Annotated in this window: 60 protein-coding genes and 1 pseudogene (2 of these 61 cut by a window edge); 21 read left to right on the forward strand and 40 right to left on the reverse strand. The window is 60.1% G+C overall.

Annotated features, from left to right (window positions below; translation table 11 throughout):
- Positions 1-292: the final stretch of a thiol:disulfide interchange protein TlpA gene (gene tlpA, locus SIAM614_RS18160; RefSeq protein ID WP_006936808.1), read on the forward strand. 371 nt of this gene lie to the left of the window's left edge; the window shows 292 of its 663 coding nt (coding positions 372-663); the start codon falls outside the window, past its left edge; the stop codon is at positions 290-292.
- Positions 293-365: 73 nt separating this feature from the next.
- On the opposite strand, the gene SIAM614_RS18165 is transcribed toward tlpA, so the two are convergent.
- The 10 genes from SIAM614_RS18165 to SIAM614_RS32495 form a co-directional block, all read right to left on the reverse strand.
- Positions 366-578: a hypothetical protein gene (locus tag SIAM614_RS18165; protein WP_006936809.1), complete on the reverse strand. Its 213-nt coding sequence runs from the start codon at positions 576-578 to the stop codon at positions 366-368.
- Positions 579-714: 136 nt separating this feature from the next.
- The gene (locus SIAM614_RS32065; protein WP_006936810.1) at positions 715-975 is read right to left on the reverse strand and encodes a hypothetical protein; all 261 of its coding nucleotides are present in this window, start codon (positions 973-975) and stop codon (positions 715-717) included.
- A gap of 300 nt (positions 976-1,275) precedes the next feature.
- On the reverse strand, positions 1,276-1,479 hold the full coding sequence (locus SIAM614_RS18175; RefSeq protein ID WP_040440582.1) for a hypothetical protein: 204 nt from the start codon (positions 1,477-1,479) through the stop codon (positions 1,276-1,278).
- Between the two features lie 62 nt (positions 1,480-1,541).
- The gene (locus SIAM614_RS18180; protein WP_006936812.1) at positions 1,542-3,032 is read right to left on the reverse strand and encodes a class I adenylate-forming enzyme family protein; all 1,491 of its coding nucleotides are present in this window, start codon (positions 3,030-3,032) and stop codon (positions 1,542-1,544) included.
- Positions 3,033-3,068: 36 nt separating this feature from the next.
- Complete coding sequence (locus SIAM614_RS18185; protein ID WP_006936813.1) at positions 3,069-3,950, reverse strand: 3-hydroxybutyryl-CoA dehydrogenase; 882 nt, start codon at positions 3,948-3,950, stop codon at positions 3,069-3,071.
- A gap of 138 nt (positions 3,951-4,088) precedes the next feature.
- A complete protein-coding gene (locus SIAM614_RS18190; protein ID WP_006936814.1) occupies positions 4,089-5,021 on the reverse strand; it encodes an electron transfer flavoprotein subunit alpha/FixB family protein in 933 nt (310 codons plus the stop codon).
- 23 nt (positions 5,022-5,044) lie between these two features.
- Entirely contained in the window at positions 5,045-5,794 is a 750-nt protein-coding gene (locus SIAM614_RS18195; protein WP_006936816.1) for an electron transfer flavoprotein subunit beta/FixA family protein, read from the reverse strand.
- Between the two features lie 320 nt (positions 5,795-6,114).
- Positions 6,115-6,813 carry a hypothetical protein gene (locus SIAM614_RS18200; RefSeq protein WP_006936818.1) on the reverse strand — a complete coding sequence of 233 codons (699 nt, stop codon included), beginning with the start codon at positions 6,811-6,813 and terminating at the stop codon, positions 6,115-6,117.
- Positions 6,813-7,352, reverse strand: a complete 540-nt coding sequence (locus SIAM614_RS18205; protein ID WP_040440555.1) for an RNA polymerase sigma factor — start codon at positions 7,350-7,352, stop codon at positions 6,813-6,815. Before SIAM614_RS18205 ends, SIAM614_RS18200 begins: the two co-directional genes overlap by 1 nt.
- A gap of 277 nt (positions 7,353-7,629) precedes the next feature.
- On the reverse strand, positions 7,630-8,457 hold the full coding sequence (locus SIAM614_RS32495) for a hypothetical protein (protein WP_198137348.1): 828 nt from the start codon (positions 8,455-8,457) through the stop codon (positions 7,630-7,632).
- A gap of 16 nt (positions 8,458-8,473) precedes the next feature.
- Between SIAM614_RS32495 and SIAM614_RS18215 the strand changes: the two genes are divergently transcribed.
- Positions 8,474-8,728 (forward strand): RT0821/Lpp0805 family surface protein, encoded by a 255-nt coding sequence (locus tag SIAM614_RS18215; RefSeq protein ID WP_157139934.1) that lies wholly within the window; start codon positions 8,474-8,476, stop codon positions 8,726-8,728.
- A 156-nt stretch (positions 8,729-8,884) separates the two neighbouring features.
- Here the strand turns inward: SIAM614_RS18215 and SIAM614_RS18220 are convergent, their stop codons facing one another.
- From SIAM614_RS18220 to SIAM614_RS18240, 5 genes are read right to left on the reverse strand one after another with little or no spacing between them, the layout of a single operon-like run.
- A complete protein-coding gene (locus tag SIAM614_RS18220; RefSeq protein WP_006936825.1) occupies positions 8,885-9,577 on the reverse strand; it encodes a rhomboid family intramembrane serine protease in 693 nt (230 codons plus the stop codon).
- Between the two features lie 35 nt (positions 9,578-9,612).
- Entirely contained in the window at positions 9,613-10,188 is a 576-nt protein-coding gene (locus SIAM614_RS18225; protein WP_006936826.1) for a cob(I)yrinic acid a,c-diamide adenosyltransferase, read from the reverse strand.
- Between the two features lie 53 nt (positions 10,189-10,241).
- Entirely contained in the window at positions 10,242-10,439 is a 198-nt protein-coding gene (locus SIAM614_RS18230) for a twin transmembrane helix small protein (protein WP_040440556.1), read from the reverse strand.
- Positions 10,440-10,491: 52 nt separating this feature from the next.
- Complete coding sequence (locus tag SIAM614_RS18235; protein ID WP_040440557.1) at positions 10,492-11,364, reverse strand: SDR family NAD(P)-dependent oxidoreductase; 873 nt, start codon at positions 11,362-11,364, stop codon at positions 10,492-10,494.
- Positions 11,365-11,410: 46 nt separating this feature from the next.
- Complete coding sequence (locus SIAM614_RS18240; protein WP_006936829.1) at positions 11,411-12,649, reverse strand: ubiquinone biosynthesis hydroxylase; 1,239 nt, start codon at positions 12,647-12,649, stop codon at positions 11,411-11,413.
- Positions 12,650-12,783: 134 nt separating this feature from the next.
- Here SIAM614_RS18240 and tesB point away from each other — a divergent pair, with 134 nt between their 5' ends.
- A complete protein-coding gene (gene tesB, locus SIAM614_RS18245; RefSeq protein ID WP_040440558.1) occupies positions 12,784-13,650 on the forward strand; it encodes an acyl-CoA thioesterase II in 867 nt (288 codons plus the stop codon).
- A gap of 108 nt (positions 13,651-13,758) precedes the next feature.
- Here tesB and SIAM614_RS18250 read toward each other — a convergent pair whose 3' ends face one another.
- The 3 genes from SIAM614_RS18250 to SIAM614_RS18260 all read right to left on the reverse strand — a co-directional run bounded on the left by SIAM614_RS18250 (position 13,759) and on the right by SIAM614_RS18260 (position 17,095).
- Entirely contained in the window at positions 13,759-14,976 is a 1,218-nt protein-coding gene (locus tag SIAM614_RS18250) for a CobW family GTP-binding protein (RefSeq protein ID WP_006936835.1), read from the reverse strand.
- Positions 14,977-15,120: 144 nt separating this feature from the next.
- On the reverse strand, positions 15,121-15,480 hold the full coding sequence (locus SIAM614_RS18255; RefSeq protein WP_006936836.1) for a hypothetical protein: 360 nt from the start codon (positions 15,478-15,480) through the stop codon (positions 15,121-15,123).
- 181 nt (positions 15,481-15,661) lie between these two features.
- Entirely contained in the window at positions 15,662-17,095 is a 1,434-nt protein-coding gene (locus SIAM614_RS18260; protein WP_208984031.1) for a D-alanyl-D-alanine carboxypeptidase family protein, read from the reverse strand.
- A gap of 375 nt (positions 17,096-17,470) precedes the next feature.
- Between SIAM614_RS18260 and SIAM614_RS18265 the strand changes: the two genes are divergently transcribed.
- The 11 genes from SIAM614_RS18265 to SIAM614_RS18315 are packed head-to-tail and all read left to right on the forward strand — an operon-like array spanning position 17,471 to position 24,816.
- Entirely contained in the window at positions 17,471-18,325 is an 855-nt protein-coding gene (locus tag SIAM614_RS18265) for an urease accessory protein UreD (protein WP_006936840.1), read from the forward strand.
- 18 nt (positions 18,326-18,343) lie between these two features.
- Complete coding sequence (locus SIAM614_RS18270; RefSeq protein ID WP_006936842.1) at positions 18,344-18,646, forward strand: urease subunit gamma; 303 nt, start codon at positions 18,344-18,346, stop codon at positions 18,644-18,646.
- Between the two features lie 23 nt (positions 18,647-18,669).
- The gene (locus SIAM614_RS18275) at positions 18,670-18,975 is read left to right on the forward strand and encodes an urease subunit beta (protein WP_006936844.1); all 306 of its coding nucleotides are present in this window, start codon (positions 18,670-18,672) and stop codon (positions 18,973-18,975) included.
- The gene (locus tag SIAM614_RS18280; protein WP_006936845.1) at positions 18,972-19,394 is read left to right on the forward strand and encodes a lysozyme inhibitor LprI family protein; all 423 of its coding nucleotides are present in this window, start codon (positions 18,972-18,974) and stop codon (positions 19,392-19,394) included. The genes SIAM614_RS18275 and SIAM614_RS18280 overlap by 4 nt, the downstream gene beginning before the upstream one ends.
- Positions 19,394-19,825 carry a lysozyme inhibitor LprI family protein gene (locus SIAM614_RS18285; protein WP_006936846.1) on the forward strand — a complete coding sequence of 144 codons (432 nt, stop codon included), beginning with the start codon at positions 19,394-19,396 and terminating at the stop codon, positions 19,823-19,825. Before SIAM614_RS18280 ends, SIAM614_RS18285 begins: the two co-directional genes overlap by 1 nt.
- A gap of 36 nt (positions 19,826-19,861) precedes the next feature.
- Entirely contained in the window at positions 19,862-21,574 is a 1,713-nt protein-coding gene (gene ureC, locus SIAM614_RS18290) for an urease subunit alpha (protein WP_006936847.1), read from the forward strand.
- Positions 21,575-21,607: 33 nt separating this feature from the next.
- Entirely contained in the window at positions 21,608-22,213 is a 606-nt protein-coding gene (locus SIAM614_RS18295; RefSeq protein ID WP_006936848.1) for a glutathione S-transferase family protein, read from the forward strand.
- A complete protein-coding gene (locus SIAM614_RS18300) occupies positions 22,210-22,752 on the forward strand; it encodes an urease accessory protein UreE (RefSeq protein ID WP_006936849.1) in 543 nt (180 codons plus the stop codon). Before SIAM614_RS18295 ends, SIAM614_RS18300 begins: the two co-directional genes overlap by 4 nt.
- Positions 22,745-23,476, forward strand: coding sequence for an urease accessory protein UreF (locus SIAM614_RS18305; protein ID WP_006936850.1), 732 nt, complete (start codon positions 22,745-22,747; stop codon positions 23,474-23,476). Before SIAM614_RS18300 ends, SIAM614_RS18305 begins: the two co-directional genes overlap by 8 nt.
- Positions 23,473-24,090: an urease accessory protein UreG gene (ureG, locus tag SIAM614_RS18310; protein ID WP_006936851.1), complete on the forward strand. Its 618-nt coding sequence runs from the start codon at positions 23,473-23,475 to the stop codon at positions 24,088-24,090. The genes SIAM614_RS18305 and ureG overlap by 4 nt, the downstream gene beginning before the upstream one ends.
- 21 nt (positions 24,091-24,111) lie before the next feature.
- A complete protein-coding gene (locus SIAM614_RS18315; RefSeq protein WP_050789424.1) occupies positions 24,112-24,816 on the forward strand; it encodes a hypothetical protein in 705 nt (234 codons plus the stop codon).
- A 67-nt stretch (positions 24,817-24,883) separates the two neighbouring features.
- Here SIAM614_RS18315 and SIAM614_RS18320 read toward each other — a convergent pair whose 3' ends face one another.
- Complete coding sequence (locus tag SIAM614_RS18320) at positions 24,884-26,887, reverse strand: vWA domain-containing protein (RefSeq protein WP_157139935.1); 2,004 nt, start codon at positions 26,885-26,887, stop codon at positions 24,884-24,886.
- Between the two features lie 158 nt (positions 26,888-27,045).
- Between SIAM614_RS18320 and SIAM614_RS18325 the strand changes: the two genes are divergently transcribed.
- Entirely contained in the window at positions 27,046-27,444 is a 399-nt protein-coding gene (locus SIAM614_RS18325) for a DUF1761 domain-containing protein (RefSeq protein ID WP_006936854.1), read from the forward strand.
- Positions 27,445-27,651: 207 nt separating this feature from the next.
- Complete coding sequence (gene acs / locus SIAM614_RS18330; protein ID WP_006936855.1) at positions 27,652-29,589, forward strand: acetate--CoA ligase; 1,938 nt, start codon at positions 27,652-27,654, stop codon at positions 29,587-29,589.
- Between the two features lie 88 nt (positions 29,590-29,677).
- Here acs and SIAM614_RS18335 read toward each other — a convergent pair whose 3' ends face one another.
- The 5 genes from SIAM614_RS18335 to trmD all read right to left on the reverse strand — a co-directional run bounded on the left by SIAM614_RS18335 (position 29,678) and on the right by trmD (position 35,549).
- Positions 29,678-31,102: a TadE/TadG family type IV pilus assembly protein gene (locus tag SIAM614_RS18335; RefSeq protein WP_006936859.1), complete on the reverse strand. Its 1,425-nt coding sequence runs from the start codon at positions 31,100-31,102 to the stop codon at positions 29,678-29,680.
- Between the two features lie 382 nt (positions 31,103-31,484).
- Positions 31,485-32,042: an HNH endonuclease gene (locus SIAM614_RS18340; RefSeq protein ID WP_006936861.1), complete on the reverse strand. Its 558-nt coding sequence runs from the start codon at positions 32,040-32,042 to the stop codon at positions 31,485-31,487.
- Positions 32,043-32,426: 384 nt separating this feature from the next.
- Complete coding sequence (gene leuC / locus SIAM614_RS18345; RefSeq protein ID WP_006936863.1) at positions 32,427-33,839, reverse strand: 3-isopropylmalate dehydratase large subunit; 1,413 nt, start codon at positions 33,837-33,839, stop codon at positions 32,427-32,429.
- Between the two features lie 304 nt (positions 33,840-34,143).
- Positions 34,144-34,614: a 50S ribosomal protein L19 gene (gene rplS, locus SIAM614_RS18350; RefSeq protein ID WP_006936865.1), complete on the reverse strand. Its 471-nt coding sequence runs from the start codon at positions 34,612-34,614 to the stop codon at positions 34,144-34,146.
- Between the two features lie 224 nt (positions 34,615-34,838).
- Positions 34,839-35,549, reverse strand: coding sequence for a tRNA (guanosine(37)-N1)-methyltransferase TrmD (trmD, locus tag SIAM614_RS18355; protein ID WP_040440585.1), 711 nt, complete (start codon positions 35,547-35,549; stop codon positions 34,839-34,841).
- 177 nt (positions 35,550-35,726) lie between these two features.
- Between trmD and SIAM614_RS18360 the strand changes: the two genes are divergently transcribed.
- A complete protein-coding gene (locus SIAM614_RS18360) occupies positions 35,727-36,260 on the forward strand; it encodes a VanZ family protein (RefSeq protein WP_006936869.1) in 534 nt (177 codons plus the stop codon).
- Positions 36,261-36,271: 11 nt separating this feature from the next.
- On the opposite strand, the pseudogene rimM reads toward SIAM614_RS18360, so the two are convergent.
- From rimM to SIAM614_RS18410, 10 genes and pseudogenes are all read right to left on the reverse strand, one after another.
- Positions 36,272-36,763, reverse strand: a pseudogene (rimM, locus tag SIAM614_RS18365) (ribosome maturation factor RimM); the annotation flags it as partial.
- A gap of 50 nt (positions 36,764-36,813) precedes the next feature.
- Entirely contained in the window at positions 36,814-37,212 is a 399-nt protein-coding gene (rpsP, locus tag SIAM614_RS18370) for a 30S ribosomal protein S16 (RefSeq protein WP_006936873.1), read from the reverse strand.
- 19 nt (positions 37,213-37,231) lie between these two features.
- Entirely contained in the window at positions 37,232-37,555 is a 324-nt protein-coding gene (locus SIAM614_RS18375; RefSeq protein ID WP_006936875.1) for a chorismate mutase, read from the reverse strand.
- Entirely contained in the window at positions 37,552-39,093 is a 1,542-nt protein-coding gene (gene ffh, locus SIAM614_RS18380) for a signal recognition particle protein (RefSeq protein WP_006936876.1), read from the reverse strand. The genes SIAM614_RS18375 and ffh overlap by 4 nt, the downstream gene beginning before the upstream one ends.
- A 302-nt stretch (positions 39,094-39,395) precedes the next feature.
- Positions 39,396-39,728: a DHCW motif cupin fold protein gene (locus tag SIAM614_RS18385; protein ID WP_040440559.1), complete on the reverse strand. Its 333-nt coding sequence runs from the start codon at positions 39,726-39,728 to the stop codon at positions 39,396-39,398.
- 108 nt (positions 39,729-39,836) lie between these two features.
- Positions 39,837-40,451, reverse strand: coding sequence for an exopolysaccharide biosynthesis protein (locus tag SIAM614_RS18390; protein WP_006936878.1), 615 nt, complete (start codon positions 40,449-40,451; stop codon positions 39,837-39,839).
- A 133-nt stretch (positions 40,452-40,584) separates the two neighbouring features.
- Positions 40,585-41,457 carry an isocitrate lyase/PEP mutase family protein gene (locus SIAM614_RS18395; protein ID WP_006936880.1) on the reverse strand — a complete coding sequence of 291 codons (873 nt, stop codon included), beginning with the start codon at positions 41,455-41,457 and terminating at the stop codon, positions 40,585-40,587.
- A 10-nt stretch (positions 41,458-41,467) separates the two neighbouring features.
- Positions 41,468-42,742 (reverse strand): TRAP transporter large permease, encoded by a 1,275-nt coding sequence (locus tag SIAM614_RS18400; protein ID WP_006936882.1) that lies wholly within the window; start codon positions 42,740-42,742, stop codon positions 41,468-41,470.
- Positions 42,739-43,233 carry a TRAP transporter small permease gene (locus SIAM614_RS18405; protein ID WP_006936884.1) on the reverse strand — a complete coding sequence of 165 codons (495 nt, stop codon included), beginning with the start codon at positions 43,231-43,233 and terminating at the stop codon, positions 42,739-42,741. Before SIAM614_RS18405 ends, SIAM614_RS18400 begins: the two co-directional genes overlap by 4 nt.
- Before the next feature lie 150 nt (positions 43,234-43,383).
- Positions 43,384-44,376, reverse strand: a complete 993-nt coding sequence (locus SIAM614_RS18410) for a TRAP transporter substrate-binding protein (protein ID WP_006936886.1) — start codon at positions 44,374-44,376, stop codon at positions 43,384-43,386.
- Positions 44,377-44,628: 252 nt separating this feature from the next.
- Between SIAM614_RS18410 and SIAM614_RS18415 the strand changes: the two genes are divergently transcribed.
- Positions 44,629-46,068 carry a TrkH family potassium uptake protein gene (locus SIAM614_RS18415; RefSeq protein WP_040440560.1) on the forward strand — a complete coding sequence of 480 codons (1,440 nt, stop codon included), beginning with the start codon at positions 44,629-44,631 and terminating at the stop codon, positions 46,066-46,068.
- A 139-nt stretch (positions 46,069-46,207) separates the two neighbouring features.
- Here SIAM614_RS18415 and SIAM614_RS32070 read toward each other — a convergent pair whose 3' ends face one another.
- Together SIAM614_RS32070 and SIAM614_RS18425 are read right to left on the reverse strand one after the other, a co-directional pair.
- On the reverse strand, positions 46,208-46,438 hold the full coding sequence (locus tag SIAM614_RS32070; RefSeq protein WP_157139943.1) for an EF-hand domain-containing protein: 231 nt from the start codon (positions 46,436-46,438) through the stop codon (positions 46,208-46,210).
- Between the two features lie 388 nt (positions 46,439-46,826).
- Complete coding sequence (locus tag SIAM614_RS18425; RefSeq protein WP_006936891.1) at positions 46,827-47,498, reverse strand: YggS family pyridoxal phosphate-dependent enzyme; 672 nt, start codon at positions 47,496-47,498, stop codon at positions 46,827-46,829.
- A gap of 304 nt (positions 47,499-47,802) precedes the next feature.
- Here SIAM614_RS18425 and leuS point away from each other — a divergent pair, with 304 nt between their 5' ends.
- The 3 genes from leuS to holA are packed head-to-tail and all read left to right on the forward strand — an operon-like array spanning position 47,803 to position 52,051.
- The gene (leuS, locus tag SIAM614_RS18430) at positions 47,803-50,424 is read left to right on the forward strand and encodes a leucine--tRNA ligase (RefSeq protein ID WP_006936892.1); all 2,622 of its coding nucleotides are present in this window, start codon (positions 47,803-47,805) and stop codon (positions 50,422-50,424) included.
- Positions 50,411-50,986: an LPS assembly lipoprotein LptE gene (lptE, locus tag SIAM614_RS18435; protein ID WP_040440561.1), complete on the forward strand. Its 576-nt coding sequence runs from the start codon at positions 50,411-50,413 to the stop codon at positions 50,984-50,986. The genes leuS and lptE overlap by 14 nt, the downstream gene beginning before the upstream one ends.
- A 24-nt stretch (positions 50,987-51,010) precedes the next feature.
- The gene (holA, locus tag SIAM614_RS18440) at positions 51,011-52,051 is read left to right on the forward strand and encodes a DNA polymerase III subunit delta (RefSeq protein WP_006936894.1); all 1,041 of its coding nucleotides are present in this window, start codon (positions 51,011-51,013) and stop codon (positions 52,049-52,051) included.
- 164 nt (positions 52,052-52,215) lie between these two features.
- On the opposite strand, the gene SIAM614_RS18445 is transcribed toward holA, so the two are convergent.
- The 4 genes from SIAM614_RS18445 to mnmG form a co-directional block, all read right to left on the reverse strand.
- The gene (locus SIAM614_RS18445; RefSeq protein ID WP_006936895.1) at positions 52,216-53,121 is read right to left on the reverse strand and encodes a ParB/RepB/Spo0J family partition protein; all 906 of its coding nucleotides are present in this window, start codon (positions 53,119-53,121) and stop codon (positions 52,216-52,218) included.
- A gap of 107 nt (positions 53,122-53,228) precedes the next feature.
- Positions 53,229-54,053, reverse strand: coding sequence for a ParA family protein (locus SIAM614_RS18450; protein WP_006936896.1), 825 nt, complete (start codon positions 54,051-54,053; stop codon positions 53,229-53,231).
- A gap of 19 nt (positions 54,054-54,072) precedes the next feature.
- Positions 54,073-54,714, reverse strand: a complete 642-nt coding sequence (gene rsmG, locus SIAM614_RS18455) for a 16S rRNA (guanine(527)-N(7))-methyltransferase RsmG (protein ID WP_040440586.1) — start codon at positions 54,712-54,714, stop codon at positions 54,073-54,075.
- A 14-nt stretch (positions 54,715-54,728) separates the two neighbouring features.
- Positions 54,729-55,061: the 3' portion of a tRNA uridine-5-carboxymethylaminomethyl(34) synthesis enzyme MnmG gene (mnmG, locus tag SIAM614_RS18460; protein WP_006936898.1), read on the reverse strand. It continues 1,554 nt past the right edge of the window; the window shows 333 of its 1,887 coding nt (coding positions 1,555-1,887); the start codon falls outside the window, past its right edge — the gene reads right to left on this strand; the stop codon is at positions 54,729-54,731.

A 55,061-nucleotide genomic window follows, 5' to 3' on the forward strand; every position in this document is an offset into this window, starting at 1 on the left:
AATGGGGAACGAGACCTTCGAGGTGGTCGCGGTCAATCTCGACCGGGGCGGGCCGGAAAAACCGAAAGACTTTTTGAACGAGGTCGGCGTCGGCAACCTCGCCTTCTATCAGGACAGTTCGAACGATCTTCTGAAGGACCTGCGCAAGGTTGCCCGGGCAACCGGCCTGCCGACAACCATTCTGGTAAGCCCGAAGGGCTGCGAGATCGGCACCATGTACGGCCCTGCCGAGTGGGCCTCCGGCGAGGCCAAGGCGCTTATTAAAAACGCAATGGCGGCCCCGGACGCCTGACGTCCGGCTGCCGCCAGAGATGAGAATATCTAAGACCTTCGGGGAACCGGTGGAAGTGTGATCTTCCGCCGGATCAGACGCTGATATCGACTGCGTTGCCCAGACCCGGAATACGGCGGGATTCGCGCCGGTCTTCTTCCTGCGTCGCCTGCGCCTTCTCCAGCCGCTCGGCAACCTGGCGCTCCTGCTGGTTCTGGTCTTTGACCGCATTGGCAGCAAGTTCGCTACGAACACTTGCAGCGCTGTAGGCAGCCGAGGAAGAGGAACTGTCGATAGCACTCGGCATGATGGGTTACTCCTTCGCCGTGGTGATGAGGCTTGTCCGTGGCCGAGGTTCACCCGTCATCCTGACACTCGGGTGCATCGGCTTTTTGTTCGTTCGTCTTGCGCTTGCAGATAGCCCGTCCGGGTCCTGCGCCGCATCAGGCCAGGATGTTGACCTGAACGCCCACGCCATTTTCCAGCTGGCGCGTTTCGGCACGATCTTCCAGTTGCTCAGCCTGCCGGCTCAGAAATTCTGCCCGGTTGGTGCTGAAGCTTGCCTGGCGCTGAGCGATCTCGGCGGCCGCTTCGGAGCGCTTTGTCTTGAACGCTTCAGCTTGCTCTGCAACCTGGTTCGCACGCGCGTTGGTCGTGTTCGGCTGAAACGCCTGGGATGATCCATATCCTATTGCATCTGGCATCGTCGCTCCAATCCTTGGATACGATTTCGAAGATTACCATGCATGAAATAGCTGAATTCAAAGGTAAATTTCCAAAAGAACTCGCGCAGTTGCTGACTCTTTTGCTGATTTTATCGAAACAATTTACTTAAAACTTTACGGAATAAAGAATAACCATAGGAAGGATCTGAACTTTCCGAAGCACCCTTCAAAGGACAAGTTGTGAGCGCAACCCGAAAAAAGATCCTCCGAAGTCCAACGAAAACGGCCCGCGTGGAGCATTTCCGCGCGGGCCGTTAAGAAAATCGGAAAGGAAAAGGATCAGGCGCTAACGTCCACCTGTCCGCCAAGACCGGGGGGCGGTGCGGCTTGCTGAGCCTGAAGATTGTCGGCGCCCTGCTGCAGCAGCGCCACCAGATTGGCATCTTGCTGCGCGGCCATCTTCATCATCTTTGTCTGAAGCGTCTGGGCTGTCTGTGCCTGTTGCTGGGCCACGAAAGTGGTGGCTATGCCAACGCTGTCCATCATTAACTCCTGAGGTTGTGGCCACACTACCCCCCTACCCTTAATCAGGTGTTAACGATGTGTCAGTCTCCCGCCCGCAGGACGCTGCGCCGAACCTTGCCGGACGGTGTGCGGGGCAACTGGTCCAGCACCTTGTACACTTTGGGGCGCTTGTATTCCGCCAGGTTTTCGGCCGCGAACGCGGCCAGGCGGTCGATATCCAGTTGACCGGGCAGGGCCGGCACCACAAAGGCCGTTATCAGGCTGACCCCCTCGCGTGCAAGCACCGCCGTCACGGCCACTTCCTGCACCTGCGGATCGGCGGCAAGAACCCGCTCCACTTCTTCCGGCGCCACCCGGTAACCGAAAGCGTTCATCAGATCGTCGGCGCGGCCTTCATACCAGAAATAGCCGTCCTCATCCTGCCGCGCCCTGTCTCCGGTCAGGAACCAGTCGCCCCGGAACGCCGCCGCGGTTTCCTCGGCACGGTTCCAGTACCCCAGCATCAGGCCCGGTTCGTCCCTGTGAACAGCCAGCAGACCTGTTTCAGGTCCGGACACCGGCACCGGTGTGTCCTCCGCCTCGCTGAGGATGGCAACCTTCCGGCCCGCCTGTGGCTTGCCCGGCGAGCCCGGCTTGACCGGAACACTGGGGCCGCTGGAGAGATAGGTCGAGATCTCGCTCATGCCGAGCGCTTCATAGAGTTCGCGCCCGGAGTGCTCCGTCCACTCCCGGTAAAGGCTTGCCGGAAGTGCTTCACCGGCGGTCAGTCCGTGGCGCAGCTCGGGAAAGGACGCTGGAGAAACCGCGCCATACTTCAGGATACGCCGGTAGAGACTGGGCACGGCCGCAAAAAGCGTTGCGCGTGTATCGGTGATCAGGTCCGGCCAGAGGTCCGGGTCCCGCGGCCCGTCATAAACCACACTGGTGGCACCATTCGCCCAGGGGTCCATCAATCCGGCACCCAGCGTATAGGTCCAGTTGAACGCGCCGGCGTGCAGCAGCCGGTCGGACGCGCTGATGCCATACCAGCCTGCATACATGGGCCTGCGCGCACTGGCCGCGCGCTGCGCATGCAACACGCCTTTCGGCGTACCGCTCGTGCCGGAGGTGTAGACAAGAAACGCCGGATCGTCTGCGTGGGTCTCCGCGAAGTCTCCAGGCTCTGCCTGCTTCAGTTCGACCAATGCCTCCGGATCCAGCAAGGTGGCGCTGCCCGCGTTCGGCAGCACGGTATGTCCGTCGTGCAGCACCATCCGGGCCCCGCTATCGGCAAGGATCGCGTCAGCTTCGGATGCTGTGAGCTGGGAAGAGGTCGGGATCGGCACAAAGCCGCCTGCGATGGCTCCGAAGAAGACCAGAGGAAAATCGCTGGAATGGCCGATCCTGAGAAGAATGCGGTCACCGGGCGAAAGACCCGTGGCGCGCAGACCCGTCGCAACCGAAAGAACGGTGCGCGTCAGCGTGCCATAGCTCCAGGTTTCCAGAAGGGCGCCGCCCGCGCCCACCAGTTCCAGCGCCGTCTTGCCCGGATCGGGGGCGGCGCTGGTCAGGCAATAGCGGGCAAGGTTCATGTGGTTCTGGCGCTTCTGCGGTGTCTGGCGACCCGGTTACCGGGTCGGGACCGGATGTTCGCCGCGGTAGTCATAGAAACCGCGTTGGGTCTTGCGGCCAAGCCACCCTGCTTCGACATATTTCACGAGAAGCGGGCATGGACGGTACTTGGTGTCGGCCAGACCTTCGTAGAGCACCTGCATGATCGAAAGGCAGGTGTCGAGGCCGATGAAATCGGCAAGCTGCAGCGGGCCCATCGGATGGTTGGCGCCAAGACGCATGGCCTTGTCGATGGAATCCACCGAACCGACGCCTTCATAGAGCGTATAGATCGCTTCGTTGATCATCGGCAGCAAGATACGGTTGACCATGAAGGCCGGGAAATCCTCTGCCACGGCAATCTGCTTGCCGAGACGGACGCAGAAACCTTTCGATGCTTCGAAGGTCTCGTCTTCCGTGGCAATGCCGCGCACCAGTTCGACCAGCTCCATGACCGGAACAGGGTTCATGAAATGGATGCCGATAAAGCGCTCCGGACGGTCGGTCGACGCGGCGAGGCGCGTGATCGAGATGGACGAGGTGTTGGTCGCCAGGATCGCTTCCGGCTTCAGGATCGGGCAAAGCTGCGAAAAGATCTTGCGTTTGACCTGCTCGTTCTCGACGGCAGATTCGATCACCAGGTCGGCATCGCGCAAAAGATCGAGGTCTTCGGCAGGCTTGATACGGTCCAGCGCTGCATTGCGCTCTTCCTCGGTGATCATCGACTTGGACACCTGGCGCGCCAGATTGCCGTTGATCGAAGCTAGGCCGGACTCGATCCGTTCCATGGAGAGATCGCTCAATCCCACGTCGAAGCCCGCTAGTGCACAAACATGGGCAATCCCGCTGCCCATCTGACCAGCGCCGATTACGCCGACTTTCTTGATTTCGACTGCCATCCTGAAAATCCGATCTCTTGAAAACATCCCGTTTGGACGGGTTGCGGCTATTTTTGGCAAGTCTTGCGCCGAACAGCAAGAACCCCGGAGCGAAAACTGTCATTCGCTCCGGGGTCCGTGATCAATTTGCCGCAGGTCTTACTCGACGGCAGCCTTCAATTCCGGCAGGACGTCGAAGAGATCGGCGACAAGGCCATAGTCCGCGACCTGGAAGATCGGGGCTTCCTCATCCTTGTTGATCGCGACGATCACCTTGGAATCCTTCATGCCGGCAAGATGCTGGATAGCACCGGAAATGCCGCAGGCAATATAGAGATCCGGCGCAACCACCTTGCCGGTCTGTCCGACCTGCCAGTCGTTCGGAGCGTAGCCCGCGTCGACGGCGGCGCGCGATGCACCAACCGCTGCACCAAGCGCATCTGCCACCGGCATGATGACTTCCTGGAACTTCTCGGAAGACCCGAGCGCACGGCCACCGGAAATGATGATCTTGGCAGATGTCAGTTCCGGACGGTCGGACTTGGACAGTTCCTCGCCAACGAACTCAGACAGACCCGAACCATCGGTGCCCGCAACGGTTTCAACAGCGGCGGAACCGCCAGCTTCGGCCGCAGCGAACGTGGACGTCCGCACGGTGATCACCTTCTTGGGATCGCCGGATTTTACGGTCTGGATCGCATTGCCAGCGTAGATCGGACGCTCGAAGGTCTCGGCGTCGATAACGGCGGTCACGTCGGAGATCTGCATCACGTCCAGCAGTGCTGCTACGCGCGGCAGGGTGTTCTTGCCGTTGGCGGTCGCCGGGGCGACGATGGCATCATAATCGCCTGCAAGACCGACGATCAGGTCGGCGGTCGGCTCGGCCAACTGGTGCTCCAGCGCATCGCTTTCAGCAAGCAGGACCTTGGCAACGCCGGAAAGCTTGGATGCAGCGTCGGCAACGCTTTGAACGCCCTTGCCGGCGACCAGGACATGGACGTCCGCACCAAGTGCGACGGCAGCCGTCAGGGCCTTTGCCGTGGCGTCGTTCAGTTCACCACCGGCATGTTCGGCCACAAGAAGTGTTGTCATGTTTTATCCTCCTGCGACGGGTCTTAAAGGACGCCGGCTTCGTTCTTGAGTTTGTCGACCAGCTCGGAAACCGAACCGACCTTGATGCCGGCCTGGCGCGATGCCGGCTCCGCGGTGCTGACAACGGTCAGCCGCGGCGCGGTGTCGACACCGAAATCGGCCGGGGTCTTCTCGTCGATCGGCTTCTTCTTCGCCTTCATGATGTTCGGCAGGGACGCATAGCGCGGCTCGTTGAGGCGCAGGTCCGTCGTCACGATGGCTGGCAGCTTCAGCTTGATGGTCTGCAGGCCGCCGTCGACTTCGCGGGTGACATCGACAGTACCGTCTCCCAGATCGACCTTGGAGGCAAAGGTGCCCTGGCTCCAGCCGAGGAGGGCTGCCAGCATCTGGCCGGTCTGGTTGCAGTCATCGTCAATGGCCTGCTTGCCAAGGATCACAAGACCCGGCTCTTCGGCTTCGACAATGGCTTTCAGGATCTTCGCGACCGCCAGCGGTTCGGTGGTATCGTCGGTTTTCACCAGAATGCCGCGGTCGGCGCCCATGGCAAGGCCGGTGCGCAGCGTTTCGGTGGCCTGCTGCGGGCCGACGGACACGACGATCACTTCGCTCGCCTTGCCTGCTTCCTTCAGCCGCAGGGCTTCTTCGACGGAGATTTCGTCAAAGGGGTTCATGGACATCTTGACGTTGGCAAGATCGACGCCAGAACCATCCGCCTTCACACGGACCTTCACGTTGTAATCGATGACCCGTTTTACGGGTACGAGGATCTTCATTTGGTCTCAACCTCTTGCTGGGCCGGCTTTCACCGCACCGCATTCTCCGGCTCCCTGCCGCCTTGACGCTAGGTTACAAACGGCAGAATTGAGCCAATCGTGGCGCATGGCGGGGGACGGTACTGACCGACACGGCACCTGTCAATTGCGGTAAAAGGTTTAAGGCGGCAAATTGCCGGGCTTGGAAAAACATGCGTCGCAATGTGGATAGTTCGGCAACGCAGCAAAGCCGGGAAAATCAGGGTTGCGGGCAAAAAAACCGCGCGTCCCGTTGCCGGAAACGCGCGGTGAGCTGTCGAATGTTTTTGACCCGCCTCCGATCAGATGCCGGGGGTCTGTGGCGAGAACTTGTCCGAAACCGGCTCGGCGAAAACCGTCACCCAGGTGCCGTTCTCATCCCGGCAGGCCGTTCCGCGAATGGCGAGATCCAGCTTGCTGAATGTCGTCTGCCTAAGATACTGGCGGCACCAGTGCCCGCTTTTGCTGCGATAGGTCTTGATCGGCGTCAGAACTTCCGTCCAGTCGCCTTCCTGACCGACGAACACGGGTTCGCCGCTAACCTTCGTTTCCAGGGCTTCCTGAACGGTCTGCGCCAGCAGAACCCGCTCGGTTTCCATATGCGCGGCAAGCGAAGACACCGCGTTGTCCATCCGCGTCTGCATCCAGTAAGTGGTGAAGGCGAAGGTGCCGGCAACCATCACCAGTGCTGCCGCAATCTGGATCATGACGCCTGTCCAGGAAATGTGCGCATGGTGACGCACAGGCGCCTCGCGCTTGGCGAATTCCCTGTCGATGAGCGCCTCGAACCGTGCCATCGATTCGTCCGGCACGGGCGCGGCAACAGCAGTCTGCAGGAGCGTGTTGTCCTTCGACATCTGCTCCAGAAGTTCCTGCCCGCTGGCGGTCGCCTCAATCCGGCGAAGCAGCGCCGCACGCTCGTCTTCCGAACCTTCCGCATCCAGGATCTTGCCGATATCCTTGGCAAGCAGGACCTGTTCGCGCTTTTCGTCAAATGTCATCACACACCCCCTGGCATGCTGCGCAGCCTGACCCCTTGCGGGGCGTCGTTCGTGTCCAGCCACTCACGCAGTTTGAGCCTTGCGCGGGCAAGCCGGCTGGTTACGGTTCCGATCGGAACACCGAGTTCATCCGCCACATCCTTGTAGCTTCTGCCTTCGACGGCGATTTTCAGAAGAACCTCACGGTTGTCTTCATCCAGTTCGCCGATGAAATCCTGAACCTTCTGAAGTTCCAGGCTGCTCGCGGCGGCTTTCGCACCATCGTAGCTTTCCTCGAAATCCAGCATGGCAAGGTCGAACAATCTGGCCCGGTTTGCCGTGTCGCGAACCGAATTGAAGTAAAGGTTCTGCAAAATCCGGAACATCCAGCTATCAAGCCGGGTTGCCGGATCGAACTGATCGAGCGAGCGGATCGCACGTTCACATGTCATCTGCACCAGATCGTCTGCCTGATCCGGATTCCGGCACAGCCTTAAAGCAAAACTCCTCAGCTTCGGGAGCAGACGGATCATCTCCGTCTTTAACGTATCTTCAGGCAAGGAGTTCTCCGCAAAACCGCTCTCAGCGAGACAACACCTGAGGAGAGCTTTTGATCCCGGCTTTTTTTAGACTATCTTCGGGAAGAACGAAGATTGCCCGGGTGTTGTGCATGCAAAGGTCGTAAAACCGCTCTCGACGACCGCAATAGGCCTCTGATTACAAGTTGAAACCGCAAACGATGAAACGCGCCCGCCAGATTACATTGCAAGACCGCCTCTCTGCGATGTTTCGCATGCTGCCGGGTGTTGCAGCTGCGGCAATGGTGTTCTCTTCTGTCTACTTCAGCCCCTTGATCGACATGAAGGACAGCATTGCCGCAGCCGCAGATTCGCATGGTGATCGCGGCAGTCGCAGCGAACGGTCAAGCCGGAGCGAGCGAAGAGATCGCGACAGCCGCAGTGACCGCGGCGAAAGCCGGGACCAGCCAGATCGCGGCGGTGGCGAGTCAGGTAGCAGTGGTGGCACTTCTGGTGGCGGCAGTTCTTCTGGCGGCGATGGTGGCAGCAGCAGCAACTCTGGCGGCGGCGGCGGCAGCAAGACAGGCGGCGGCGATAGCGGCGGCGGCAAGTCAGGTGGTGGCAGCAACGGCGAAAGCAAGAGTTCCGGTGGGAACAGCTCCAACAGCTCCAGCTCTGGCGGCAACAGATCAGGCAGTAACAATTCCGGCAGCAGAAGCAGCTCCGGCCGTAGCGACGATTCCTCTTCCTCCAGGTCTTCGTCCAACCGCTCGGAAGCGAGCGGCTCTATCTCTTCAGTGTCCGCATCATCCTCGAACGGCTCGAGCAATCGATCTTCCGGCCGTTCTGCCACAGAAAAGCCCGTTTCAGGCGGTTTTTTAGGTAGCATCTTTAGCGGAAGCCAGTTTAGTGGTGACAGTGAGCCTTCAGGTGGATCCCTCAGCAGGAGCGAGGAACGGGAGGCAATCTCGAACGGCTGGCAATAGATCCAAGAGGCGGGGTCGAATTTGATTTTTTTGGGGGGCCACGTCCCGAGAGGGGCGATTTTTCTGTTTTTTATCGCAAATCTCATAGCAGGCTGTTCATTGGTAACGCCGCAAGACACGTTTGGTTCTCTCCTTGAACCGACGCCGGTGTCGGTGGGCAAACCAGCATCCAAGTTGATGGCATCCGACAAATACCGGGCAGAAAGGACGCTTCAAGCCGCACTGGAAAAATCGGTTTCCGGGAATGCTCGAAGCTGGAAAAACCCGTCAAGCGGCGCAAGTGGCACCGCCACGCCCCTGAAGACCTGGAAAAACAATTCGGGAGACTTCTGCCGTTCCTACCGGGAACGGATCAAACTGGCTGACGGCAACACCATCAGCCGTAGGGGTGTCGCGTGCCGCACCGGCAATGCCGTCTGGAAAGCAGCCTAGACGTCGAGCATCAGCCAGCCCTGGCTGATCCGGGCTACCTTTAAGGCGCCTTGAACGAACGTGCTTTTTCAATCCAACTGTAATTCGGTCGGAGCTCTCGCGGTCTTGCAAAAGCTGCCCGCAAGGTCCGGCCGGTTTCGCCAGCGCAGTCCCACCTTAGAAAGTAGGCCGGTCGAACAGGGAAACACCCCTGCGCCGGAAAAAAACGATCAGCAACGCTCCGGCCACCATGCCGCCGATGTGCGCGATCCAGGCGATATCGCTGTCGGACGCAATCACCGCGTTGACGATCTGATAGACGATCCAGCCACCCAGCAGCCAGACCGCGGACAGACGCAAGGGTATCCGGCCGAGTGCCAGCACCCAGACCTTCACACGCGGATGCAGCATCAGATAGGCGGCGACCACGCCTGAAACGGCGCCGGACGCCCCGATCAGCGGCACGTCCGAATTCACGTCGAGCGAGGCATAGGCCAGCCCGCCGGCGATGGCGCACAGCAGATAGAAAAGGAGATACCGAAGATGCCCCACGGCATCCTCGACATTGTCGCCGAACACCCACAGGAACAGCATGTTGCCGATAAGATGCATGAAGCTGCCGTGCAGAAACGAATAGGTGACCACCGACATCCAGTCCGGCAGCACCTGCAGCTCCGGCGACAGATCCCTGATGTCGAACAGAACGACCGGTATCAGCCCGAAGGAGTAGGAAGAGGCGGCCACGGCCTGCTGCGAGCCTGCTCCCTGATACAAGAGGAAGATCAGGATATTGGCCGCAATCAGGCTGAGGTTCACGTAAGGACGGGGTACATGTACCAGCCGGTTCTGATCGTGCAGGGGAAGGAACATTCAGCACCACGCCTCCGGCAAGGGGAAGAACCGATCTAGCGGTTTTTCCCGGGCACCCACAGAACGTCCTGCTCGCCCTTGTCGTTCAGGTAGCGCGAGGCGACGAAGAAATAGTCCGACAGGCGGTTCATGTAGCGCACGGCGGCCGGATTGATCTTTTCGCGCGCCGCCAGTTCCACCATCAGCCGTTCCGCCCGCCGCGAGACGGTGCGCGCAAGATGCAGATGAGCGGCCGCAGGGCTGCCGCCGGGCAGCACGAAGGAACGCAACGGCTTGAGCTCCGCGTTGAGAACGTCAATCGCCTGTTCGATGGCCGTAACCTGGGCATCGGTGATCCGGAGCGGCTCATACCCCAGATCCTCGTCCGTTTCCGGTGTCGCGAGATCGGCCCCCAGATCGAACAGGTCGTTCTGGATCCTGCCAAGCACCTGATCGACGTCCGGATCCGCCTGCCCGGTGTGAAGGCGGATCAGTCCGACCACGGAATTGGTCTCGTCGACAGTGCCGTAAGCCTCGATCCTGAGATCGCTTTTCAGACGCCGCTCGCCTGAGCCGAGCGCTGTCGTGCCGTCGTCGCCCGTCTTCGTGTAGATCTTGTTCAGAACAACCATTGTGTCCCTGTCCCTCCAGTATGATCCGGTTGTTTTGGCTTGGGGTGTGGACCCTAGTGGCCGGTTCCGAAAAAGTAGAGACCGCCCATCACCAGCACAATCACCAGAAACTGAAGGCCGACACGCCAGCGCATCAGAAGCTGCGAGCGATTGGCCGATCCCTGCCGGAACATGTTCCAGATGCCGAGCAGCAGCACCAGGGCAACTGCGGCCATGCCTACGGGGATGAGAAAATTAATCAGATCTGCCATTTCGTGTTCCTTGTTTCACCGCTGTCCGGCGCACTCACCGGTCGGCAGGCAGCTATTCCTCACCGTCTGCGGCCCAGATGCAGAACCGGTCCAGCAGGCCAACCGGCAACACCCTTCTGGCCACCGCCATGACGGTGGTGGGAATTGTGACATGATAGCGCGCCTTCGGCCGTTTTGCTTCCACCGCATGAACCAGCCGTTTGACAACGGCCTCCGGTTGCAGCTTGAACGGCCCGGGCTCACCCGCTTCCATCCGGATGCGGCGCTTCTCGTAGACCTTACGATAATGCGACGCCTGCAGACCATCCTCGCCGATCCAGCGATCAAAATTCGCCAGCGCGTTTTGTGTGAACCTAGTATCGATCGGTCCCGGCTCGATCAGGCTGACATGAACCCCAGTCCCCTTCAACTCCTGCCGAAGCGTGTCGGAATAGCCTTCGAGCGCGAATTTGGAAGCCGTATAGGCGCCGCGGTACTTGAGCGCCACCAGACCCAGCACGGACGAACACTGAACGATCCGGCCGAACCTGTTGGCGCGCATGGCGGGCACCAGTCGGCGCGTAAGATCGTGCCAGCCAATGAAATTTGCCTCGAAAAGCGACCTCATTGCCTCCGTCGGCAGGTCTTCCAAAGCTCCGGGAACCGCATAGGCACCATTGTTGAACACAGCGCTCAGCTCGCCGTCCGTCCGTTGCAAAACCTCGCCCGCGGTCGCCTCGATGCTGGCGGCGTCTTCATAGTCCAGGCGGAAGGTTTCGAATCCAAGATCGCTCAACAGGTCGATGTCGGCCTGCCTCCGGGCCGTTGCAAACACGCGCCAGTTACGGCCGCGCATGATATGAGCTGCGCACAGACCAATGCCGGAGGAACACCCCGTAATCAATATCGACCGGTAGGCGGAAAAACTCTCCGGATTGGCAATCATCAAACGGTAATCCTGCGGAGTGTGAGACGATCCGAATCCACTCCTATCAGATAGGTTCGCCGGAAAGCAATTTCGGCACAGGTCCGGCGAACCCGGCGGCTTCCTTGATGAACTGGGTTTTCAGGCCAGGCATCCTGTCGACCAGGCCAAGTCCGAAGTCACGCACCGCGCGCAATACGTCATTGTCATTGGAGAACAGTCGATTGAGCACATCGGTGACGACGCCCATCTGGAACGTGTCGAACCGGCGCCAGCGCTGATAGCGTTCCAGAACATCGAACGCACCGAGATCCTGCCCCAGACGCCGGGCGTTGACCAGAACTTCGGCCAGCGCCGCGACATCCTTGAAGCCGAGATTGAGCCCTTGGCCCGCAATCGGATGAATGCCGTGCGCGGCATCGCCGATCAGGGCGAAGCGAGGCTTGACGAAATCACGCGCCAGCTTCAGCCCGAGCGGATAGGCGCGGCGCGGACCATCGAGTTCCAGCGTGCCGAGGTGATGGCCGAACCGGCGCTCCAACTCCAGTTCGAAGGTAAAGTCATCAGACCGCACAAGCCGGTCGGCGTCGGCTGTCTTTTCCGTCCAGACCAGCGACGACCGGTTGCCCGGCAGCGGCAGGATGGCGAAGGGCCCGGCGGGCAGGAAATGCTCCTCCGCCCGGCCATTGTGCGGCCGTTCATGCTTCACCGTGGTTACGATACCCGACTGGCCGTAGTCCCAGTTGACCGTGCGAATTCCGGCAAGGTCGCGCAACCGGGAGCGCACGCCGTCGGCCGCCACAAGCAGCCGGCTTTTCAACAGCGCGCCGTCTTCCAGCGTCAGTTCCACATGATCGGGGTGACTGCGGAAAGAATCCGCAGTGCCTGGCGCAAAAAAGATCACACCAAGCGCCTTGGCCGCCTTGTAGAGCGCCGGCATCATCACGCCGTTCGGCATCATGTGGGCAAAGGGTTCGCCCTCCGTCGCTTCACCGCCAAAGGTCAGAAACACCGGCCGGACCGCGTCGCGAAGCTTGCTGTCGGTGACGATCATTTCGTTGATCGGCTGAGCCTCGCCATCAATCTTCTGCCAGATGCCGAGCTGCGACAGCATGCGCGAAGCCGCCGCTGCGATGGCCGAGGCGCGGGGATCCTTGTGCAGATCTTCCATCGGCTTCGGGTCGACGACGGCACATGTGAGGCTGGCATCGCCCTGCTTGAGCGCCACCGCCAGCGACAGACCGACATAACCGCCGCCTGCTATCACGACATCGAACATGTCCGGGACGCTTTTTTTTCTCGCCATCGTCTTCTACTCCTTGCCTTCGGTTTCCCTAAAGGCATCTTGACTTTAACGTCAACTGCCGTCCAAGAGTGCGGGGCCGGGCTGCCATGGCCCGAGCCAAATCACCTGCCGTCTATCTAACAGGGATCGCGCCGATGAACACGGCTATTGATACTCTTCTTCAGATACTTGACCTGGAACCGCTGGAACGCAACCTGTTCCGTGGTCGCAGCCCGCAGGTCGGCTGGCAACGCGTCTTCGGGGGGCAGGTGATCGGCCAGGCGCTGGTCGCGGCCTCTCGCACGGTGGTGGAAGACAGGCACGTTCATTCCCTGCACGGCTACTTCCTGAGACCCGGCGACCCGGCCGTGCCGATTATCTATGAAGTCGACCGCATCCGCGACGGCGGCAGCTTCACCACACGGCGCGTGGTCGCGATCCAGCACGGCGAAGCGATCTTTTCCATGTCTGCGTCCTTCCAGGTGCGGGAAGAGGGGCTGGAGCACCAGATCGACATGCCGGACGTTCCGGCGCCCGACGACCTGCCGAGCGAACAGGAGCTGAAGGAAAAATTCCTGTCGATGGCCCCGGAAAACATCCGCCGCTACTGGGAACGCGAACGGCCGATCGAGATGCGCCCGGTCGATATGACCCATTACTTCAGCAAGAAGCCCCTGCCGCCGCAGCAATATGTCTGGGTGCGGGCAAGCGGGCCGCTGCCGGATGACGAGCGCATGCATCAGTGCGTGCTCGCCTATGCCTCCGACATGACCCTTCTGGACACTTCGCTGTTTCCCCATGGCACGTCCGTCTTCAGCCCGAAGATCCAGGCGGCCAGCCTCGACCATGCCATGTGGTTCCACCGTCCGTTCCGAGCAGACGAATGGCTGCTCTACGCCACCGACAGCACCTCGTCCTCCGGTTCGCGCGGCATGAACCGCGGATCTCTCTTCACCAGAGACGGCATCCTGATCGCCTCGACCGCGCAGGAAGGGTTGATCCGGTTGCGCAAGAAAGATTGAGTTTCCGGGACGATGGTACAGTCACCGCTGGCTGCCACTCAAAACCCCAAAGCCTCATCCTGAGGAGGGATCCCTTTGGAAAGCACCGGCGTATTGTGGGTCTGCCGCCTACCTCACCGGGCTTGTAAACCCCGACACCGCCAACGGATTATCGGTCAAGGCCTGGTGGTCCGGCGTGTCGGGCAGCAAGGCACCCGAGAAAGCTTCGAACATGCGCCGGACGAACCCTTCCGGCAGGTCCCTGGTGATGAAAACCATTCGCGTGCGCCGGTCCTGATCCGGCCAGGCTTCGAGCGTTGCCGGCGGATGAAAGACGTGCTGGACGCCGTGGATCACCACGGGCCGCTCAGGGTCTTCGGCCAGTTGCACGATGCCCTTGACGCGAAGCAGTTTCGGGCCGTGTGCCGAACGCAGCAGATCAAGAAACATTTCCAGCGCGGACGCCGGCACCGGGCGGTCTGTCGACAGGGTAAAGGCCCGGATGGCATCGCTGTGCCGGTTCACATCGTGGGCATGATCATGATGGTGGCCGTGATGCTCCCCGTGCGAATGGCCATGCGCGTGATCATGGCCGTGATGGTGGTTATGCTGCTGGTCTTCATAGGCTTCCGCGTTCAGCCAGGCAGCCACGTCCGGGATCTTGGTCCTGGGATCATAAAGACCAGCGTTGAAAAGATTTTCCACCGTCGCATCATCCGCCTGCGCCTCCAGCCGGCGGGCACCCGGATTGAGTTGCTGCAAACGTTGCTTGAGCGCTTCGAAAGAGGCGTGCGCCTCATCGCCGTCCAGCAGGTCGGTCTTGGTGAAGACCAGCCGGTCGGCAACTGCGGCCTGTTTGCGCGCTTCCTCGTGATTGTCGAGCGTCGACAGGCCGTTGACCGCATCCACCAGCGTGATCACGCTGTCGAGCCGGTAGCGCATCACCAGATAGGGATGCAGCATGACCGTGTGCAGGATCGGCGCCGGGTCCGCCAGACCCGTCGTCTCGATGATCACCCGGTTGAGTCTGTCCATCCGGCCGTTGTCGAGCCGGCGCAGGAGATTTTCCAGCGTGGTGACCAGATCGCCGCGAATGGTGCAGCACAGGCAACCGGAGGCAAGCTCCACAATGCCGTCGCCAGCCTGATCGACAAACAGGTGATCGAGCCCGATCTCGCCGAATTCGTTGATGATGACCGCCGTGTCCGCCATCGACGGATCCTTCAGGATCCGGTTGAGCAGCGTCGTCTTGCCTGACCCCAGAAAGCCCGTCAGGACGGACAGGGGAATGGGGGGCTTCGGACCCTTGGGTTTTTGTCCTTCGGAAACCGGTGTCGGCGAGGCCATGGTTTGTCTCCAGATGCATTTGCCGTTCCTGGATCGGACCCGGCTGCCTTTCCGAAGACACATAGGCAGAAAGGCGGGTCAGCGCAAATGCTGCTCCCGCCACCTCGGCTTGTTCATTTGAAAAATTGTCCGGCGAGCGCCGAATCAGCCCGCGTTGAGGACGATGTCTTCTTCTTCGGAGGCCGCTTCGGCGTCCTTCTTGTCCATCGCGATGATCTTCTTGTCCGCATCATCCTCGGACAGGGTCATCGGGGTCAGATCCTGGACGATATCCGCTTCCCCAGCTTCCAGCTCCGCTTCGTCGTCGGCGTCAGCCTCGAACTCGAAGTCGTCCGCTTCGTCTTCCGCCTCGACATCGACGACAAGCCGGACGGCCTCGGCCGCCTTTCGCAAGGTGGCGATCACATGGTCGACCGAAACCCCTTCCTCCAGTTGATTGGCGGAAAGCTCAGCAAGGCTGGCAAGAGCTCGGATGGTGGCGGTGGATCTCGGTTCAATCATCATGCGATCTCTCGACCTGTTGTACCGGCATATTCTGTGCCGCAGAGGCATTTTGACATCCGGCAGGGAGCACGCCTTTGCCAGAAAAATGCTTACTTCAGTGTTAAGGAGTAGCGTAAATAAAAGGTTAATCTCGGTAACCGAAACGCTATACCACCGGCACAGTCAGAGATCTGATGTCGATTTACTTGCGGGGACTTGGCGAGGGAACCGGAACGGTGAAGTCCAGGCCCTTGCGGAAGATCGAACCGGGCGACGACTTGGACAGGTCAGCGGCCGCACCCGGGCGGGCCGCACCATCCCCGGTCTGCGGAATTGCGCCTGCCGCCTTCGCATCGGCGGTGAACTGCATCTTGGCACGGATTTCGTTTTCCGCACGCCGCACGGGATTGGCAACCGGCAGCGGCACGTCTTCCAAAGCTATATCCTCGCCCGCAATCGCTGCTACCGCTTCGTCAGCCGCACCGGCAGGAACCGTACCCGGACTGGCGGAAGGCGACCCTTTCGGGTTGCCGAGACCGACATCCAGCGGACGGTAGGCGATCCGGCGCGGGCCGAGGGTGCGATCCAGGATCTTGACCCAGTCCGGCTTGCCGTTGGACAACATGAAACCGCTGTCGTCCAGCTTGTCTTCGTCGGATTTGTTGGCCTTGGCGAAAAACAGGAAACCGCCCTGCTTTTCCTTTTCCATGTCGAACCGGGCCATATAGCCCTTCGGACCCGGGCTCTTGTTGCGCCGGCAATATCCGTCGGCAGGCGGATTGCCGGAGGAGCCCGTAAGGCTGGCAATGCTGCGTCCGCCACGCTTGCGGAAACCTTCGTCAAAGAGCTGCCGGGCAAACGCCGTGCGCTCCAGACCCGAACCGGCACCGAGGATGATCGCGATCAGCGTCTTGTTGCCCCGCGTTGCGGAGGCGGCAACATTGTACCCGGAATTGCAGATGTAGCCGGTCTTCATGCCGTTGGCTCCGGGCACGCGCAACAGAAACTCGCGGTTGGCGGACCGCAGCGTCTTCTTGCCGAAGCGGATTCCGGGATGGTCGTAAAAGTTGCGGGCCTCTGGAAAATCCCGGCGCAGTGCCAGGGCCAGAATGGCAAGGTCGCGCGCCGTGGTCACCTGACGGTTGTCGGGCAGGCCGTGCGGATTATAAAAGCGGGTGTTGGTCATCCCGAGGCGCTGAGCTTCCACATTCATCATGGCGATGAAACCGGCTTCAGATCCTCCGATCGCCTCACCGAGTGCAACCGCAACATCGTTTGCCGACTTGATCAGAATGATTTTCAAAGCCGTGTCGACGGTGAACCGCGTCCCGACCTTGAACCCCATCTTGCTGGGTGGTTCGGCCGCCGAGTTCTTGGATTGCACCACGGCGCTGTCGAGTGAGGCACGGCCTTCGCGGATGGCCTTGAAGGTGACGTAAGCGGTCATGAGCTTGGTAAGCGAGGCCGGATACCACTTGCGCGTGGCGTTTTCCTCTTCGATCACGGCGCCGGAACTTGCATCGATCAGGACATAGGCACCTATATCCGCCCGCGCCTGGCCAATGGCCAGACTCATCACAAGAGCGGTTACGGTCAGACATACGGAAGTCAGGCGGCCAAACGGGCTTAAAAACACGGTTTCCCTCGCTTGTCATCCGTCGGATGACACGTCGCAATTGGGCAGTGGCAGTATGAATAGCTGCTGTTCTCTTAAAAAACCGGAACATGACGGCGAGAGCAAGTCCTTCCTGAAAGCCGCTCCACGCCAATCTTTCTTGCATTTGCCTTATTTTTGAGCAACTTTTACGGGCAGACATTGATAAGCTTCGGGAAACAGGGCCTTTTTTGCGCCGGTGCCGTCCTGCATTTCCAAATGCCGGCCTTGGCCCGGCTCTTGCTAAGATTGCCGAGGGCATATTGCCTATTGCGGCCTAGCGTCAGTCTGGACCAATTTGAACAGATGTGAAAAATAACAATGACTGGATGAGCCCGCAGGGGGGGCGGTCAAGCGATGTATGATGCTGGTCTGGCATCAGAAACGGACGGAAAGGCCATCGTCCTGCAGCGTGTGAAGGGCATCGGCAAGGTCCGCTTTTCAGCGCCGGACGGCAAAACCCGTCTGACCGACCTTTACCAGAGCGGGTCGGCAAAGGTCCGCCTGCCCAAGGTCTATGACACCCCCGCCACAGCCGTTCTCATCAACACCGCCGGTGGCCTCACCGGAGGCGACAGGCTCGACTTTGAAGTTGGCGCCGACGCCGGTGTACACGTAATCGTGACCAGCCAGACCGCCGAACGCGCCTACCGCAGCCCGGGTGGCACCGCCGAGGTGAGCGGGTGTTTCACGGTCGGACCCGGTGCGACGCTGGAATGGCTGCCCCAGGAAACCATCCTGTTTGACGCCTCGCGCCTCCGCCGCACGCTGCGGGCCGACCTGGAAGGCGATGCGAGGCTGATGATGGTTGAATCCTTCGTTCTCGGCCGCAAGGCGATGGGCGAACAGGTCAAATCCGTTTTCTATCGGGACAGTTGGCGCATCCGCCGGGACGGGAAGCTGATTTTCGCTGACGACATCCGCCTGGATGGCGACCCGGCCGAAGCGCTGACCGGCCCTGCCACGGCAGCGGGCGCCCTGGCCGCTGCAACCTTTGTCGACTGCTCCGCCGATGCCGAAGACAGGCTGTCCCGGGCCAGAGACCTGATCGATGCCTTGCCGGAAGGCACCGCCCGAGCGGCCGCCAGCGCCTGGAACGGCTTGCTGATCTCCCGGTTTGTGTCCAATGATGGCCGCAGCTTGCGCGCGGCCCTGATGTCGTTTCTCACCGGATATCGAATGACCGCGCTGCCGCGCGTCTGGTATTGCTGATTTGGAGGACTTTCTTTCATGAATCTGACGCCCCGCGAAAAGGACAAGTTGCTCATTTCCATGGCCGCGATGGTCGCCCGCCGCCGCCTGGAGCGCGGCGTGAAGCTGAACCACCCTGAAGCCGTCGCCCTGATCACAGACTTCGTTGTGGAAGGCGCCCGCGACGGGCGCACCGTTGCCGACCTGATGTCGGCAGGCGCCAAGGTGCTGACGCGCGACCAGGTGATGGAAGGCGTGTCCGAGATGATCCACGATGTTCAAGTCGAGGCAACCTTTCCAGACGGCACCAAACTCGTGACCGTGCACGAGCCGATCCGCTGACCGCGATATCCAAGGAGACGACCATGATCCCCGGAGAACTGTTTCCCGCCGACGGCGAGATCGAACTGAACGCAGGCCTCGAGACACTGACGCTGGAAGTCGCCAACACCGGCGACCGTCCGATCCAGGTCGGCAGCCACTATCACTTTTTCGAAACCAACGAAGGCCTGTCCTTCGACCGCGGCAAGACACGCGGCATGCGCCTCGACATCCCCGCCGGCACAGCCGTGCGCTTCGAACCCGGCCAATCCAGACTGGTGACGCTGGTGCCGTACGGAGGCAACCGCACGGTCTACGGCTTCAACCAGAAAGTCATGGGCGAATTGTGATCAGATCTGCACCCACCTTTTCGTCTTGGCTTTTCGGGCTCGGCCTTGTGCTGGCCGGTCCGGTTGCCGCGCAGGAAACACCCAACTGCGAAAACGCCATGACGCAGTCGGAAATGACCCAGTGCGCCAACCTCGACTGGTTGAGGGCGGATGCGGAGTTGAACGCGGTCTACAGATCCGCAATGGAAAAGATGACGGAGACCGACGCCTATCTGCCGGAAGGGCTGAAAGGGGCGGTCGAGACGCTTCGCGAAGCCCAGCGCGCCTGGATTCCCTATCGCGACAAGGCATGCGACGCCTACGGCTTTCTGGCTCGCGGCGGAACCATGGAACCGATGCTGGTCTACGGCTGCCGGGCCGATCTGACCCGCAACCGCATCGACGAATTGAGACAGCTTGAGCAAGGTCTGGGGAACTGATGCCTGTGCGCGGCCTGATCCTTCCTGCTTTCGCCCTGTTTCTGGCCGTCGCCGGGACGGCGGGCGCCGAAGAAGAGAAGGTCAAGGACAACATCGACTGCGGCTATCCGCTGACCAATGCCGAACGCAGCTTTTGTGCCGACAAGGCCCTGAAGGAGGCCGACGCACGCATGCAGGAGGCCTTCGACCGCCTGCGCGTCAGGCTGGTGGAGATCGATGCCGATCTGCCGGACCACCTGAAGGGCGCACCGGCCAGCCTCGATGAGGCCCAGACTGCCTGGAAGACTTATGCCGACAAGGATTGCACCGCCTACAGCTTCCCTTTCAGGGGCGGCACGCGCGGCAACGAACTTTACCGGAACTGCCTGATCGTCCTCACCATGAAACGCACCGAAGACCTGGATGCGACGGTTGAGGACTACGCGAATTAAACACACCGATTTCTGATCGCCGATTGGAGACTAGATATGGCCTACAAGATGCCCCGCGCCGCTTATGCGGACATGTTCGGACCGACAACCGGCGACAGGCTGCGCCTTGCGGATACCGATCTCATCGTAGAAGTGGAAAAGGATTTCACCACCTACGGCGACGAGGTGAAATTCGGTGGCGGCAAGGTCATTCGCGATGGCATGGGCCAGTCACAGGCGCCGCGTTCCGCCGGTGCGGTCGACACGGTCATCACCAATGTGCTGATCATCGATCACTGGGGTATCGTCAAGGCGGATGTCGGCCTGAAGGACGGCCGGATCGTCGGCATCGGCAAGGCCGGCAACCCGGATGTGCAGAACGGTGTCGACATCATCGTCGGGCCCGGTACCGAGGCGATTGCCGGGGAGGGCAAGATCCTCACCGCGGGGTCCATCGACGCCCATATCCATTTCATCTGCCCGCAGCAGGTCGACGAAGCCCTGTGCTCCGGCGTGACCACCATGATCGGTGGCGGCACCGGCCCGGCCACCGGCACCAACGCGACAACCTGCACACCCGGCCCCTGGCACATCACGCGGATGCTTCAGGCGGCCGAAAGCTTTCCGATGAACCTTCTCTTCGCCGGCAAGGGCAATGCGTCTCTGCCTGCCGCTCTGGAGGAGCAGGTGATGGCGGGCGCGGGCGCTCTGAAGATCCATGAAGACTGGGGGTCTACCCCGGCGACCATCGACAACTGCCTGTCGGTTGCCGATGAGTACGATGTTCAGGTGATGATCCACACCGACACCCTGAACGAATCCGGCTTTGTCGAGAACACCACTGCCGCGTTCAAGAACCGCACCATCCATGCCTTCCATACGGAAGGGGCCGGTGGCGGCCATGCGCCGGACATCATCAAGGTGGTAGGGGAACCCAACGTCATTCCGTCCTCCACCAATCCGACGCGGCCCTACACGATCAACACGCTGGAAGAGCATCTCGACATGCTCATGGTCTGCCACCATCTGCACAAGGACATTCCGGAGGACGTTGCTTTCGCCGAAAGCCGCATTCGCAAGGAAACCATTGCGGCGGAAGACATTCTCCACGACATGGGCGCCTTCTCGATCATTTCCTCCGACAGCCAGGCCATGGGCCGCGTTGGCGAAATCATCATCCGCACGATGCAGACCGCACACAAGATGAAGGTGCAGCGCGGCCGCCTTGCCGATGAAACCGGCGAAAACGACAACTTCCGGGTCAAGCGCTACATCGCCAAGACCACCATCAACCCGGCCATCGCCCACGGCCTGGACGAGTACATCGGCTCGGTCGAAGTCGGCAAGCTGGCGGATCTGGTTCTGTGGGACCCGCAATTCTTCGGCATCAAACCCTCGCTGGTGCTCAAGCTCGGCTCCATCGCGACCGCCCCGATGGGCGATCCGAACGGCTCCATCCCCACGCCGCAGCCGGTGCATTACCGGCCGATGTTCGCCTCCTACGGCAAGATGCTCACGCACAGCCGCGTCACCTTCGTGTCCCAGGCGGCTTACGACACCGGTGTCAAGCACAAGGCAGGCCTCGACAGCCTGGTGCTTCCGGTAAAGAACACTCGCGGCGGGATCTCGAAAAAGTCGATGATTCACAACAACATGATGCCCGAGATCGAAGTACATCCGGAGACCTACGAGGTCCGCGCCGATGGCGAACTGCTGACCTGCGAACCTGCCGAAGTGCTGCCGATGGCCCAGCGCTACTTCCTGTTCTAAGCTCTGCATCAACGCGTTCGGGAGAGGAAAGACATGTACAAGATCGTCGGTTTTCCGCGCACCCGCGCCATGCGGGTGATGTGGCTGCTCGAGGAACTGGATGAGAACTACGAGATCGACCCGGCCCTGCCGCAGTCGGAGACCGTCAAGGCGCTCAATCCGAGCGGCAAGGTGCCGGTGCTGATCGACGGTGACGCCGTCATCACCGATTCCGTCGCGATCTGTACCTATCTTGCCGACAAGCACGGCCGATTTACCTTTCCGGCCGGCACTCCGGATCGCGCCCGCCAGGACAGCATCACCCAGTTCGGCGTCGATGTGCTGGAAGGCGCGCTCTGGACCGCTGCAAAGAACACCTTCATCCATCCGGAAGACGTCCGTGTTCCCGCGGTCAAGGATGTTTGTCGGCTCGAATTCGAACAGGGCCTGAAAACGCTGGAAGCACTGATCGGCGATGGCCCATATGCCATGGGCGAGACCTTCACCATTGCCGACATCATCGTCGGGCACTGCTCCGGTTGGGCAATGGCCGCCAAGTTCGACCTGCCCAAGGAAGGGCCGGTCTACGACTATTTCAAACGCCTCAGGGAGCGCCCAGCTTTCCAGGCCATGATGGCAAAGGTTGCGGAGGCCGCATGATCCGCGTCGCGAAGATCCACAACGCCAGCACATGGACCGGCGATGCCGCCGACCGGGTGACGCTTGACCGGGAAGACCGGTACCGGCGCAGGGCTGTTCTCACCGGCGCTGCCGGCTTGGCCTTTCTGCTGGACGAACCTGTGGCCATTCACCTGCGTCATGGCGACGGTCTGGAGCTGGAAGACGGCCGGATCGTTGAAGTTCTTGCCGAGCCGGAAGAGCTGGTCGAAATTCATGCCGACGACTCGGCCCATCTGGTGAAGATCGCCTGGCATCTGGGCAACCGGCACCTGCCGACGCAGCTCATGGGCAACACCCTGCGGATCCGGCGCGACCACGTGATCGAAGACATGGTCGAAAAGCTCGGAGGCAGACTGACCGAGCTGTTGGCCCCCTTCGATCCGGAAGGTGGCGCCTACGGCCATGGCCGCACCCACGGGCATGATCATGGACACGGGCATTCGCACGACCATCCGCACGGGCACAGCCATGACCATAGCCACGATCACGGCCACGGGTCCGGACATTCCCATGACTGAGCCCTCAGCACCGCGGCTCCCCCTGTCGCCGCAAGCGCTTTACCGGCTGCAGGCGTTTCTCTCGCCGGCCTTTCCCATCGGTGCCTTTACCTACAGCCACGGACTGGAACAGGTGATCGAGCAGGGCGGGGTGGCAAACGCGCGGGACCTTGACATCTGGCTGCGCGAAATCCTCCGCTTTGGCGCTGGAAGAAGCGACGCCATCCTGCTGAAGGAGACCCACCGGGCCGCCCTTGCAGGAGACGGAGACACCGTCGCAGAGCTTCGGGATCTGGGGTTGGCCCTGCAGCCCTCCAAGGAACGGCATCTGGAATCAAGTGCCCAGGGCAGCGCCTTTTACAGGGCCATCTGCAACAGCTGGATGCCGTCAGCGGCCACGCAGGCCGCACGCTTGTTCCACGAAGCCGCGGCGGACGAAAACCAATCCTGGCCCTATCCGGTGGTTCTGGGCCTTGCGGCTGCGGCCCACGGGTTGCCGGTGGATGCCGCGCTCCATTGTTTTCTGCATGCTTTTGCCGCCAACCTGATTTCCGTTGCCGTAAGAGTCGTCCCCCTTGGCCAGAGCGACGGCCAGAATGTGCTGGCCGGTCTGGAACCGGTGATCTTCGAAATCGCGGAGGCCGCCGAGGCGGCAGGTCTTGACGACCTTGGCACCTCCACCTTCCTTGCAGATATCGCCTCCATGGCACATGAAACCCAGTATTCGAGGTTGTTCCGTTCATGACTTCTCAAAACGGTCCCTTGCGCGTCGGCATCGGCGGTCCCGTCGGTTCCGGCAAGACCACGCTGACCGACAAGCTGTGCAAGGCGATGCGCGACAGCTACTCGCTCGCCGTCATCACCAACGACATCTACACCAGCGAGGATGCCGAGGCCCTGATGCGCTCGCAGGCGTTGACCAGCGACCGCATTCGCGGTGTCGAGACCGGCGGCTGCCCGCACACGGCGATCCGCGAAGATGCCTCCATCAATCTGGCGGCCGTGGCCGACCTGACGAAAAGCATCCCGGATCTCGATCTGATCCTGATCGAATCCGGTGGTGACAATCTGGCCGCAACCTTTTCGCCGGAGCTTGCCGATCTGACGATCTATGTGATCGATGTCGCCGCCGGCGAGGAAATTCCACGCAAGGGTGGGCCGGGCATCACGCGCTCCGATCTCCTGATCATCAACAAGACCGACCTTGCGCCCTATGTCGGCGTCAATCTGGAGGTCATGGACCGGGACGCGAAGAAAATGCGCAAGGACCGTCCCTTTGTCTTCGCCAATACAAAGGCGGGTGAGGGTGTTGAATCCGTGGTAGACTTCATTGTCCGAAAGGGTGGGCTGAACACTTGAATCTTGGATGTTGATGGCCGCATGATCGCTGGCAGACAGGAAGCCTGCGCACATAACAACGCGCTCTGGTGCGACGCGATCCTGAAATCCGCAGGCGCGAAAACCGCTTTTCATGCAGGGTTCTGGTGCGCGCGGGACAAGACCCTGCCGCTCTATCCGAACATCGTAACGCTGTCGCCGAAGCCGGGAGCGGATTTTTTTGCCGCGCTGACCGACTTGCCGGAGGGAGCTGGGGTGAAGGACAGTTTCGACAGTCTGGACCTAGGGCCCAGCGGCTTTCAGAAACTCTTTTCCGGCACCTGGCTGTTTCGTCCACCGGTCAGCTCCAAACGCGCACCGGTCAGTTCCGATTGGCACAAGGTGGCGACGTCGGAAAGCTTGCGGAAATGGCTGGTCGGCTGGAACAGCAACGAAAGCCTTCATGCCGTTTTCCCACCCAGGCTGCTGGAACGCAAAGCCATCGATTTCGCTGCTATCGTGAAGGATGGCACGGTGAAGGCGGGTGCGGTCTTCAACACGGGCCCAAAACTGGACGGCAAGGATGTGCTGGGTATTTCCAACGTCTTCTGCCGCAAGACCTGGCTCTACAGCGCCCTGCACGATCTTCTGGAACCTTTCCCGAACCGACCGCTGTGCACTTACGAAAACGACGCAAGCGTGCTGCCGGTCTATCGGCAGCACGGTTTCGAGCCTTGCGGGCAGCTTTCCGTCTGGCTGAAACAGTAGCTCCGAACATGCCGAAGCCCGCAGCTTTTCAGCGGCGGGCTTCGATCTTCAACGAGGACTGGCGGCGCTATTTCACCGTCACTGTCTGCCGTGCAACGATTTCCGCGTCACCTGCGGACAGCACGAAGCGCAGCTCGTAAGTGCCCGGTTCTTCCGGTGTCCGCACCTCCACAACACCGTTGGAGATGTTGTCCGCAATCTCCCAGGCCCCCGGCGCCGTGCTCCACGCATCCTGGGACGGCTCGGCAAAACCGATGAAGTTGCTGCTGTTGGCCGGACCGCTCGCCTTCACGCTGACATAGGTGGCGGCCGGAACTTCGGACGGGCCTTCCAGCGTCACCTGCGGATCCGTGATCTTCAGCGGTTGGCTGGCGAGGATCTTCGACCCGTCGGGCGTTGAAAGAATGTAGCGCAGTTCATAATCGCCCCGGGCCAGTGGCGCGATGATCGACACGCTGTCGCCATCCGGACGTTCGTAGGTGACATAGGCCGAAACATCCGAGCCGACCGGCGCAATGCCGATCCAGTCGTCCGGTGCCTTTGGGCCGCTCCAGGTCACGTTCAGTCTACCGCTCGCTTCCACAGTGCTGTCAGCCTGCAAAGCGGCAGCACTTTCACCCACGGTAAGCGGTTGGCGTGTCAGGACGGTCTGGTCGATGCCGGTGACATAGATAACCTCATAACTGCCGGCTTCGCTTGGGGCCTGAATCGTGACCGGAGACCCATCGACAGTGCCTTTCCAGCGGCCCTGATAATCATCGATAGTGCCGTCCTTCGGAACGATGCCGATCCAGTCTTCCGGCCCGTTGGGGCCTACAAAGGCAATCTCGACCGGCTGTCCGGCGGCGACTTCAGGTGCGTAGGTGAGAGTCGCCTGGACTTCGGTTACCTTGACCGGGGCCCTGGCCAGAACCCGCTCGCCACCTTCCGTCCAGACATAGACGACCTCATAGTCGCCCGGCTGGGTTGGCATTGCCAGTTTGGCGGGGTTGCCGTCCCTCACATAAGCCCAAAGATCCCGTTCCAGCCGGTTTCCGTCCGGCGTGACCACACACAGGAAGTCGCCGTCAAGACCAGGGCCTTCGAAAGCAACCTCCAGCAGCGTGGTGGCGGGCGCCTCAAGGGAGGCGGGCGTGACGCTTGCCTCGGGAAGATTGCCATCCAGAAGAACGGTTTGCTGACCACCCTTGTCGGACACTTCGAGCGACGCTCCGCCTGCCTTCTCGCCAAGTTCGGCACTGACCACGTAGGAACCCGGTTCCAGTTCGACCTCGACGCTGCCACCTGTGATGCCGGAGGCCACCACGGTCTCGTCATCCACGCGCGCCACCGTCCACTGCACCGGGCCCTCTATGGGCTGGCCGCTTTCCTTGTCGGCTGCCTTCAGCACGGTGACGGGCAGCGGTGCCTTTTCCTCCACCGCGGCAACACTTTCCTTGAGCGCTTCATTCAGACCGTCGGCATCCCTGGCGTTCCAGTAGGTGCCGCCGGTCAGATGCGCGATACAGGCGATCTTGGCCTGGTCTGCCTTGGAAGCGATATCGAAGCCGATGACATGAGCCTTGAAATCGACGCCGGAGCTGGCAAGTGCCTCGGCGAGGGCGCAAGGGTCACCGCCACAGGTTTCGATACCGTCGGAAATCAGGATCAACCGGCCGGGACGATCGTTCTGCGCCAGAAGCTCCGCGGCCTGGCGCAGGGTTTCGGTAATCGGCGTCTTTCCGCGCGGCGTAAGCGCCTTGACGCTTTCGACCAGTTTGGCGCGGTCCAGGTCGCTCACCGGAACCAACGTCTCGACATCGCCGCAGTCGGCCTTGCGGCGGTGCCCATAGGCCATCACTCCGGCCCTTGTGCCATCGGGAAGTCCGGCAACAAAGCCTTCGAACGCGGATCGGGCAATTTCCGCCTTGGCGGTACCATCAATTTGGCCCCACATGGAATTGGACGAATCCAGGACGAACAGAAGATCCGGGGACGTATCGGTCTGCGCCCTTGCGGGCGTCATGATCATTGCGCCGCCAATGAGAGCGGCTCCCAGCAATCGAAACACAGGTTGCATTGAAGTCGGCATGAAACCTTGGGCTCCTGTAATGATTTTTAGAAAAAGCCTTATCCGGAAAGGAGATAGGCGAGACCGGCCGAATTTAGCAACTCTTGCCATCTCGAAGTGTGATAAAAGTCGCAACTGGACAGATTTGCCAAGAGAAAAATGACGTTGGGAGACCTGCAATGATGTTCGACGGTATCAACCTGATTGCGGTTGCTGCGGCCGCCATTGTGTCATTCCTGTTTGGCGCGCTCTGGTACGGCATCCTGGGCAAAGCCTGGATGAACGCCGCCGGCCTGACCAGAGAACAGACGCGGCCGAAGCCGGTTGTCTTCGCAACGGCCTTTTTCTGCCAGATCATCATGGCCTTCGTCTTTGCGGGCGTCATCTACCACAGCGGCGGAGCCGACATCAGGAACGGGATCATCTCGGCGCTGATGATCTGGGTCGGCATCGTCATGACCACGCAGATCGTCAATCACCGCTTCCAGGGGCTGTCCTGGAATCTCACGCTGATCGATGGCGGACACTGGCTCGGGGTGCTCCTTGTCCAGGGCATCGTGATTGGATGGTTGAGTTGACCGCCATCCCCTTCGAAATACGCGTAAATCCGTACGAGTTTGAAGGTCTTAGGCCTTGCCATAGACCAAAGACTCGCCGACTAAAGTACCAAGTCTAGGTTCTGGACGCTTGGCGGGGCCGTACGCATAATGGCCCCAGCAAAGCAAGGCCGCGGAAGGGAGATTTCACTTACCGTCGGTCCAATTGTGGTTTCTGGGAGGTTACACATGACTGAGTCCGTATTTCCCGTTCCCGCGGAAGTTGCCGCGCGGGCGCATGTCGACAATGCCAAATATCTGGAAATGTATAAGCGCTCTGTGGAGGACCCCCAGGGCTTCTGGGGCGAGCACGGCAAACGGGTCGACTGGATCAAGCCATTCACCAAGGTGAAGAACACCTCCTACGACTATCACAATGTATCGATCAAATGGTTCGAGGACGGAACGCTCAACGTCTCGGCCAACTGTGTCGACCGCCATCTCGAAAAACGTGGCGATCAGCCTGCGATCATCTGGGAAGGCGACGATCCGAACGAGCACAAGGTCATCACGTACAAGGAACTGCACCACGAGGTGAACAAGTTCGCCAACGTGCTGCACGGCCAGGGCGTCAAAAAGGGTGACCGCGTCACCATTTATCTGCCTATGATCCCGGAAGCTGCCTACGCGATGCTGGCCTGCGCCCGCATTGGCGCGGTGCATTCCATCGTCTTCGGCGGCTTCTCACCGGACAGCCTGGCTCAGCGGATCGAGGATTGCGCTTCTGAATGCGTGATCACTGCCGATGAAGGCCTGCGCGGCGGCCGCAAGGTGCCGCTGAAGGCCAATGTCGACAAGGCGGCCGAGAAAGCACCGGTGAAAAGCGTCATCGTGGTCAAGCGCACGGGCGGTGACGTTCCCATGCAGGCCGGCCGCGACGTCTGGTATCACGACGAAGCAGACCGGGTGTCCGATCACTGCGCACCGGTGGAAATGAATGCGGAAGATCCGCTGTTCATCCTTTACACCTCCGGGTCGACCGGCAAGCCGAAAGGGGTGATGCACACCACCGGCGGCTATCTGGTCTATGCCTCCATGACCCACGAATATGTCTTCGACTACCATGAAGGCGATGTCTATTGGTGCACGGCGGATGTGGGCTGGGTCACCGGCCACAGCTACATCGTCTATGGCCCGCTCGCCAATGGCGCCACCACTTTGATGTTCGAAGGTGTGCCGACCTACCCGGGACCAGGTCGCTTCTGGGAAGTGTGCGACAAGCACAACGTCAACATCTTCTACACCGCGCCGACCGCGATCCGTGCCCTGATGGGCGCCGGCGACGAGCATGTCACCAAGACCTCGCGCAAGTCGCTGCGTCTTCTGGGCTCCGTCGGCGAGCCGATCAATCCGGAAGCCTGGACCTGGTACTACAACGTGGTCGGCGACAAGCGCTGCCCGATCGTCGACACCTGGTGGCAGACGGAAACCGGCGGCATTCTGATCACGCCGCTTCCGGGCGCAACCGACCTGAAACCGGGCTCGGCCACCCGGCCTTTCTTCGGCATTCAACCGGCAATCGTCGACGCGGAAGGCAAGTTCCTGGAAGGGGCGACGGAAGGCAATCTGGTCATCAAGGATAGCTGGCCTGGCCAGATGCGCACGGTCTATGGCGACCACGAGCGCTTCGTCCAGACCTATTTCGCCACCTACAAGGGCCTTTATTTCACCGGTGACGGCTGCCGCCGCGACGAAGACGGCTACTACTGGATCACCGGGCGCGTCGATGACGTGATCAACGTCTCCGGCCACCGCATGGGCACGGCGGAAGTCGAGAGCGCGCTGGTGGCGCACCCGAAGGTTTCCGAAGCGGCTGTGGTTGGCTATCCGCACGACATCAAGGGGCAGGGCATCTATGCCTATGTCACGCTGATGGAAGGCGAGGAGCCGACCGACGAGTTGAAGAAGGAACTGGTCAAGCACGTGCGCTCGGAAATCGGGCCCATCGCCTCGCCGGACCTGATCCAGTTCGCGCCCGGCCTGCCCAAGACCCGTTCGGGCAAGATCATGCGCCGTATCCTGCGCAAGATTGCCGAAGACAGCTTCGACAGCCTCGGCGATACGTCGACGCTGGCCGATCCGACCGTTGTCGACGACCTGATCGACAACCGCCAGAACCGCAGCTGACCGGCAAGGCCTGAAACAGGAAACGCAAAAGGCTCGCCAACTGGCGAGCCTTTTTCGGTTTAGCTGATCAGATCCCGGAAGGATCCGGTTATCTGGAAACGTAGATCTGCTGGATCTTCTTGGCGATATTGGCAAACGCGTTGATCAACTCATCCGAACTCGTCGCCTTGTAGTAGTTGCCTGTGCTGGCGCAGGACTGCATGTTTTTCGAACCGGCCGAGCTATCGTTGGTGCCAAAGTAGACGCCGAAAATGGAAATTCCCTCGTCTTTCATGGCCTGGCAAAGCGCACGCTGAGCTTTTGAGGAATTGTTGTTGTAGCTCTCGCTTTCGCTGCGTTCCTGCCATTGATTGACGGAGACCATCTCACATGTCCACTGCCAGCCGTACCGTCTGGAATAAACCCAGTCGCATTCTTCCCGTTCCTTCACAAACTCGTAGAAACGGTTGTTGTCGCCATCAGTCATGATGATCGCAAACTTGAGCACATCATCATTATCGTAAGGTTCCGGCTTGCTCGCCAAAGGCCACACGTCGGAATAGTTCGGGGAGATGCTGTTCCAGCCCCAGACCACTCCGGTCTGGCCTGCCGTGCCGCCATTGTCATCCAGATCCGCAATCGCATCGAGCAACGTGTCCCGGTCTGCCGTCAGCGGGATCATCTTCGACGTACCGGAGCATCTGTTGCTGCCACCACCATAAAAGACATCCTTCGGCGGCGGGTCGGTCTTGACGTAATAATTGTAGGGCATGTCCGTGTATCGGACTTTGTAGATATCCTCGCCGTCGTCATAGTCCTGACGCTCGGTCACACAGACGCTGCTGTCCGCATAGCCATAGACGCCGCCCTTCACCTTGGCGGCGTAAGTTCCAAGATTGACGCCCTGGCTGTAGGGGACGAGCGAAATGCGCACCTTGCTGTCCGCTTCTTCCGTGGTCTCCGGAATAAGGATGTTCACAAGGCCCTTGGACGCGTCGCGCAGCGTGTCCATGTCGTTGCGCATGGAGCCGGTGACGTCGACGACGAGGGCCAGTTCAACGTCGAACCGCGAATAGGTCACCTGGGAGCTCGTTCCGAAGTTGAACGTTTCCGGCCCGAGGGCCTGCATGCCATATCCGCCCATGTCGATGAAGTAGTTGTCGAGCGTCGCGAAGGACGACACCTTGATTGTGCCGTTTTCCGCATCGACGACAAAGCTGAGGTTCTTGATTGCCTCGTCCAGGAATTCGACATCTGCGAGGTTGGCCTTGAAGGAATCCGCCAGGGCCGCCTTGATCTGCTCGTCGCTCATGACGCTGGTCGACAGATCTGCGGCAACAGAAAGGGCTGCCGCATCAATGGCAAAGGACAGTTTCTCGCGTGCGTTCACCGTACGGGACACGTCAATCGTGATCCCGGCGATCACCACGATCAGGACGACCATGAGACCGAAAACTGGCAAAATCGATGCTTTGCGATCGCCGGTAAAACCTTTGAGCAAGGGCCGGCCAATGAGACGCCTGAAATACTGCATTGCTGCCTCGTGATTTTGTGAGACAGTTAATCTAGAAAAGTACCTAATTCCTTAAACGGAATGTAGAAAACGAGGGGTATCTTCCGTTTGGTAAACCAAATGGAAAGAAATTTGACCCGAGCCGTGGCACCTCCGGGGTCTGGTGATCCAAATCGGGACAGGCAAAACGGCCCCTATGTTTCAGGTGACACCCGCAAGGCTTGCATGAAATCAGGGAGCGAAACCGCCTGAAGCCGGTTTCCCGTGGCTTGCGCTGACAAGCGTATTATTTGGCCTGGAAACACGTTTCAACCAGCAGAGAAGCCTTCGAAGACGTCTGGTTGGATCATCACCCGGTCCCAGACCCTCAATGCGCATGAACACGCATTTTCAAAGCCATGCCCTACGGTTCCAGTTCGGTATCCCAGTAAAGGAAGTCCAGCCAGCTATCGTGCAGATAGTTCGGCGGAAATCCGCGACCATTGTTGTGCAAGTCCTGGATGGTCGGCTGAAACGGCATGTGCATCGGCCACATGTTCAGCTGTTGGCAGGACTTGTTGGATTTGCGCAGGTTGCAGGGAGAGCAGGCGGTGATGACATTGTCCCAGGTGGTCAGACCACCTTTGGAGCGGGGCACAAGGTGGTCGAAGGTCAGCTCATCCTTGGAGCCGCAGTATTGGCACTGGAATTTGTCGCGGAGAAAGACGTTAAATCGGGTAAAGGCGGGGTATCGACTGGGTTTCACGAAGGTCTTGAGCGAGACCACACTGGGTAATCGGAACTCGAAGCTCGGACTTCGAACCGCCGCATCGTATTCGGCAACGATGTTGACCCGGTCCAGAAACACAGCCTTGATGGTATCCTGCCAACTCCACAGAGACAGGGGGTAATAGCTCAAGGGCCGGTAATCCGCATTGAGCACCAACGCCGGATGGGCGCCCGACGAAACCGCTATCGTCACCTTCCGCTCCTCATTCCAAGAGCACGCCGCAACCAGACAGGGATGCGTTGCTCTAACGACTTACGTTGGATCAACTTCAAGCAATCAGGTGCCAACTGACAGCGCGTTGACCTGTCGGAATGTCCGTGATCCGGTCAAACGGACAGCGGAACATGTCCTTTTGTGACGGGAGTATTGTAGTGCCGAGGTGACAGTCTTGTGAAGCCCGGGAAAATCATTTCTGGGTGCAGTTGCCATGAGATGAGACCCGGCAAAGGATTTTTCTTAACTCCATGAATTATTTACCCAAAAGCAAAATCACCTGCGTCATTGTGACTGTTCTGCGCGAAGAAGCAAAAAGGGCGCCTTTTGGCGCCCTTTCTCTTGACCCGAAATGCGGTCGAATCAATTCGTCGTCCACTCGCGGATATCGACGAAATGGCCGGCAATGGCCGCCGCAGCCGCCATGGCCGGCGAAACCAGATGGGTCCGGCCCTTATGGCCCTGACGGCCTTCGAAGTTGCGGTTGGATGTCGATGCGCAGCGCTCGCCCGGCTTCAGCTTGTCGGCGTTCATGGCAAGGCACATGGAGCAGCCCGGCTCACGCCATTCAAATCCGGCTTCCTTGAAGATGACGTCCAGGCCTTCTTCCTCGGCCTGTTCCTTCACCAGGCCGGAGCCCGGAACGACCATGGCGCTGACGCCCGATGCCACCTTGTGATTGCCGATGACGGCTGCCGCGGCGCGCAGGTCTTCAATGCGGCCGTTGGTGCAGGACCCGATGAAGGCACGGTCGATCTTGATGTCCGTGATCTTCGTTCCCGGCTGCAGGCCCATATACTCAAGGGCGCGCTTCTTGGATTCGCGGCGGTTTTCATCTTCGATTTCCGCCGGATCCGGCACGACGCCTTCCACCGAAATGACGTCTTCCGGAGACGAGCCCCAGGAAACGATCGGCGGCAGGTTGGCTGCATCCAGCTCGATCACCTTGTCGAAATAGGCATCTGCGTCGGTGTGCAGGGTCTTCCAGTAGTCAAGAGCCATATCCCAGGCTTCGCCCTTGGGCGCCTTCGGGCGGCCTTCGATGTACTTGAAGGTGGTTTCGTCCGGTGCGATCAGGCCTGCGCGTGCGCCGGCCTCGATGGACATGTTGCAGACCGTCATCCGGCCTTCCATCGACAGCGCGCGGATGGCTTCGCCGGCATATTCGATCACGTAGCCGGTTCCGCCGGCAGTGCCGATCTTGCCGATGATGGCCAGAACGATGTCCTTCGCGGTGACGCCGGCCGGGATCTTGCCCTCGACCTTCACCAGCATGTTCTTGGCTTTTTTCTGGATCAGCGTCTGGGTGGCCAGAACGTGTTCCACTTCGGACGTGCCGATGCCATGGGCCAGGGAGCCGAAAGCGCCGTGGGTGGAGGTGTGGCTGTCGCCGCACACAATGGTCATGCCGGGCAGGGTGAAGCCTTGCTCCGGACCGACGATGTGAACGACACCCTGGCGCATGTCGAGTTCGGAATAGTATTCGATGCCGAATTCGGCAGCGTTCTTGGCCAGCGTATCGACCTGCAGAGCCGATTCCGGATCGTCGATGCCGTGGCGGCGGTCGGTGGTCGGAACGTTATGGTCGACAACAGCAAGCGTCTTCTGCGGCTGCCGCACCTTGCGGCCGGCCATGCGCAGGCCTTCGAAAGCCTGCGGGCTGGTGACTTCATGCACCAGGTGACGGTCGATGTAGAGCAGGCCGGTTCCGTCCGGCTGCATGTCGACCACGTGGTCGTCCCAGATCTTGTCGTAAAGCGTCCGTGCCTTGGCCATGGGTCTCTCCTCGGTCCATCCGAGCAAACGGTCAAACAGTCAAAAGTTTGCGAAGTGCCCGGTGATGCCCTTTGCGGCGCGTCCAGCCGCGAGGGTCTATCCTCGTTTATCGTAGCTAGTGAATGACGCAGCGCCGCTTGAAGGTCAAGAGCTCCGAGTTGAGCTGAATTCAACTCAGATTGACCGGCGCCGGGTGCAAGGGTCGCAAAGCCCTCGATTTACCGTCGGCAGCGCCAGGATAAGGCGCCAAAACAAAAAAGGCGGCCCGAAGGACCGCCTTTTCAAAACGTCTTGCCGGGCCGGCTTATTCGGCTGCGTTCTCTGCAGCTTCCTTGGCAGCAGCCTTGGCTTCTGCAGCGGCAACCTTGGCAGCCGAGAGTTCCGCACGCACTTCTTCGTTGAGGCGCTTGGAACGAGCATTGGTGTTTTCGACGATACGGGCAGACTTGCCGCGACGGTCGCGCAGGTAGTAGAGCTTCGCGCGACGGACCTTACCGCGGCGAACCACTTCAACGCCTTCCAGCATCGGGGAGTAGATCGGGAAGACACGCTCGACGCCTTCACCGTAAGAAATCTTGCGAACCGTGAAGCTCTCGTTGATGCCGCCGCCGGAACGGGCGATGCAGACACCTTCGTAAGCCTGGGTACGGGTACGAGTACCTTCGGTGACCTTCACGTTGACGCGAACGGTATCACCAGGAGAAAATTCCGGCAGCTTGCGCTGTTCTTCGATTTTCGCCATTTCTTCAGCATTGAGCTGCTCGATGATGTTCATGGCATATTTCCCTTTTGAATTACAAAGCGGTCAGAGCGTTTTCCGGTTTTGGCCGGAAACGGGTTCACCGACTTTGGGCCATGTTGCTTGTCAGCCAGGATTTCTGATTATCTGGAACCTTCCGGCCCCGGTTCAGAGCGCAGGTCTTTCCAAGGAAAAGACACAACTTCACCCAGCTTCGGCGCGCGTATACAGGAAATTTGCCCGACTGTCATGCGGATTCTTCAATCCACGTCGTCTTCGTCCGCCATATAGGCGTCCCAGAGATCCGGCCGCCGCTCGCGGGTCAGGCGCTCGGCTTCGGCCATCCGCCATTCGTGGATCTTCCGGTGATTGCCCGAGGTCAGAACCTCGGGAATGGTCAGACCTTCGAACTCGGCCGGCCTCGTATATTGCGGATGCTCCAGCAGGCCGCCTTCGAAGCTTTCGGTTTCCGCGCTGTCCATATTGCCCATGACGCCCGGGATCAGCCGGATAACGGCGTCCAGCATGGTCAGCGCGCCGATTTCCCCGCCCGAGAGGATGTAGTCGCCAACGGAGACTTCCTCCAGACCGCGCGCGTCGATCACCCGCTGGTCTACCCCTTCGAACCGGCCGCAGACGATGACGGCACCCGGGCCTTCGGCAAGTTCATGCGCACGGTCCTGGGAGAAGGGCGCTCCGCGCGGGCTCATCAGAAGCCGCGGGCGCGGATCGTCGGCAGGGGCGGCCGCATCAATGGCCCTGGCCAGAACATCTGCCCTGAGCACCATGCCGGCGCCGCCACCGGCCGGCGTGTCGTCAACGGAGCGGTGTTTGTCCGTTGCGAAATCACGGATCTGACTGGTTTCGAGCTGCCATAGTCCCTTGTCCAGCGCACGCCCCGACAGGCTGTGGCCCAAAGGCCCAGGAAACATGTCCGGGTAGAGCGTCAGAATGGTTGCCTTGAACGTCATTATGCCTGTCAGTTCCGCTGATTGGCCTTTGAGCCGGCCCCAAACACGCATGGTTAAGGGCCCGTTTACCGGTTTTCTCAAAACCTGTCGAATTCATCAGGTTAGCCGCCGGAAAGAAAGCTCTGATTAAGGCTCACCATATAATGTGGCAAGAGCGTTTCAATCGGGTTTACTGCCGTGGCAAAGTTTCCAGTCCTGCGTTTCAAGCTTCCCCGTTTCATACAGGTTCATGTCGACCGCCACTATCTCGACATCTCCCTGAGCCGCGTGCTGCCCCTGTTCGCGCTGATGACCTTCGGCGTGCTGGCCGGTCTTGTGTTCAACACCGGCGTCGGCCACCCGTATGACAAGGTCATCCATATCGGCTTTTTCGCGCTTCTGACCCTGTCCATCCATGCGCTGTTCTGCTGCCGGCTGCGCATTTCCGCTGTCGTTGCCTTCAGCATGGGTCTCGCAGGCGAAGTGGTGCAGGGGTTCATTCCCCACCACGAAATGTCGCTGCAGGATGCATTTGCCAATGGGATCGGGGTTGCGCTGATCGTCGCGCTGATTGCCCTGAAGCGGTCCGAGGTTCGACAGGCTGTCCGGGAGGACGTTCTGGCCGACGAGCGTGAAGAACTCAATCTGCGCCAGATGGGCCTGCAGCCCGTGCCGACGCGTTACCTGTCCGGCGCATCCGTCGAGGGTTCGGGCGTTCCTTCGGAGAAATAATCTTCCGGCAGCGAAACGCAGACACGGCCGTTTTCCAGATCGATCTCCGGCACGAAGTCTTTCGTGAACGGGATATAGAAGCTGCGGCCGCGTTTTGGCCGGACTTCCAGCAGATCGCCGGCACCGAAATCCTGAACCGCAATGATTTTCCCGAGCGTCTCGCCAGTCTGGTCGAGCACGTCAAGGCCGGTCAGGTCGGAATAGTAGAATTCGTCTTCTTCAGGCTCGGGCAGCTGGTCGCGGTCGATGAAGAGATCGATACCGTTCAGTTCTTCCGCCTGATTGCGGTCCGTGATCCCCTTGAACTTGGTGATCACGACCGTCTTCTGCACCCGCGCCCGTTCCACCTCGAAGGAGCGTTTTCCGTCCCGGGTGGTCAGAATGCCGTAATCGGCAAAGGAAAGCGGGTCATCGCCATAGGGCTTGACCCGCACTTCCCCGCGAATGCCGTGCGCCGCACCGATCTTGGCCATCAGAACCTTCTGATCGTCCTCGGACGTCATTTCAAAAGGCTCCCTGGCAACTGTATTCCGGTGCGGCCTGACACATCTGCTTATTCTGCAGCAGCTTCTTCAGCCGGAGCTGCAGCAGCTTCAGCGGCAGCAGCGGCTGCTTCTTCTTCAGCCTGACGCTTGGCTTCAACGCGTTCCTTCGCCTTTGCACCCAGCTCGGCTTTTTTCGGGTTGTGGCGCGGCTCACGCTTCAACAGGCCGGCAGCGTCCAGGAAACGGTGAACGCGGTCGGTCGGCTTCGCGCCGTTGTCCAGCCAATGCTGGATGCGCTCGACGTTCAGGGTCACGCGGTTTTCGGAATCCTTCGGCAGCATCGGGTCGTAGGAACCGACCTTCTCGATGAAACGGCCATCGCGCGGGGAGCGGATGTCAGCAACAACGATGCGGTAATACGGGCGCTTCTTGGAACCGCCACGTGCCAGGCGAATTTTCGTAGCCATTTTTATGTCTCCAGTTTGTTCAGTTGCCGGCTTCAGCGGCAATGGCTTCGTGGTGCCGGATCACTTCCCTGACGATGAAGTTCAGGAATTTCTCGGCAAAGTCAGGATCGAGATTGGCGTCGCAGGCAAGCTGGCGCAGCCGCTCGATCTGAATTTTCTCCCGCGCCGGATCAGCCGGCGGCAGGTCGTTGGTGGCTTTCAGGACACCCACTTTCTGGGTGCACTTGAACCGTTCGGCGAGCATGTGAACAAGAGCTGCATCGATGTTGTCGATGGACGCCCGAAGAGCCTTCAGTTCGCGCAAGGCCGGGCTTTCACCCAGCTTGGTCTCTGCTTCGCTCATCGTTTCTTGCCCTTGCCCATGCCCGGAAATCCGGGAAGTTTCGGACCGCCGAGGCCCGGAAGACCCGGCATGCCCATGCCTGGCGGCAGACCGCCACCCATGCCGCCGGGCAGGCCTTTCGGCATCTCCATGCCGCCCGGCAACTTGCCGGACTTGGCCATTTCCTCAAGCTGCTTGGGGTCGACGTCCGGCATTCTGCCGCCGCCGAGGCCGCCCATCAGCTTGCCCAGCATGCCTTTGCCCTTGCCCATCTTCTTCATCATGTCCGCCATCTGGCGGTGCATCTTCAGAAGCTTGTTGACGTCGGCCACATCCATGCCCGAGCCGGCAGCAATACGCTTCTTGCGGCTGGCCTTGAGCAGTTCGGGCTTCTGACGTTCGGCAGGTGTCATGGATTCGATGATGGCGACCTGGCGCTTGAACATCTTGTCGTCGATGTTCGCTGCCTCGATCTGCTTCTTCATCTTGCCGACACCCGGCAACATGCCCATCATGCCGGACATGCCGCCCAGTTTTTCCATCTGGCGAAGCTGCTCGGCGAGATCTTCCAGGTCGAAATGACCCTTCTGCATCTTCTTCGCCATTTTCGCGGCCTGTTCCGCGTCGATGGCTTCGGCGGCCTTTTCGACCAGCGAGACGATGTCGCCCATGCCGAGGATGCGGTCGGCAATCCGGCGCGGGTGGAAGTCTTCAAGAGCGTCTGATTTTTCGCCGGTACCGATCAGCTTGACCGGCTTGCCGGTGACCGCCTGCATGGAGAGCGCCGCACCGCCGCGGCCATCACCGTCCATACGGGTCAGGGCAATACCGGTGATGCCGACGCGCTCATCGAAGCTCTGCGCCAGGTTGACGGCGTCCTGACCTGTCAGGCTATCAGCGACCAGCAGGATTTCATGCGGTTGGGCAGCGGCCTTGACCTCTGCCATTTCCACCATCAGCGGCTCGTCAATATGAATACGGCCGGCGGTGTCGAGCATGACCACGTCATAACCGCCGAGCTTGGCGGCGGACATGGCCCGCTTGGCGATCTCGACCGGGCCCTGGCCGGCGACGATCGGAAGCGTGTCGATATCGTTCTGCTCACCCAGAACCTTCAGCTGCTCCTGGGCCGCCGGACGGCGGGTGTCGAGCGACGCCATCAGCACCTTGCGCTTGTCGCGCTGGGTCATGCGGCGGGCGATCTTGGCCGTGGTGGTGGTTTTACCGGAACCTTGCAGACCGACCATCATGATCGCCACCGGTGCGGGAGCGTTCAGATCGATCGGATGGGCTTCTTCACCGAGCATCTCGACCAGCTGGTCATGAACGATCTTCACGACCATCTGGCCCGGCGTCACTGACTTGACCACCTCGGCACCGACGGCGCGGTTGCGCACCTTGTCGGTGAAGGAACGTACGATCGGCAGCGCGACGTCGGCCTCGATCAGCGCGCGGCGGATTTCGCGCAGCGCCTCGTTGACGTCGTTTTCCGACAGCGCACCGCGGCCGGTGAGCTTGTCGAAAATACCGCTTAGTCGATCGGACAGGCTTTCAAACATCAGTAGTCCTTGAATGGTCTCGGTTTCGGGAAGTCTCCCGAACCATATGGGCAACCGCCGGTCATTTCCAACCGGATCAATCCGCGCAAAGCAGTTTGACACCCGAGGGCGCAACGCGCTGTCGGATGGTAACCTCCGGGATCTCTTTACACCTTTGCGGGTCCCGGTCGGCGGATCGAATTTTCAATCACTCATATGGAGTTGGCGGGTCTATGCCCGAAACGCGGGCAAGAGTCAAGGAAGCTGCCGAAAATCGCCCCGCGGCTGAAACGCACTTCTCGATACCGCGGGTCTTTCCCGGCCTAGTCGACGATGAACAGCTTTGCGCCGGTCGTGGTCGACGACCTGTGCGCCGCATCGCCAAAGTCGGAAACCTGATAGCTCATCCCCGCGGTCAGCGTGGTCTTCGAACCATCCTTCAGCTCCGAGACAAGTTCACCTTCCAGAACCAGAAGAATATGCCCCCTGTCGCACCAGTGATCCGCCAGATAGCCCTCAGAATACTCCACGTGCCGGATGCGGATATCGCCGATATTCACAGTCCGCCAGAACGCAGTTCCAGTCTCGCCGGGATGTTCCGTCGGTTCGATTTTCGACCAGTCGGTCACGGTGAACGGTAAATCCGGAATTTTCAATTCAGCCGCCTGTAGGTGGATGCGCTGCACCAGCTTTAGGAGAAATGCGGAAATAGCGCAACGGCGAGACCGTGCCGCTGGATCGCAATTGCGTGCCGGACATATATGTCACGCCATCAGCGCCTGGGTGCTGATCGCAATCGAAGTCAGGATGGCAGCGGTCAGCAGCACAGCGGCCAGACCCAGAAGAAGACCGAAAATGACCACCAGCCCGTCGCGTTCCACGATGCCGACGCCGGCAATGAACAGCGCGACCGCCGGAAACCAGCCGCTGAGCGGCACGGGCAGAAACAACGTGAACGCGATGACAAACAACGCAAGCCCGAGCAAGCGCTCATGTTTTCGCGCGAACAGACCTTCGTACCGGTGGGCCAGCACGCGCTCCAGCCGCATTGTGACAGGACGCAGGCGCACCATCGTTCGCCGCAGCTTGTTGTGATTGAGAGACAGGCGAGCAAGCGGCCTGGGCAGTTTCACATGAGGAAAGCCGAGCACCATCTGGAACGTGGTGACGAGCACCGGCAGACCGGTGACCAGCGAGGAGCCGGGAGGCAACGGCAGAAGCGTCAACAGGGAAAACAGCACGATCGCCCAGCCGAACGACGTCTCGCCCAACGCCAGCAGCAAGTTGCCGAGCGTCAGTGTGCCGTCCCGGTGCTGGTCGCGTGATGTCCGCAGGATCGGGAGCGACAGCGAAGGTCTTCGGCGTCTTTCGCCCTGCATTCAAGTTTTCCGTTACAGCTTCTCAGTCGCGCCGGGTCTATCATCCTGTTTGAAATAAATCCAACGCCGAGTGGCACAACGCCAAGTGTTTCGCTGTTCGGCAGAGAAAGGCACTCCGGACAGGCTAGTGCTGTCAGTCCCGCTTCGACGTCTCGTATTTGGCTGAAACCTCGTAATAGTCGTTGAAACCGATCCGCTCGCGCAGTTCCTTGAAGTCCATCAGATCCGGCGTGCGGTCCCGGTCGGCCTTCAGTTTCTCAAGCGTTGCCACCATCGCCTTCATGGCGCTGGCCATCAGGGTCAGCGGATAGGCGGCAATGGCGTAGCCGATGTCCTGCAGCTCTTTGTGGGAAAGGTCCGGCGTCTCGCCGCCTTCCACGATGTTGGCCATCTTCGGCCCCGGCAGTTCCCGGCAGATCTCCTGCATTTCGGCCACCGTCTTGGGCGCTTCGACAAAGAGGATATCGGCGCCGAGTTCCTTGAACCTGGCCGCCCGGGCGATTGCCTCGGCAAGACCATGCTCGTGACGGGCATCTGTACGGGCGAGGATCAGGATATCGGCGCCCGCTTCCTTGGCGTCCTGCGCCGCGCGGATCCGGTCAAAGGCTTCTTCGCGGGAAACAACCGCCTTGCCCGGTGTGTGGCCGCAGCGCTTCGGGGCGACCTGATCCTCGATCATCACAGCGGCGGCACCGGCCTTGGCCATGCCGGTCACCGTGCGGCGCACGTTCATGGCATTGCCATAGCCGGTATCGCCATCCGCCAGCAGCGGAATACCGATGGCATCGGTAATATTGCGTGCCTGATCAAGCACCTCGCCATAGGACATCAGCCCGAGATCCGGCTGGCCGATCCGCGATGCGGAGGCGGCAAAGCCCGACATGAAGGTGAGATCGAACCCGGCCTGCTCGATCAGCTTGGCTGACAAGGCATCGTAGCAGCAGGGCATGACGTGGAGTTTCGGCTGCTCCAGCAGCGCGCGGAGCAAATCTGCCGGTGACGGCATGACAAAAACCTCAGAACTTGAACGGAAGATAGAGTGCGAGATCGGTCCAGACATACAGGATCGCGACCGAAACCAACATGATCACCAGGAACGGCAACACCCCACGCGAGACATCGGACAGCTTCGATCGCGCTACCGACTGGATGACATAAAGATTGAGCCCGACCGGTGGTGTGATCAGGGCACATTCCACCATCACGACCATATAGACCCCGAACCAGATCGGATCGAACCCCAGCGCCATGGCCGCCGGCAACAGCACCGGTGTCATGATCAGCACCATGGACAGCGCCTCGAACACCAGCCCCATGATCAGCAGCACGATCGACACCACAATGATGAACGCCAGAGGCGTATCGATGGTCTGGCCGATGAAGACCGATATGTCCTGCGGGATCCGATAGAGAGTGATCGCCTTTCCGAATACCTTGGCTCCGGCGATGATCAGCACGATCGCAACCGTCGTCACCATGGCGTCGAACGCGGCTTCCTTCAGCCCCTGCCAGGTGAGCGTGCGCAAGATCGGCCCGGTGATCAGAAGCGCCACGGCAAAGCCGATGGCGGCGGCTTCCGTTGGTGTTGCGGCACCACTGTAGATCGCGCCGATGACCACCAGCGCCAGCAGGATCGAGGGAAACGCCCGCACGGTTGCCCGCAGTCGCTCATCCCAGCTTGACGCCGGCTCCGGCGTGTAGCCGCCGAACCAGCGGGCATAGACCATGGAAAAAACGATGAAGAACACCACCAGCAGCAGACCCGGTCCGACGCCCGCCAGAAACAGCGCGATCACCGATTGTTCGGTAACGAAGCCGTAGACGATCATCGGGATCGACGGCGGGATCAGAATGCCGAGGGTGCCGCCGGCGGCCAGCAGGCCATAGACGAATTTCCGTTCATAGCCGCGCTGGATCATTTCCGGGATCGCAACCGTACCGATGGTCGCGGCCGTTGCGACCGACGATCCGGAGATCGCGGCGAAGATGGCGCAAGAGAGAATGGTCGCGACGGCCAGTCCGCCCGGCCAATGGCCGACCCAGGCATGAACGGCGGCAAACAGATCCCGTCCGACCCCGCCCTTGAGCAGGATGTTCGACATCAGAAGAAACAGCGGCACTGCCAAAAGAATGAACCCGTCGAGTGTCGACAGGATCGCCTGAGGCGCCATTAAGGGCGAGAAACCGCCAAGAATGAGCATCGCCAGACCGAGGCCGCCCAGCGCGAAGGCAACCGGCACCCGGATCAGCAACAAGGAGAACAACGCAGCGAGAATGAAAACTGTGGTCATTCCATAATCACCGCTTCATGATCGCCCGACTTGGGCTTCTTGCCCAGTTCGATGAGAGCCTGCACGAATAAAAGCGCGAACCCGAAAGGAACCGAGAGTTCGGAAATCCACATGGGAAGGTCCAGCATGGTGCCCGACGTGCGGCCCCGCTCGAAGGAATCGTAGAATATCCCGCCGCCTTTCCAGGCGACCAGGATGCTGAACACCGCGACAAAACCCATGGCAAGCACATGACAAACCCGGCGCCAGACCGGGCTCAACTGGTCCGTCAAAGCGTCGACCGCAATGTGCCGTCCGGTCTTCAACAACCAGGGCATGGCAAGCATGGTGCCCCAGATCAGGCACAACTGGGACAGCTCCGACGCCCAGATGGTGGGAGCAATGAAGAGATACCGCGCCAGCACTTCATAGGTGAGCATGCAGCCCACGGCGACGAACAGGAACGCGGCGACCCAGGCGAAGGCCTGGAGAAAAAAATAGAAGGCTTTCATGAAACCATCTGTCGATCGAGCAATCGGCAAGGCCGGGACTTGGAACGGCAAGTGAGGTCCGGGCGGCGCAGGATACCTGAGGTCCGGTATCCGTGCCCCGGAGCGGCCGGTTGCTCCCGGCCGCTCCCGTCATTCATGATCCACAGACCGTCAGAATTTCTGAGCGGCTTCGAGAACCTGCTTGCCCAGCGGGCCTGCTTTTTCGACGAAGTTTTCATAGACCGGCTGGCTGACGCTCTTCCAGGCGGCCATTTCTTCCTCCGTCGGAGTGTAGACCGTCATGCCGTTCTGCTTCGAAATCTCGTAAGCTTCGGCTTCGATCTGGGACATGCGGTCCCGCACATCGGCTTCCGCCTTAAGGGCGGCAGCCTCGATGATCTTCTTGTGCTCGTCCGGCAGGCTGTTCCAGAAATCCGAGTTCACCACCACGATAAACTCGATATCCGCATTGTTGGTGACGGTGATCGTGTCCATCACTTCCCAGAGCTTGCGAGACTTCACGCCGGAAACACCGGTCATGCCGGCATCCACCGTACCGCGCTGGTAGGCGAGATACTGCTCCGAACCGGAAATCAGCGTCGGTGCGCCACCGGCCACGGTGACGAAATCACCGAGGGTCTTGCCGAAGACACGAACCTTCTTGCCCTTCAGATCGTCCGGCGTTTTCAGCGGAGCACCATTGGACAGCATGATGGAGCCGCCGTAAGCCTGCCACCACAAAACGGTCGAGCCGGTTTCCGCGATCGCTTCGTCCAGCGGTCCGCGAACGGGAGAGCCTTTGGCAACAGCCTTACGGACCTTTTCTTCCGTATCGAACAGGAACGGCTGATAGAAGACGTCGACGGCGGGAATGTCGCCGACATACCGGGTCAGGGATGCGACGCCCATTTCAATGGAGCCGCTGCCGACCGCCGCCGGAACCTCGTTGTCCTTGTAGAGCTGTGCGGAATCGTAGATCTCCACAGCAATGTCACCGTTGGAGTTTTTCTCGACTTCTTCCTTGAAAAGCTGGAGATTCTGGCCGAGATGGCTCGTCAGAGGCAATTGCAGCGAAATGCGCAAGGTGGTGTCTGCGGCCTGCGCCGAACCGGCTGCCAGGCCAAGCGCCATTGCTGCGCCAAGCGCCCAGGTAAGTGGTTTCATGTTTTCCTCCCAAATTTATGAAATCACTCTGGCAAAGCCTCCCGGTCCGGTCAACATGATCTGGCGTACAGGTGTGTTTTAGAAGCATATTTGACGATGGTGCCAACGGCGAACCACCAACCCGCCCTTCAAGGTCTTCGGTGGGCCCAAAACCCGTCGGCCTTGCTTTTTGCGGTGCACAGGCAGATAACGAAAGTCTTTTGACACACACGCCTGCTGTCCTGACAGCCGACCGTTGCGGACGTCCAGTCTATGAATTATCGCGCCATTGCGTTGCCAATCGGACGATTGCTCATCCTGATTTCAGTTTTGATGATCGTCCCCGGGATCGCGGATGTGTTCGCCAGAAACTCGGACTGGCAGGTCTTTCTGGTGTCGGCTCTCGTCCTGGGGACGGCCGGCCTGCTGATGACCATGGCCTTTCAGGGAGAGCGGCCGCCGGGCCACTTCCGCGAAGCTATCCTGTTCGTCAATGCCGCCTGGTTCGCCTTTTCCTTCGCCGGCGCCGTCCCGTTCTACTTCAGCGGCCTCGGCATCAGCTTTACCGATGCCTTTTTCGAAACCGCCTCCGGCCTGACAACCACCGGTTCGACGATCCTGACCGGTCTCGACACCCTGCCACCCGGCATCCTGCTGTGGCGAGCCCTGCTGCAATGGGTTGGCGGCATCGGCGTGGTGGCCATCGGGATCTGGCTTCTGCCGGGCCTGCGCGTTGGCGGCAGCCAGCTCTTTGCCCTGGAATCTTCGGAAAACACCAGCAAGCCCTATGGCCATGTCGGCCCCTTCGTCTACCGGCTGCTGGCGCTTTATGCAGGTCTTTCACTGAGCTGTGCCACACTTTACCTGCTGTGCGGAATGACCTTCTTCGAAGCGGTCATCCACTCCATGACCACCGTCTCGACCGGCGGCTTTTCGACGTCCGACCAGTCCTTCGGCCAATTCGACGGTCTGGCCGTCTACTGGGTCGCCTCGGTGTTCATGCTTGGCTCCGCCGTGCCGTTCCTTTATCTGATCCGCAGCATCGAGCGACGGCATTGGGTGAAGGACGTCCAGATCATGCTGCTGCTTGCCATTGTCGCCGCAGCCTCGATCAGCGTGTTCCTGTTCGAGCGGTTCATCGGACATGACACGCCGTTCCAGATGTTCACGTTCGCCGTCTTCAACGTGGTTTCGGTGATCACCACCACCGGCTACGCCGCCAACGACTACCTGCAGTTCGGCCCGCCGGTCATCGCGATTTTCTTCGTGCTGACGTTCTTCGGCGGTTGCAGCGGCTCCACATCCGGCGGCTTCAAGATGTTCCGGATCGCGATCCTCGGCAGTTACATCCAGGGCCTGTTCCGGCGGATGATCCGCCCTCACCGCGTGGTCGAGCCAAGATACCAGGGCCGGGCCGTTTCAAACCCCGTCCTGGAAGGTGTGCTGATCTTCGCGGTTCTTTATGCCGGGGCCTTCGCGGCCTTTTCGCTGGTCTACATGATGCTTGGTCTCGATCTCGAGACGGCGCTCAGCGCCTCCATCACGGCTCTTGCGAATGTCGGTCCGGGCGTTGGTGAAACCATCGGTCCGTCGGGCACATTTCAGTCCCTGCCTGATCTCGCCAAGTGGTTCCTGGCGGTTCAGATGATCCTCGGACGGCTGGAAATTCTCGCAGGCATCCTGCTGCTGACGCCAGACTTCTGGCTGGACTAAAGCCAGTCTGGCCGGAAAGGCTGCAACTCACTTTCGATCACAAAAAACCACCGCCGGCGTGACCTTACCGGCGGTGGTCTTGTTCGGACGATCTGGCTGCAGATGCAGCCGACGGGGGGTTTGATCGCCCGAAGCCGGATTACGGCTGGACGGTTGCGAACTCGTCCGGATCCAGGAAGCTGTCCTGGTTCGCATCGGCCGCATTGAATGCATCTTCGGAAAGGGTCGGGACGGCTGCCGCGATTTCCTCGTAGGTGACGTAACCGTCCTGATCGAGGTCCACCGCCTCGAACGACATGCCCTGGGCAAGCGCTGCGGAAGACGCGGTAAAGGCACCGATCAGAAGAGCAGCAGTAAGACGTTTGGACATGATATGACCTCCAATGGTTTGGGTCTTGTCAGGCTTCCCTGTGCCGTTCGGCTGTGGGAACCACCTGTTGTTCCGTCCGTTCGCCAGGCCCCTGCGACCCGCCGAACCGGAACGAGACAGACACTGCGGGCCGATCGCGACCGGCAAAGGGCAGCTCTTTGAAACCTTCGCGGCAATGTTGTGTTTGAGTATTACGATCAGCCACAGGTCGGCCAAACTGCCGTCATTTTTAACTATTTTGGGCAGTTCTGGGGCTTGAACCGGAAAAATCAAATTGAGTATCTGTTTGATTTTATTTGTAAATTCGAAACAAGTTCATTGAATATGACAAGCGCTTCGCGCCAGCGGCGCGAAGCAAACTCCGGCACTGTGCGGCGGCGCCCTCTGATCAGGTATAGTCGCGCGAACCGAAGATGGCCGACCCGACACGCACATGCGTGGCACCGAAGCCGACCGCCACCGGATAGTCGGAAGACATGCCCATGGACAGCTTCTCAAGGCCATTGCGGGCGGCGATCTTTTCCAGAAGCGCAAAGTGTTCGCCCGACGCTTCATTGACCGGCGGAATGCACATCAGTCCGACGATATTGAGCCCGACGTCTTCCCGGCATTCTTTCACGAAGGCGTCGACATCCTTTGGCGCGATTCCTGCCTTTTGCGGCTCTTCTCCGGTATTTACCTGTATGAAACACGGCAGATCCCTGCCCTGCTTTTCCATTTCGGCTTTCAGCGCCCTGGCGATTTTCGGCCGGTCAACCGTGTGCACGACATCAAAGGTCGCGATCGCTTCCTTTGCCTTGTTGGATTGCAGCGGGCCGATCAGATGCAGTTCGATGCCTTCAAAATCCTCCCGCAGACCGGGCCACTTGTGCATGGCTTCCTGCACCCGGTTCTCGCCGAACACCCGTTGACCCGCTTCCAGCACCGGACGGATCTCGTCCGCCTCGAACGTCTTGGAAACCGCGATCAGCGTCACCGACCCCTGCGCCCTGCCGAACTCGGCTTCGGCATTTCGGATATCTGCCTGAACATTTGCCAGTCGGTCTGCTGCGGAGGTCATCGGTTGGTCCTTCAATTTGTCGGGCGCCCTGCCGGTTCGGACGTTCCCTCTCTTATGCCCGCTCGCCCTTCAATCTCAAGACCTCTTTCCGAATGCCCGGACGCGGAGGCCCATTTGAGGACGAAACAACGCCGGAAGCTGCCATCCGACAGCTTTACGAATGCCGCATTGCGAAATAAACAGGCATCTGCAAGATCAATCTCTTCTCACATGTTGACCCCGGACGCGATTTCTGGTGACAGTCCGGCAGTCAATCTTTCAGGAAATCCGCCGGGTCCGGCGGCAAGAACAAACGGCACAATAGATGGCAACGGAACGGTACAATGCGCGCGAAGTCGAAGCGCGCTGGCAAAAGGTCTGGAACGACAAGGACGTCTTCGTCACCCACAACGACGATCCCCGCGACAAATACTATGTCCTTGAAATGTTTCCCTATCCGTCCGGCCGCATCCACATGGGCCACGTGCGCAACTACGCCATGGGCGATGTTGTTGCCCGTTACAAACGCGCCAAGGGCTTCAACGTCCTGCATCCGATGGGCTGGGACGCTTTCGGCATGCCGGCGGAAAACGCGGCCATGCAGAACAAGGTCCATCCCAAGGACTGGACCTATGAGAACATCGCCACCATGCGCGACCAGCTCAAGATCATGGGTCTGTCGCTGGACTGGAGCCGGGAATTCGCGACCTGCGATGTCGCCTATTACACCCAGCAGCAGCGCCTGTTCCTGAAATTCCTGGAAGCCGGTCTCGTCTACCGCAAGAACGCCAAGGTCAACTGGGACCCGGTCGACATGACGGTTCTGGCCAACGAGCAGGTGATCGACGGCCGCGGCTGGCGTTCCGGCGCGCTGGTGGAACAGCGAGAGTTGACCCAGTGGTTCTTCAAGATTTCCGATTACTCGGAAGACCTGCTGGAGGCGATCGACACGCTCGACCGCTGGCCGGACAAGGTACGCCTGATGCAGAAGAACTGGATCGGCCGCTCCGAAGGTCTGCGCGTGCGCTTCGAGTTTACCGAAGCTGCCCCCACCGGCGACAAGACGCTGGAAATCTTCACCACGCGGCCCGACACATTGTTCGGCGCCTCCTTCATGGGCCTGTCGCCGGATCATCCGATCTCGGCCAGGCTGGCGGAAAGCAATCCGGAGCTGAAAGCCTTCATCGAGGAATGCCGCCGCGTCGGTACATCCGAAGAAGCAATTGAAAAAGCAGAGAAAAAAGGCCTCGACACCGGCTTGCGCGTCAAGCACCCGCTGGATGCCTCCATCGAGCTGCCCGTCTATGTCGCCAACTTCATTCTGATGGACTACGGCACCGGCGCGATCTTTGCCTGCCCGGCCCATGACCAGCGCGATCTGGACTTCGCCCGCAAGTACGGCCTGCCCGTCACGCCCGTCGTGCTGCCGAAGGACGCTGATCCGGCAACCTTCGATGTGGCAGACGAAGCCTTCACCGACGACGGCACCATCTTCAACTCCGATTTCCTGAACGGCCTCTCCATTCCGGACGCCAAGGAAGCGGTGGCAAAGAAGCTGGAAGCCATCACCATCGACGGAGCACCGCAGGCCGAACGCCAGGTGAACTACCGCCTGCGCGACTGGGGCATTTCGCGTCAGCGCTACTGGGGCTGCCCGATCCCGGTCATTCATTGCGACGATTGCGGTGTCGTTCCGGAAAAGGACGAGAACCTGCCGGTCCAGCTGCCGGACGACATCAATTTCGACAAGCCGGGCAACCCGCTCGACCGTCACCCGACCTGGCGCAACACCTCCTGCCCGAAATGCGGCAAGGCTGCCCGGCGCGAAACCGACACCATGGACACCTTCGTGGACAGCTCCTGGTATTTCGCCCGCTTCACGGCTCCGGACTGCGACCAGCCGACCGACCCCGAAGCCGCCAACGGCTGGCTGCCGGTCGACCAGTACATCGGCGGCATCGAGCATGCGATCCTTCACCTGCTCTATTCCCGCTTCTTCACGCGGGCGATGCAGAAGGTGGGCGCGCTTGATCTGAAAGAACCGTTCAAGGGCCTGTTTACCCAGGGCATGGTGACCCACGAGACCTATCGCATCGGCGAAGGTGCGAATGGCCGCTGGATCGCCCCGTCCGAGATCCGCATCGAGGATGCCGACGGCAAGCGCCGTGCGGTGCTCGTCGAGACCGGTGAGGACGTTGCCATCGGCTCTATCGAGAAGATGTCGAAGTCGAAAAAGAACACCGTCGACCCGACCGACATCATCGACACCTACGGCGCCGATACCGCCCGCTGGTTCATGCTGTCCGACAGCCCGCCCGAGCGGGACGTGATCTGGACCGAGGACGGCGTGCAGGGCGCCTGGCGTTTTGTTCAGCGCGTCTGGCGCCTGATCGGCGATATTGCCGAGAAGACCGAACCGCGTGGCGGCAAGGCTCCGGAAGTTGACGGCAAGGCGCTTGACCTGCGCCGCGCCAGCCACAAGACCCTGGCGGCCGTTTCCGCAGATCTGGAAGGCCTCGGCTTCAACCGTGCCGTGGCCCGTCTCTATGAGCTGGTCAACACCATCAGCAAGGTCTTCAATGAAGGCGAAGCGGATGCCGGCACCGAATACGCCGTGCGCGAAGCAGCCGACTATCTGGTACAGATGATGGCTCCGATGATGCCGCATCTGGCAGAAGAATGCTGGTCCGCTCTCGGCCACGACAATCTGATTTCGGAAGCAAGCTGGCCGCAGGCCGACGAGGCTCTGCTGTCCGACGACACCGTCACCTATCCGATCCAGATCAACGGAAAGAAACGCGGTGAACTGACGATTGCAAAAGAGGCTTCCAAAGACGAGGTCGAAGCGGCTACCTTGGCCCTCGACGCCGTCAAGAAGGCTCTTGAAGGCAAGGCGCCGAAGAAGATCATCGTGGTACCGCAAAGGATCGTGAATGTCGTTGTTTAACAACCTCTTCCTGAACAGCGGCGCGTTACGGCGCGCCGCCCTTTGCGCCGGGTTTGCGGCAGTCGTGACCCTCGGCGGGTGTCAGGTGCGCCCGCTCTATGGCAGCAGCACCGGCGACTTCGGCTCCGCACCCTCTGCCGTGGCAAGCGAACTGGCAGCCATCGAACTGGAGTCCATCTCCAGTCAGTATGCCAACAACGATGCTGCGCGTGTCCTTTATAACGAACTGACCTTCCGGTTCGAACGCGGCGCCGGGTCGGGCGCCAAGAAGTACCGTCTCAAGGTGCTGATGGACGTCGGCAGCGCAGAAGTGGGCGTGGAGCAGTTCTCCGACGTTCCGTCCGCCTACACGACCACGATGAACTCCACCTTCGTGCTGAGCGATCAGGTGACCGACGAGACGCTGATGAGCGGCCGGGCGTTCAAGTCCGCTTCCTACGACTTCTCCAACCAGCGTTTTGCCAACACCCGTGCCTATCGCGATGCACAGGAACGTGTTGCCAAGGCCGTTGCCGACGATATCGCCGCCCGGATTGCCGGCTATTTTGCCAGCAAGTCGTAACAAAGACCCTGGAGGCAAACGGCCGTGACCGTCCTGAAAGCCGCGGAGATCGACCGTTTCGTTGCCAATCCTCCGGAGGCTGGCGGCGTCGTTCTGATCTTCGGTCCGGATACCGGGCTTGTTTCGGAGCGTGCCGCCCGTTTGGTCAACAAGGCCTCTGAAGGCGAAAGCGATCCGTTCAATCTGGTCAAGCTGGATGCCTCCGATCTTGGTTCGGATCCGAATCGGCTCATCGACGAAGTTCTGACCGTTCCGCTGTTTGGCGGTCGCAGGATCGTGTGGGTGAAGGATGCCTCCTCCCGCAACCTCAATCCGGCGGTGGAGCCGGTTCTGAAGCAGGACGACTGGCAGACGCTGGTGGTTCTCGAGGGCGGTGACATCAAGAAGGGCGTTGGCCTCAGAAAGCTGATCGAGCCGCACAAACGCGCCGTTGCCCTACCCTGTTACGCCGATAATGACCGGGGCATCGATCAATTGATAGACGAGGAAACCCGAGAAGCCGGTCTATCGGTTACCCGGGAAGCCCGGGCAGCATTGCACAGCCTGCTGGGCGGCGACCGCATGGCCAGCCGCGGCGAACTGAAAAAACTCTGCCTCTATGCCCTCAACAAGGGCCGGATCGACAGCGACGACGTCGAGGCCATCATCGGCGATGCATCGGCCTTCGAAATGTCCGAACTGATCGACGCGGCAGCATCCGGCGACCTTGCCTTGCTGGACCACGGGCTGGAACGGCTTGCGGAAGCCGGCTCCAAGGCTTCCGTGATCGCCAACCAGACCCTGAAGCACTTCCAGCATTTGCATCGGATGCGAATCGATATCGAACAAGGCAAAAACGCCCAGGCCGTTGTCGACGGGCAGCGCCCGCCAATCTTCTTCTCCCGGAAGCCAAGATTTACCCAGCAGCTACGAATCTGGTCTCTGACGGACCTGGAACGTGCCATGGACATCCTGAGCGAGGCCACACGCATTTCGCGCCTCAACGATGCCCTCGGCGTCCCCGTCCTCTCCGAAGCCCTCCTCAAGCTCGGCCGCGCCGCCAGGGCCCGCCAGCAGCGGCGGTAGAACGCGCTCATCTGCTCCTCTCCCTGAGCCTCTCTGTATTCTTGCGTTCTCAGACACACTTCCTCAGGATGAGGGGTGCTGGGGTTGCAGACTGGCAAAACCAGAACAAAAAAAGCCGGAGCACAACTCGCTCCGGCTCCTATATTTAAAATAATATCAATACCTTAGCGCGTCTCGACACCCAGCTTCTTGCACAGCTCGTCAAGCTGTTCGAGTGAGGTGTATTTGATCTTGAGATCGCCGGTTTCCTTGCCCGGCTTGTGACCAACGGTCACCTTCAGGCCCAGTGTGTCCGTCAGGCGTTTTTCCAATGCCTTGGTGTCGGCATCCTTCTGCGGCTTGTCGCCCGGTGTTTTCTTGCCCGTGATCTTGGCCAGGGCATCCGGATCCTGCGAGAGCTTTTCCGCATCACGAACCGTCAGACCCTTTTCCACGATCAACTCTGCCAGAGCCGCGGGATCTTCAACCGTGATCAATGCGCGCGCATGACCGGCCGTCAGCAGACCTTCAGCCAGATAGTCCTTCACCGAATTCGGCAGCTTCAGCAGACGCATCGTGTTGGCGACGTGGCTGCGGCTCTTGCCGATCACCTTGGCGAGCTCGCCCTGGCTGTAGCTGAATTCGGCTGTGAGCTGCTCGTAGCCCATCGCCTCTTCGATCGGATTGAGATCCGCGCGCTGCACGTTTTCGATGATGGCAAGCTCAAGCGCTTCCTGATCGGTCACGTCGCGGATGATGATCGGTGCTTCGTGCAGCCCGGCCCGCTGTGCGGCCCGCCAGCGGCGCTCACCGGCGATGATCTCGAAGCGGTTGGCCTTCCCTGCTGCCGGACGCACCAGGATCGGCTGAACGATGCCTTTTGCCTTCAGCGATTCCGAAAGATCCGCCAGGTCCTTCTCGGTGAAGGTCTTGCGCGGGTTGCGCGGGTTGGGCTCCAGATGTTCGATCGGCACCCTGCGGGAGTCGCGAATGATCTTTTCCGGCGGTGCGGCCGCTTCAGGAGCCGAATCCCCGATCAGCGCCGCCAAACCACGGCCCAAACGCTTGTTCTTGACGTCTCTTTCCGCCATACCGCACCTTTTTCTTTTTATATTTCAATAGGATATAGCATGGCGACTGTGCCTCTTCCGCCGTCATGCCTCAAAACTTGCCAGATCGGAGCCGAATCGATCCAGCCTTATGCCGCGACGCGCCGCAATTCACGTTCGCGCTGAATGATCTCGGATGCCAGCCGCAGATAGGCCTGGCTGCCAGCGCATTTCAGATCGTAAAGCAGCGCCGGCTTGCCGTAGGACGGCGCTTCCGAAATGCGAACGTTGCGCGGAATGATCGTTTCGTAAACCGCATCACCCATGGTTTCGCGCACGTCGGCGACCACCTGGCTGGAGAGGTTGTTGCGGCTGTCGTACATGGTCAGAACGATGCCATGAATGCTCAGTTCAGGATTGAGCGCGTTCTTGACCTGCTCGACCGTGCTGAGCAACTGGCTGAGACCTTCAAGCGCGAAGAACTCACACTGCAGCGGCACCAGAATGGAGTGCGATGCAGACAGGGCGTTGATCGTCAGCAGGTTCAGGGACGGCGGACAGTCGACCAGCACATAGGTAAAGCCGATTTCCTGGAACAGACGCGAATGGGTCAGGTTCTCGATGGCACTGCGCAGGCGGAACGCCCGATCGGCCGTGGAGGCGATTTCCAGTTCAAGACCCAGCAAGTCCATTGTGGACGGAGCCACCCAGAGGCGTTGGACAGCGGTCTCGCGCACGGCCTCCGCCAGGGAGCAGTCACCACTCAGAACTTCGTAGGTCGACAGACCCCTGTCACGATGTTCGATACCCAGACCCGTAGAGGCGTTGCCCTGCGGGTCGAGATCAATTACCAGAACCTTTTCGCCAATCGCCGCAAGCGCCGTGCCGAGGTTGATGGCGGTCGTGGTTTTGCCCACCCCACCCTTCTGGTTCGCAAGCGCGAGAACGCGCGGCATTTCGGGAAGCATGCTCATTGCTACAACACCTTCCTGGCTACTCCGGCCGGGCTGAAATATTTGAGAAAAGAAGCATCCGGCTCATTGGATCAACAAGACTGTCTTTTTCTATCATGTCGAACTGCCAACGGGCAGTAGCTTCGTTAACTTCTCGCTGAAAATCCTGACCTTTGTGGAAAACAGCCTTTGCTCCAGCCGCCGTAAACGGCTCGGAGAGCTGAAAAAGCAGGTCAAGGGAAGCCAATGCCCGTGCAGACACCGCGTCCACAGAGCCATATTTCCAATCTTTCGCAACCGATTCGATCCGGCCCGGATGCACCGTGCCCCTGGATCCCGTCTCCCGCAGAGCGGTTCTGAGGAATGCGACCTTGCGCTGATTGCTCTCGATCATGTGCACATGAGCACCTGGTTCATCGGCCAGGAGGATTGCCGTGACAACACCCGGAAATCCCCCGCCGCTGCCAATGTCCACCCATGTGCGCGCCTCTGGATAACTCCATTGGGTTTGCAGGCTATCTGCCACATGGCGCGTCCAGATATCGGGGATTGTTGACGGTGCGATCAGGTTTTGTGCGGGCTGCCACTTCAGAACGAGATCGACATAGATCTGGAGCCTGTCCAACGTTTCACGTGAAACATCCCCATACTTATGCACAACCTGTCCAGAAGTATTCAACATCACCGGACGGCCCATCAGGCAGCGCCTTTCTGGCTCTGGCGCTTCAGATGCGACAGGATCAGGGTCAATGCGGCCGGTGTCATGCCGTCCATTCGGGACGCCTGTCCAAGGGTGGCCGGGCGAATGTCGATCAGTTTCTGACGCACTTCATTGGAAAGACCGGTGATCGCTTCGTAATCGAAACCATCGGGGATCGACAAGGCTTCGTCGCGCTTCAAGGCTTCGATGTCAGCCATCTGACGGTCGAGGTAAACCGCATAAAGCGCGTCCGTCGCCACCTGTTCGGCAATCGCCGGATCGATATCCTTCAGCTCAGGCCAGATTTGGGTCAGGCCTTCAAAGGTGAC

The sequence above is a fragment of the Roseibium aggregatum IAM 12614 genome (assembly GCF_000168975.1).
GTDB classification, from domain to species: Bacteria; Pseudomonadota; Alphaproteobacteria; order Rhizobiales; family Stappiaceae; genus Roseibium; species Roseibium aggregatum.

What these genes read in the sequence shown, in the direction of transcription:
- SIAM614_RS18220 (WP_006936825.1), bottom strand. Translation starts at nt 9,577, where the DNA reads ATGTTCCTTCCCCTGCACGATCAGAACCGGCTGGTACATGTACCCCGT.
- SIAM614_RS18390 (WP_006936878.1), bottom strand. Translation starts at nt 40,451, where the DNA reads ATGCAGGGCGAAAGACGCCGAAGACCTTCGCTGTCGCTCCCGATCCTG.
- SIAM614_RS18250 (WP_006936835.1), bottom strand. Translation starts at nt 14,976, where the DNA reads ATGGCCTCGCCGACACCGGTTTCCGAAGGACAAAAACCCAAGGGTCCG.
- SIAM614_RS18180 (WP_006936812.1), bottom strand. Translation starts at nt 3,032, where the DNA reads ATGAACCTTGCCCGCTATTGCCTGACCAGCGCCGCCCCCGATCCGGGC.
- leuS (WP_006936892.1), top strand. Translation starts at nt 47,803, where the DNA reads ATGGCAACGGAACGGTACAATGCGCGCGAAGTCGAAGCGCGCTGGCAA.
- SIAM614_RS18225 (WP_006936826.1), bottom strand. Translation starts at nt 10,188, where the DNA reads ATGGTTGTTCTGAACAAGATCTACACGAAGACGGGCGACGACGGCACG.
- ffh (WP_006936876.1), bottom strand. Translation starts at nt 39,093, where the DNA reads ATGTTTGAAAGCCTGTCCGATCGACTAAGCGGTATTTTCGACAAGCTC.
- SIAM614_RS18190 (WP_006936814.1), bottom strand. Translation starts at nt 5,021, where the DNA reads ATGACAACACTTCTTGTGGCCGAACATGCCGGTGGTGAACTGAACGAC.
- SIAM614_RS18200 (WP_006936818.1), bottom strand. Translation starts at nt 6,813, where the DNA reads ATGACATTTGACGAAAAGCGCGAACAGGTCCTGCTTGCCAAGGATATC.
- trmD (WP_040440585.1), bottom strand. Translation starts at nt 35,549, where the DNA reads ATGACGTTCAAGGCAACCATTCTGACGCTCTACCCGGACATGTTTCCT.
- SIAM614_RS18240 (WP_006936829.1), bottom strand. Translation starts at nt 12,649, where the DNA reads ATGGCGAGAAAAAAAAGCGTCCCGGACATGTTCGATGTCGTGATAGCA.
- SIAM614_RS18400 (WP_006936882.1), bottom strand. Translation starts at nt 42,742, where the DNA reads ATGACCACAGTTTTCATTCTCGCTGCGTTGTTCTCCTTGTTGCTGATC.
- SIAM614_RS18325 (WP_006936854.1), top strand. Translation starts at nt 27,046, where the DNA reads ATGATGTTCGACGGTATCAACCTGATTGCGGTTGCTGCGGCCGCCATT.
- rplS (WP_006936865.1), bottom strand. Translation starts at nt 34,614, where the DNA reads ATGAACATCATCGAGCAGCTCAATGCTGAAGAAATGGCGAAAATCGAA.
- SIAM614_RS18275 (WP_006936844.1), top strand. Translation starts at nt 18,670, where the DNA reads ATGATCCCCGGAGAACTGTTTCCCGCCGACGGCGAGATCGAACTGAAC.
- SIAM614_RS18305 (WP_006936850.1), top strand. Translation starts at nt 22,745, where the DNA reads ATGACTGAGCCCTCAGCACCGCGGCTCCCCCTGTCGCCGCAAGCGCTT.
- SIAM614_RS18265 (WP_006936840.1), top strand. Translation starts at nt 17,471, where the DNA reads ATGTATGATGCTGGTCTGGCATCAGAAACGGACGGAAAGGCCATCGTC.
- SIAM614_RS18215 (WP_157139934.1), top strand. Translation starts at nt 8,474, where the DNA reads ATGGCATCCGACAAATACCGGGCAGAAAGGACGCTTCAAGCCGCACTG.
- SIAM614_RS18450 (WP_006936896.1), bottom strand. Translation starts at nt 54,053, where the DNA reads ATGAGCATGCTTCCCGAAATGCCGCGCGTTCTCGCGCTTGCGAACCAG.
- SIAM614_RS18445 (WP_006936895.1), bottom strand. Translation starts at nt 53,121, where the DNA reads ATGGCGGAAAGAGACGTCAAGAACAAGCGTTTGGGCCGTGGTTTGGCG.
- SIAM614_RS18320 (WP_157139935.1), bottom strand. Translation starts at nt 26,887, where the DNA reads ATGCCGACTTCAATGCAACCTGTGTTTCGATTGCTGGGAGCCGCTCTC.
- SIAM614_RS32070 (WP_157139943.1), bottom strand. Translation starts at nt 46,438, where the DNA reads ATGTCCAAACGTCTTACTGCTGCTCTTCTGATCGGTGCCTTTACCGCG.
- SIAM614_RS18175 (WP_040440582.1), bottom strand. Translation starts at nt 1,479, where the DNA reads ATGGACAGCGTTGGCATAGCCACCACTTTCGTGGCCCAGCAACAGGCA.
- SIAM614_RS18425 (WP_006936891.1), bottom strand. Translation starts at nt 47,498, where the DNA reads ATGACCTCCGCAGCAGACCGACTGGCAAATGTTCAGGCAGATATCCGA.
- SIAM614_RS18165 (WP_006936809.1), bottom strand. Translation starts at nt 578, where the DNA reads ATGCCGAGTGCTATCGACAGTTCCTCTTCCTCGGCTGCCTACAGCGCT.
- SIAM614_RS18185 (WP_006936813.1), bottom strand. Translation starts at nt 3,950, where the DNA reads ATGGCAGTCGAAATCAAGAAAGTCGGCGTAATCGGCGCTGGTCAGATG.
- leuC (WP_006936863.1), bottom strand. Translation starts at nt 33,839, where the DNA reads ATGGCCAAGGCACGGACGCTTTACGACAAGATCTGGGACGACCACGTG.
- SIAM614_RS18415 (WP_040440560.1), top strand. Translation starts at nt 44,629, where the DNA reads ATGAATTATCGCGCCATTGCGTTGCCAATCGGACGATTGCTCATCCTG.
- SIAM614_RS18255 (WP_006936836.1), bottom strand. Translation starts at nt 15,480, where the DNA reads ATGATGATTGAACCGAGATCCACCGCCACCATCCGAGCTCTTGCCAGC.
- rsmG (WP_040440586.1), bottom strand. Translation starts at nt 54,714, where the DNA reads ATGTTGAATACTTCTGGACAGGTTGTGCATAAGTATGGGGATGTTTCA.
- tesB (WP_040440558.1), top strand. Translation starts at nt 12,784, where the DNA reads ATGAACACGGCTATTGATACTCTTCTTCAGATACTTGACCTGGAACCG.
- SIAM614_RS18270 (WP_006936842.1), top strand. Translation starts at nt 18,344, where the DNA reads ATGAATCTGACGCCCCGCGAAAAGGACAAGTTGCTCATTTCCATGGCC.
- SIAM614_RS18300 (WP_006936849.1), top strand. Translation starts at nt 22,210, where the DNA reads ATGATCCGCGTCGCGAAGATCCACAACGCCAGCACATGGACCGGCGAT.
- SIAM614_RS18295 (WP_006936848.1), top strand. Translation starts at nt 21,608, where the DNA reads ATGTACAAGATCGTCGGTTTTCCGCGCACCCGCGCCATGCGGGTGATG.
- SIAM614_RS18195 (WP_006936816.1), bottom strand. Translation starts at nt 5,794, where the DNA reads ATGAAGATCCTCGTACCCGTAAAACGGGTCATCGATTACAACGTGAAG.
- ureC (WP_006936847.1), top strand. Translation starts at nt 19,862, where the DNA reads ATGGCCTACAAGATGCCCCGCGCCGCTTATGCGGACATGTTCGGACCG.
- SIAM614_RS18405 (WP_006936884.1), bottom strand. Translation starts at nt 43,233, where the DNA reads ATGAAAGCCTTCTATTTTTTTCTCCAGGCCTTCGCCTGGGTCGCCGCG.
- SIAM614_RS18315 (WP_050789424.1), top strand. Translation starts at nt 24,112, where the DNA reads ATGATCGCTGGCAGACAGGAAGCCTGCGCACATAACAACGCGCTCTGG.
- SIAM614_RS18410 (WP_006936886.1), bottom strand. Translation starts at nt 44,376, where the DNA reads ATGAAACCACTTACCTGGGCGCTTGGCGCAGCAATGGCGCTTGGCCTG.
- SIAM614_RS18375 (WP_006936875.1), bottom strand. Translation starts at nt 37,555, where the DNA reads ATGAGCGAAGCAGAGACCAAGCTGGGTGAAAGCCCGGCCTTGCGCGAA.
- acs (WP_006936855.1), top strand. Translation starts at nt 27,652, where the DNA reads ATGACTGAGTCCGTATTTCCCGTTCCCGCGGAAGTTGCCGCGCGGGCG.
- SIAM614_RS32065 (WP_006936810.1), bottom strand. Translation starts at nt 975, where the DNA reads ATGCCAGATGCAATAGGATATGGATCATCCCAGGCGTTTCAGCCGAAC.
- rpsP (WP_006936873.1), bottom strand. Translation starts at nt 37,212, where the DNA reads ATGGCTACGAAAATTCGCCTGGCACGTGGCGGTTCCAAGAAGCGCCCG.
- SIAM614_RS18230 (WP_040440556.1), bottom strand. Translation starts at nt 10,439, where the DNA reads ATGGCAGATCTGATTAATTTTCTCATCCCCGTAGGCATGGCCGCAGTT.
- ureG (WP_006936851.1), top strand. Translation starts at nt 23,473, where the DNA reads ATGACTTCTCAAAACGGTCCCTTGCGCGTCGGCATCGGCGGTCCCGTC.
- SIAM614_RS18335 (WP_006936859.1), bottom strand. Translation starts at nt 31,102, where the DNA reads ATGCAGTATTTCAGGCGTCTCATTGGCCGGCCCTTGCTCAAAGGTTTT.
- SIAM614_RS18285 (WP_006936846.1), top strand. Translation starts at nt 19,394, where the DNA reads ATGCCTGTGCGCGGCCTGATCCTTCCTGCTTTCGCCCTGTTTCTGGCC.
- lptE (WP_040440561.1), top strand. Translation starts at nt 50,411, where the DNA reads ATGTCGTTGTTTAACAACCTCTTCCTGAACAGCGGCGCGTTACGGCGC.
- SIAM614_RS18235 (WP_040440557.1), bottom strand. Translation starts at nt 11,364, where the DNA reads ATGATTGCCAATCCGGAGAGTTTTTCCGCCTACCGGTCGATATTGATT.
- SIAM614_RS18395 (WP_006936880.1), bottom strand. Translation starts at nt 41,457, where the DNA reads ATGCCGTCACCGGCAGATTTGCTCCGCGCGCTGCTGGAGCAGCCGAAA.